Origin of the sequence: Chitinophaga polysaccharea, from assembly GCF_902150045.1 — a bacterium.
GTDB classification, from domain to species: domain Bacteria; phylum Bacteroidota; class Bacteroidia; order Chitinophagales; family Chitinophagaceae; genus Chitinophaga; species Chitinophaga polysaccharea_A.
This window is the reverse complement of sequence record NZ_CABFVU010000002.1, coordinates 475343-533013: the sequence shown is the minus strand read 5'-3', so window position 1 is coordinate 533013 and position 57671 is coordinate 475343. Positions and strand designations below refer to the sequence as shown.

Sequence of the window (57671 nt, the reverse complement as noted above, 5' to 3'; positions counted from 1 at the left end):
TAGCCGCATCCCACTTTTCCCAGGTACCTACCTGCAAAACACCTACAGGATCGGCTGCCAGTAAGTTCGATGGCCTTGGCCTGAACTTCGCCCCTTCGTATAAAATGGAAGCATAAAAACGCGGGTCCCTATTTTTATAAGGCTCCAGGTTCTGTGCAGGATTGGTTCTGGAAAACTTAGTGCCATCTGCCATTTCATAAGCATCCACCAATTCACTGGGGGCTCCGTTTGTTTCGATGCCACCATATCCATTGGGGAAAACCTGCCAGTAATCGGCTCCCTGGTTTACAGAGGCGTTGTAGTAGCGAATGAAGATGTCTTCTACGCTGTTTTTTGAGATAAACAGGTCCTCATAATTTTGAACGGCCTCCTCTGTTGATGCAGGAGCAGGCTGATACAAACCGTATATCCCCAGGTCTATTACTGCCTTGGCAGCCGCTTTGGCGGCCTGCCAGCGCTGCTTCCTGTCGCCATCAACATAGCCCAGCAGTTCAGGATTGGAAAACCCGGGGAATGTGGCATTGTGAAGATCGCTGGCTGCATAAAGCAACACCCTCGACTTAAGCGCCAAAGCGGCTCCTTTTGTTACTCTCCCTTTATTAACACCTGTATTTACCAGGGGTAATAATTCAGCTGCCTTATCACATTCACCGGAAATAAACTGTACACACTCTGCATAACTGTTCCTCGCTGCGGAGAAGTCGTCTGTTAATTTATAAGATTTCGTGATAAGGGGCACTCCTCCAAAGTAACTGATGAGCAACTGATAATACCAGGCCCTGAAAAAAGTCGCTTCTCCTTTCAACCTGTCTTTCAGTGTAACACCATCAATCAGCGCCGGATCGTCCGGCAATTTGTCTATATTTTCCAGGAAGATGTTGCAGTCCCGGATGGCGCTGTATCTGCCGTTCCAGTCGCCCCAGCCCGCATTATCAGGCGACATCAGCATATTGCTCATATTATAATCATTACCCCCATCATAGCACCGGGCCTCATCTACAGCCAGCGATGTCAGGAAGAACGACCAGGGGTTCTGGTTATAAATACTATTCATATTCAGTTGTATCAGGTTAGGATCCGACCAGACATCCTCTTCTGTAAACTGTGTGGAAGGTTTTGTATCAAGGAAGCTTTTGCCACACGATGTTAGCACCAGGGATGCCGCCCCTATAATTATATATATTAAGTTTGAGTTTCTGCAATTCATACACTTTGATTTTAGAAGGTTGCTGTTAATCCAATGTTGGTTGTTTTGTTCAAAGGATACACTTCACTGTTCACCCAGATGGAGCCCGGAGCATCATCAGGAGATTCAGGATCGAAATCCTTCATCTTGGTAAACGTTAAAAAGTTCAGGGCGCTGACATAGATCCTCAGTGATTGTATACCGATTTTCTGTGCAATACCGGGTGACAGGTTATAACCAACTTCAAAGTTTTTTAATCTTAAATAATCACTGTTTCTAACGAAGTAAGTATTATTAGGTTCTCCATCTGTCATCCAGTATGCGCCGCCACGCTCCCATACTCTTGGATTAACAGCACTTGGATGTTCTGGCGTCCAGCGGTCTTTTACGAGGTTATACATAAAGTTTCCAACACCCGGCCCGCCGGAGAAGGTACGGTAGGATCTTTCCGCACCGGCCGCTCCCTGGAATAATACATTTGCATAAAAGTTCTTATACTGTAAATCGATACTCAGACCGCCGGTAAATGTTGGTATAGTAGTTTTCCTGCTTCTCACCTGGTCCTGACCATCAATCTGTCCATCGTTATTTACATCTTTAAATATAATATCTCCAGGGCGGGCGCCGGTCCAATGAGGGTATTTATCAATAGCTGCCTGGTCTACGAATACACCTATTGCCTGGTAATACAATCTTGCGTTCATCTGGTTGCCGGTAGACTTCTGATAGTCGGGAACACCCGGTGTTTCATCCCAGAACTTGATATGATTTTTTGCCCAGGCTCCATTGGCAGACACCTGGTATTTGAAATCGCCTGCACTACCACGATATGATGCCTGCAATTCAAAGCCTTTGTTAACCACTTCCCCGATATTTTCCTGCGGCAGGCTTAGCCCCGCAGAACCTGGTACAGAAGCATTTCTGTAGGCCAGGATGTTTGTGCGCAGGTTGTAGAAGTAGTCCGCGCTAACAGCCAATTTATTGTTGAGCAATTCTACATCAAAACCAATATTGGATTGATTAGCTATTTCCCAGGTAACCCCGGCATTCGGAATACGTAATGCTTTCAATGCCTGCTGGGGAACATTTTCGTTGAATACATAACCGCCATTATAGCCGTATGTAGTAAGGTATTGGTAGGGCCCTATGCGGTCGTTACCGGTTTTCCCCCAGGAGCCTCTTATTTTCATTTCATTGATAAAAGAGATATTATCCTTCCAGAATCTCTCATTGGAAATCCTGTAGCCCAGGGAGATGCCGGGAAAAAATCCAAATTGTTTACCCGCCGGATCGAAGATATAAGAACCGTCGTACCTCCATACAAATTCGGCGAGGTACTTTGCATCGTAGGCATAACTTAATCTTCCAAAATAGTCCAGCCTGCGGGCCATACCGGACGATCCTCCATTATCTTTTAATTCATTACTTCCCAGATCCAGTTCGTCAAGGATATCACTGGTGTAGTTTCTCCTGAAAGCCCAGAAATTCATGTTATCACCGGCAATGCGTTCTGCAGCGAAAAGGACCTTGATATCATGTTTATCAAAAACTCTGTCATAATTTAACAGCGCGTTGAGGGTTACGTTAGAATTGTTATCCATCCATTGTTGCAGCCGCGGATCCGTATTTCCTTTTTTGGATGCTACCAACAGCGGGGTTCCATTGGAATCTAAACTTGTTTTATCCCAGGTATAGAGGAACCATGGCTTCCTGAATTGTTTGGTACTGACAATGGTTCTGTCCATTGCTGCATTACCTGTTAACGACAATCCTTTTACCCATGGAATAGTAATCACGAGTCGCAGATTACTCTGAAAAATATAACTTCTCGATTTGGTATAACCCGTGGCATCAGTAACCAGTACCACCGGGTTAGCGCCATACTCAATATCCGGTCCGGGTAACCCATTAGGCCATCTTGCGGGCCATGTTGGAAATGACCTGTTTAATGCCCAGAAAACATTCTGCGCCTGATCAGCGCTTCCCCCGTTGGCGCCTCCTCCCGAATAGTTCCTGTTCTCCTGCCGCCCAACCACATCAAAACTTAAGCGGATGCTGTTAGTAACTTTTGCGTCGATATTACTTTGAAAATTAGTCTGTGAATAGTTGGTAGCACCGTCCCTGAAAATTCCGTCGGTAAAATTCGATCCGATTGAAATGAAATATTTTATTGACTCGGCCCCGCCGGATAATGTTAAGTTGCCATAACGTTGGGGAGAATTTTTCTTTATGGTTTCTTTAAACCAATCCGTATTGGGATGCCCCCAGGGATCAGAGCCATCTTTATATTTCTGGATATCTTCTGCCGAATAAGGCAATGGGTCGCCGGGATGATAAGCAGCAGAGATCTCATTCTGTAGCTGCGCATAAAGTGGCGCATCAGCCATTTTTGGAAGAACGGTGGGTGTATTCCAACCCTGGTTCAGGGAAAACTGGATGGTGGGCTTACCGGATGCGCCCCGTTTGGTAGTAACAAGAATAACGCCGTTGGCTGCCTGTGATCCATATATTGCTGCAGACGCATCTTTTAAGATCGTAACAGATTCAATGGTAGCGGGATCCAGCCGTTCCAGGCTTCTGCCGGCAATACCGTCTACAACCACCAGCGGGGAATTATCGCCCAATGTATTGGCGCCACGGATCCTTAAAGTAGATCCGTCGTTTCCCGGTTCGCCTGTCCTGGTAATAGCCACCAAGCCGGGCAACCGGCCCGCCAGCGAATTGGAAAAGTTACCCGCCGGCGATTTTACGAGGTCGCTTCCTTTAACGGAAGCAATAGAGCCGGTGAGGGTTTCCTTCTTTCGTGTTCCATATCCAACCACCACAATATCGTTCAACCGGGCATTACTCGGTGTAAGCTTCACCGTTAGTACCTGCCCATCTTTCATGGCGGCTACCTGTTTTTCTTCAAATCCTACAGAAGAAAAAAGCAGGACTGCACCCTTAGCAACGCTAATTTTAAAGGAGCCGTTTTCATCAGTAGTTCCACCGGCAGTCCCGCCCTTTATTCTTATAGATACATTGGGAATTGGTTCACTGCTGTCTGATACGACATTACCGCTTACCGTTATTTTTTGCTGAGCAAAGGAAATAAATGAACTGCTCAAAAAGAGCAGCAATAAAAATGATACTTTAGCAGGCAATAGAGAATCAAATTGCTGTTTTAACATAACATGAGATTTTGGTTTTAAACATCGCTGGTAGTGGAATTATTTACAACGTAGAAACGACTATTACTCCTGCGCGGCAGGCTGCCGGCAAGTGATTGATACATTCATAAAGTTTAATTTTTCAAACGTGAATTTAATCTCCGGCTTTTGTGATACAGCCGGAATGAAACGTTGTTATCAACGTAAAAAGCATTATTTTTAGCTGAAAATTCCTATCAAAAGTTTTACGTTACAGAACAATTTAAAGTCATCCTGAACTTTAATATTTCAATAATCATCCATCCTGCTTTTTCAATTAAGTTGGTAATGCAAAGTAACCCGAATCTAAAAGTTGCACTGATAAATTCTGATGGAATTATTTAACTTTTTGACACACCAATGAAAAATAAAAGGAATCAAAACGTCAATTACCTGACAGTAAATGACACAGATGAACTGTGGGGATTATACACCACTACTATTGGTTTCCAGGTGATATCGCCCAACAGTGATTACCCTCCCAAAAGCCATCCATCGGCTTACTGGTTCAGCCCCAATACGGGAAGAGTATTGCAGGAATACATCCTGCTGTATATTACAGAAGGAGAAGGTTCATTTGAATCGGCAAGCTGCAAGCTCACTAAAGTTGTTGCCGGTACCATCCTGTTGTTATTTCCCGGCGAATGGCATACCTACCGGCCGCTTAAAGGCAAAGGATGGAATGAATACTGGGTGGGTTTTAATGGTAGCTATATGAAACAATTAACCGGCAATCTTTTCTTTTCCAGGAAAAACCCGGTGTATAATGTGGGGTTTAATGAACAGATTGTGGCTTTATTTAACCAGGGCATTGAAACCGCCAATTACCAGAAAACAGCCTATCAGCAAGTACTTGCCGGCATTACCAGTCTTCTGCTGGGCTTTATTTTTTACTCAGAAAAAAACAACTCCTTCAGAGATAAGGCAATCATCGCACAGATTGATAAAGCAAGAATGATGATGCGTGAAAATGCTGGCGGAGATGTTACTCCCGAATCGATCGCTAAAACACTAAATATTGGTTATTCCTGGTTCAGAAGAGTATTTAAACAGTATACGGGGTTTTCGCCGGCACAATATCAACTTGAAATAAAACTGCAAAAGTCAAAAGAACTGTTAGCCAGCACAGTATTGCCAGTAAAAGAAATTGCTTTTCATATGAACTTTGAATCCGTCAGTTATTTTGTAACGTTCTTTAAATCAAAAACAGGATTATCTCCTGGCGAATACCGGGATAAAATAAAAGGTAAATAAAGTGGTGAAGCAAACTAGGGGGCCTATTCAACAGAAAACGTTTTACGATACATATTAGGAGAAAGACCAACTTTCTTCTTAAAGATCCTGGAGAAATAGTAAATGCTGTCGAACCCTGTCTGGTCGGCGATTTCCTCTACGTTTAGCAATGTAGATTCAAGCAATTCCTTTGCCCGTTCTATGCGCAGGTTTAAATGGTACTGGTTAGGCGACAGGCCCGTTACCGCCTTAAAATTCTTCCTGAAGGCAGAATATCCCATAGGTAACTGTTGGGCAAGTTGCGGGATATCTACCGGGTGTTCCAATGATTCCTGCAGCAGGAACTTTGCTTTCGTTATTGCTTTTTCCAACGGGCTATGATCGTATTGTTTACTGAGCGATATGGTATTGACCAAACCAAGTATCTGAAGCGTTAAGCCTGCGATCTGTTGTGAATAACCTACAAGTGACGCATTTACAATGTCAATCATCTTTTTAAACAATACCAGCATCTCTCTATCCAGCCCTGTTTTGAGACATGGCTGACCGGGATCAAAAAAGCCCTGTTTCATCAGCTGATCAACATAGTACCCGTGAAAGCCCACCCAATACTCTTCCCATCCCGAGCGGATATCCGGCCTGTAACGATGCCATACTCCGGGGAAAAGAAAAAAACAGGTTCCTTCCTCAATTTCCACCGGTTCGGTTAATGCCGAACAGAATGTTCCCTTTCCTTTTGAAATAAAGATCATGTAATAGTCCGTCAGGATCCTTCCCCTGTTCCATGTAAGCTGATGGCTTTCGGGATGCTCTTCTTTGGGATAACGTTCATTCGGTGTTACTTTTGAGTAACCTACCGTAGTCACATAGATTCCCCATTTTTCCTCGATTGGACCTGTATTCAGATATTTAAAAAAGTTATTACCCATTGAATGATCTTTTCTCTTAAATATTGGTTGCAACCGGCGTTATTAAAGGTGGGAAAGATTTCCGCCCATCAACACAACATAACGTGTTAAGAGATAAAGTTAGCAAAAATGCGTTACCAGGTAAAATAATGTAGAGCTGAATACATGAGGGTTATTGTTGTGGTGTAATTATATCTCTCAGCAGATGCATCATAAATAAATTCACATCCCATTGCGAAGTCACTGGTATATTGCCCGGCGGGGTAGTCCACATATAAGGTGGTGGTCCGAACTCTGTTGTAATGGTAAGCAGTGATGTGCCTTCAGCTTCTTTTTCCCGGATGATCCTGGACCACAAGCCGGTGAAGTAGTTCAGCGGCTCAGCCCATTCCGGCAGTCGCGGATCAGGGATCTGTGGCCCTTCAGGAAACCCCACACGGGCGTGTATATGTATGGTGCGCCGGATTGCTTCGTCAACTGTTTCTTTGAATCCTTCAAGATAGCTTTCCGTAACGCAAACCCAGTGCGAAAGATCGGCGGTTACTTTCATGGAAGGCCTTTGCTTAAACAGTTCTCCTGCATTCGCCGGGCTGAACCCCATCCGGCCTCTGTGTGTTTCATGCGCGATAACGATATTATTCCTTGCCGAAAAGTTCTCTGCCGTATCAATAACGGCAAGTTGTTCATCCATCGAAAAAAAATCTCTCCCTGAATGCGAATTAATGATTACCGGGTTGCATTCCATTGCTGCATCCAGGTGGTATTCAAAGCTTTTGCAAAAGCTTTGAATATCCTGGCCTTCCGCCTGATGCTGTTGTACAACTATTGGCAATCCCAGTTCCCTGCTACGTTTGATAAACACCTTCCTGTCATTTTTATTTTCAGGCAGCCAGGAATCAATGCCATCATATCCTGCGGATTTTACCTTTTCGAAAAAAGCTTCTATAGGGATATTTTCGTGGCCCCATCGTGTACAAAGAATTTTTATCTGCATGTAATAAATATAAATAAGTGCTTTTACAGGGTATTACCTTAGGTGACAAAAGTAAGCGGTGCGTTTATCGGCAAAGCAACATAAATGCTGTTTTTTTTGTATTTTCTGACATTTCCCGGGGTAGTGGTACAAAAGCTGATACCTGGTATAAAAAGAAGCGTCAATGGTTTGAGGAAGCGCCTGTCAAGAGGTCAGGCTCTTTCCCCTAATTTTATACCTTTCTGATATACTAAGCTACTCCCCTTTCAAACTCTTCACCGGCTTCATTAATATTGCTTTCATGGTTTGATAACTGATAGTGAGCAAGGCAATCCCCGTGATCAATAAAACAGCCGCTACAAACATCCACCACTCCATATCAATTTTATACGAAAAGCCCTGCAGCCAGTTGTTCATGAACCACCACGCCAATGGCGACGCTATAAAGAAGGCAATAATTACAAGTACAATAAACTCTTTTGACAACAATGTGAACAGGGAAGCTGCACCAGCTCCCAATATTTTCCGGATACCAATTTCCTTCGTCCGTTGCTCAGCTGTAAACATGGCCAGCCCCAGCAATCCGAGGCAGGATATAAATATAGCAAGGAACGAAAAACCAGCGGAGAGCTTACTCACTACAGTTTCACTGTTATATGTTTTCTGATAGGCCTCATCAGAAAAAGTAAAGGTAAACGGGAATTTAGGATTCAATGCTTTACAGATCTTTTCCAGGCTGGCCAGTGCCTCCTTTGTTTTACCTGCTTCAGTGCGGACCAGTATACTTCCATATTCGTCTTTCTCTCCGTTCCATACAATGAGAGGATGAATAGGGTCGTGGAATAATGAAAAGTGGAAATCCTTTAATACCCCTACTATAGTGCCCTTTTTCCCCCACATGCTCAGCGGCTTGCCAATAGGATCCTTATATCCGATTATCCTTAACGCCGCTTCATTCACCAGGTAACCTGCAGAATCTGATGCGAAGTCTTTAGACAAATCCCTGCCAGCTATCATCTTCAAATTGAGGGTTTTCACGAAATCATATCCTGCAGACGTTTGAGTAAACATCTGGTTATCACCCGGCATTTTGCCCTCCCAATCAATCCCCCAGGTGCTGCTGCCTATTGAAGTAGGCGCTTCCCCGATACGCGATATCATTTTAATACCGGGCGCATTCATTGCTTCCTGCTTAAACACGGGATACCTGGCAGCCAGATCGCCTTCTATGGGCAGATAAACCAGGTTTTCCCTGTTGTAGCCCAGGTCTGCCTGCTGTATATATTTCACCTGCCTGGAAACAACAATAGCTCCTATGATGAACAGGATAGATAGCGTAAACTGGAATACCACCAGTCCTTTCCTCAAACTAATATCAGTGCTACCGAATTTCAGGGTTCCCTTTAAAACAGCCAATGGTCTGAAAGACGAAAGAAAAACAGCGGGGTAACTACCTGCAGCCAGACCTGTAATAAGCGTTAAGCCTGCCAGGCTACACCAAAAATAAATATTTGAAGCAGGAAAAATGAGCTGCTTGCCGCTAAGCTGATTAAAGAAAGGCAACAACCCATAAACAAGCATCAGTGCCAGCAACACCGATAACGCCGTAACCAGCATTGCCTCGCTCAGAAATTGCCGTACCAGTACAGACTGGGCGGCGCCGGCCACTTTACGGATGCCTATTTCCTTTGCACGCTTGGCAGAACGGGCAGTAGTAAGATTCATGAAATTTATGCAGGCGATCAGCAAAATAAAAACTGCTACTATGCTGAATAATCTTACATATTCTATCCGGCCGCCCGACAGGTAGCCTGCCTTGAAATTTGCATGCAGATAGCTATCGCCGTAACGCTGCAATTCCAGCTCCGCCCGGTAATTACTGCTCTTACTATACTTAGCCAGAAAGTTCTTGATCTTAGCTGCCACCTTTTGTGGAGAGGCATCTTTATGCAGCAGAATAAGAGTGTTAGGTCCCACGTTCCCCCAATCTTTTGCCCAATCGTTTTCACGCAGGAAACTTGCCCAGTCGATAAGGCAATCAAATTTTGCAGAAACATGCTGCGGCAGATCCTTAAATACACCGGTGATGGCGAGGCTGTTCCGGTTATCATACCTGAGGATTTTACCTATAGCAGCAGCTGCGCTGCCAAAAAATGCCTTTGCCATCTTTTCCGAAATGCATATACTGCCAGGTTTATTAAGCACTGTAGTGGGGTTCCCTTCCAGCAGAGGATAGCTCATCATTTTAAAATAATCGGAGTCCGCATAACAGGCATCAAACTTTGCAACTTTATTGTTCCCTTCAAAAGTAAGCCGGTCGGGATTATCGTCTATCCATGAAAAATTGGAGGCATACGCTATTTCGGGAATAGTACGCTTCATTTCATTTGCCAGCATACCTGGCGTTTTATAACTGGCAAATATTTCCTTATCTACAAACTGTCGCTCATATACCAGATAAAGACGGCTCCCCTGCTCATGGAAATTATCTATGCTGCGTTCATCCCATACCCATAATACTATCAGCAGGCTGCAGGCCAGGCCAATAGTGAGTCCCAGGATATTAATGACAGAGAAGGCCTTGTTCCGGATGAGATTCCGCCATGCCACTTTAAAATAGTTTCCAAACATAGTTCAAAGTCTTTGACTCCCGTCCCGCAGAAAACAATATACCAGTTCCCAATCATCTTAACCACAGCAAATTATACAGATAAAATTACGTGCTTTGTTCATTTTCAGTACAAATAACTGTTCAGTTGCGAACGGATACAAGCGGCACAACCGGAGGTATACTTCCGGCAGAAGTCTATTTCTTCCACTTCTGCGCAATCGAGCATGCGAAAAAGTTACAGAGAAATGAATGTTATCATGATGCCATCATCTTCCTGATTTATTCTTTAATTTGAGCAAAAAAGCATGGAAAATTTTGAAGCAACAGTAGCAGGATTTCACCGTCTTATCAGTGAAGGAAAATTTCTTGAAGCGCTGGATAAGTATTATGATGAAAATATAAGCTCTTCAGATAATGACGGTCCGGCTATTAAAGGGCTGGAAGCCATGCGCAAGGCGGTTAGCGGGTTTCTCAGTAACACCACCGATCTAAAAATAGCACTGAAAAACAGTATGGTGATCAAGGGTTATTCCGTAGCAGAATGGCATTACCAGTTCATGCATCCAAAAATGGGGAAATTAAATTACCAGCAGATTTCTGTGGCGCACTGGAAAAATGGGAAAATTATAAAAGAACAGCATTTGTATAGCCTGTAGGAAGATAAATAACTGCAGGAGAGACCACTTCTCCTGCAGTTATTGCTTAAAATTTAATAGTAAGATTGGCAGTTATCCTGGTTGGATTTTGTGCTGCCAACCGGTTCGACCAGTACTTTTCATTGGTAATATTATCCACTTTCAATCCAAAACGGTATACGGGTCTGTCGTAGAACAGGGAGCCGTCCAGTACAGTATAAGAAGGTATGGTGAATGCAAAGGTATTGGTGTTGGTTTGGAATGACTGGCTGCCATAGTTGCCCCCAAAAGCAAAACCAAGCCCCTTGGCCTCGCCACGCACAAGACGATAGCTTACCCAAAGATTGGCGGTAGTAGCTGGCCCCGCTGCCGATGGCCGTAACCCCTGGAACTTGGCATCTGCCTTATCCATTTTACTTTCATTATAGGCGTAACCTGCAATGATATTTAACCCCGGAACCGGGTTGGCAATTACTTCTGCTTCAAAGCCCCTGCTAAGTTGGGTGCCATTCTGAAGAGAGAACCCGCTATGTGCAGGATCATCATACACGGAATTGGTAACGGATATATCATAGTAGCTCAGGGTAGCATTTAATTTCTCATTGAAAAGATCTGCTTTAATCCCTCCTTCAATCTGGTTAGCCTGTTGCGGTTTAAATGTATTGCCGTCAAAGTCGGTACCCGACTGGTTCTGGAATCCGTTCATGTAATTGGCAAAGAGCGACATCCTGTCTTTAATCACCTGGTATACGATACCGAATTTGGGTGATAAAGCGGTTTGTGTATAATTACCCACAGTAAGATCTTTAGCAGGGTAATAAGCGCCAAGATTATGGTAATTATCCAATCTTAAGCTGGCCATTACCAATAACTGTTCCGTGATATTGATAACGTCTGAAAAATAGGCGCTGTAAGTGTTTTCACGGTTGCTATCGAAGGCCAGGAATTTCAGCTTGGCGAACATTGGTGTTACATTGTCCCTATTGAAATTGTAATAGGCATCGCCCGGGTTCCTGTAATTCAGGGCCGGCATATTTACGATGGTATCATTGCGGGAGGCGCGCAGGCTGTAAAAATCAACGCCTACCACCAGCCGGTTGCGCATTTTACCGATGTGGAAATCGCCGATAAAGTTTTGCTGGATATCCGTACCATAATAGGGATATGTTTGAGAGGTAACAGCTTGCCGCAGGGTGCTGTCGCTCAACATATTCAGCTGCGTAGTGAACCCGTCGGAGGTAGACCGGGTACGGGAAAACACGGTTTGCGACGTCCATTTGTCAGACAGCTTATATTTTATCTGGCCAAAAACATTCATCTGCTGGCTGGTATAAAACATGGAGTTATTGGCAAAGGATAGTTTATAGGGTATTCCCAGTTCCTCCACGCTGTGTGCTTTTCCTTTGGTGTAAGGACTTAACCTTGTAGGAGAGGTAGCTTTATAGCCGCTCATTTCCACATCCAGTAAAATAGTGAGCCGGTCATTTACCTTATAGGAGAAGCTGGGCGCCAGTAAATAGTTCTTACTGAAACCGGCGTCCTGGAAGCTGCGCTCACTATGAATAGCGCCGTTGAAGCGGAACAGCGCGTTTTTTTGTTCATTCACAGGGGTATTGATATCCAATGTAAGGCGGTTGAGGTCCCAGCTGCCGCCGGAGTACGACACTTCTCCTTTGAAACTGTCGAATGGCTTTTTGGTGACGCGGTTAAACAAACCGCCAAAAGAAGAAAGAGTGCTGCCAAACAGTGTGGCAGAGGGGCCTTTGATCACTTCTATGCGCTCCAGGTTGGCAGGGTCCACATTGGAGTACACGAAGCTGCCTACCCCATTACGCACCAGGTTGGCGGTGGTAAAGCCTCTTGAGGTAGCCGAGCTTCTTCCCTGGTTGTATACAATAGGGATACCTGCTCCGGGAATATTTTTAAAGGCGCTGTTGTAATCTGTTACCAGCTGTTCTTTCATCAGTTCTTTCCCTACCACGCTGTACACCTGTGGATTTTCCAGGTTTTTCAGCGGCAGTTTGGATACATCCTCGCTTTCTTTTTTGGCGAAACGGTTTCCCCCGGTAGCTACCACCACTTCTTCGAGGTTTTGAGAAGATGTTTTCAGTTCTATTTGCAGGAGAACACTTTTGCCGTTTATTACAGCAACGCTTCGCCTGATGGTTTCAAACCCCACCATAGATATTTCCAGTTCATAGTTACCATCGGGAATATTTTTAAAGAGGAACTCACCGCTTTGATTTGTGATCATTCCTTTCGCGATACCTTTCAGAACAACGGTTACGTTTGTAGCCGGATGACCGTCTGATGTGGTAATAACGCCCTGGATGGTATTGTTGGCTCCTTCGTCCGGCACGCCGGCGTATATCATGGTAAAAGGAAGCAGGAAAAAAGTAAGAAAAAGGTATGCCCTTGTCATGTTGGTCTTATCGTTTACGCCGCAAAGTTGCAGTCAGAAAAGGCCAAATTATCTACCGTATCGGGAAAACGATTTACGAGATCGGGAAATAATTATTTATCCACAGGGGGCAACCCTGTTGTCATCTGGCATGGCGGCCATTACCGGCAGGCATTCCGAAGCTGGCGCCCCGCTTATCTTTAAGTAAGCAGGGGCCCGCAAACGTAAGCTGCTGTTCACCGGGCAGAGGCTTACTTTTCGGTAAAGCCCTTGTCCGCGTTGAGGAATTGGCTATCATATACCTATCCTGTACCTATCCTGGCAAAAGCCGCAACAGGCCCAAAAGGTCCATCAGGATAACCATATAAGGCAAACCCCTGCTGTAACCCATTGAAGCGATTTGGGCAACAGGCATCCATTGATTAAAGCAGGGTTTAAGGATTACAGGTGGGCAGGTGCAAAGTAACCGCGCAAAATTCTTACAGCAGTACCAATCTGGTTTTTCACTGTTTGAATACTTGTATTCATTTCCTCAGCTATTTCTTTATGACTTTTCTGGTCGTAATGCCTCAAACGGAAGGCAGTAGATGATTTAGGCGGCACTTTCTTTTTCAGCGCGATATTCACCTGGCAGTAGATCTCTTTACTTTCCAGCGGATCATCCGGTAAAAAAGCCTCATCCGGAATTACACAGGAAAATTTCCTTTCGCGGGTAATTTTGTTAAGACAGCGATTGCGTATACTGGCGTAAAGATAACTCTTCATAATACAGCCACTGTCGCGGTTCTGGTAGTTAGCATCAATTTTCAGGAATAATTTCTTCTGCCAGAAATCGAGAAAAAATTCCTGGAGAACATCCTGTGCTTTGTCTTCATCCTTCAGCATGTCTGTTGCCAGCATCATCAGAATACGGTTGTACTTTTTGTATACTGCTGTAAAAGCTTCGGTACTACCATTTTTGAGCAGCTCCAGCAGGACGGCATCTTGGTTGTTTTGTTGCATTCTCATTTCCTTTTTGAGAGACTGGTTTAGGAAAAATTATTGATGGTCCGGTGTTAGAAAATCAAATTTTCTATGGTTTAACACGGTGGTTGAAAGTGGTTTATTTTGCATTCCCTTTCTTGAAATCCAGATTAAAAGTAACGCTATAAAACATCAGGAGTGGTTAATCCATTGTTAAGCACGAATGTTTTAGAAGTGGGAAGATTCAATGCCATAGCGGTTCTACGCCGGAAAAACATATTATGAAAAATCATAAAAAAGAAACCAAATGGTTACATTAAAAAGACGTTAACCAGAGACCATAATACAGGGCAAGAGATGGAAGAGCTCCACTCAATTAAATAACCAGGGAAGTATATTATAAAGACGGCTGCAGAAAATCGCCATCTACAATCAGTAGTTTTACACCACCTGCTGAAGCAGAACGATGAACACTCAAATCATCTGATACAACATGACTCATGCCCTCAGATAATTCAAATTTTTCACCATTCTGTAATTCACTTACAAAAGAACCTTGTAAACAATGTACAATATGCCCTTTCTTACACCAGTGATCTGCCAGGTAACCGGGAGAGTACTCTACAATCCGTATCCGCAGCCCCGGGAACTGTAGGGTTTGCCACCAGGCAGTGCCTTCTTCACCGGGATATACTGTTTTCGGAACTGATGACCAGTCGATGGTCTGAAAAGGAATATTCATACCCATTATAGATATTTTAACGTAAACGGATATACGCCTCTATGATCTCGTGGTTCACGTTTAAACTGTCAATCTTCTCTATCCCACGTTGGATCAGCGTATCATGCTGCAAAGTGAGCGTAAAAGTAAAATGCTTATCTTCCCAGCTGCGGAAACTGCAATATTGCAAATGCTCCTCGTATTTGTTGCCCGACAATATGTACGTACCGGCACCGGACCCGAATATAGCCGTACTGCTGTCGCTCCCCTTTGAAACATCGTGCTGAAAAAAAGCAAAATGACTACCATTAAAGATTTTAATCATCTCCTGCCCCTTTACCGGGTAAGTATCAGTAGTATCTCCATTCTTGATCATCTTGCTGTAAGCCAGCTTCCAGGTGCCGGTTAAAGGCAGTTCAGCAGCGGATTCAGGCGATTTCGTGTCTGCGCATGAAACAGCCATCCATGCAATAATACCGATAAAGGCAGGTATTCGTATATTCATAACGTTTAGATTTGATTGAAAATCCCAGGGCGACATATTTCACAAGGTTAGTAAAAAGATGTTGATTTTTAATATCCCGGTAAAATAAAAAAGGGGACAACATGTGCAATGTTGCCCCCTGATCACAAATCATTTCTTTTACCTGATCACCTGTAACTGATCGCTGCCAACCGGTTTGTGAAGCAACAGGTTGTATATCTTGTACTTATTGTCTGTAATGCCTGCAAGGGCCGATTCACCCCTCAGTTCATCATCTGTGCGGATCAGCCCCACTACCCTGCCATCTCCAAAAAACCGCAGCTCATAATGCTCCAGTGGTAACATCTCCAGGTGATACGCCTTAATCTGGTCAAACCGGTTCCAGGTTTCTGCTGCATCTGCAGGCTTGTTCTGAAAATAGGCCTGTTCGGTTTCCAGCTCCCGGTTATAGATCTGCTCCGCCACTGCATTCATATTACCATCTGCCATCAGTTTGCGGTACTGGTTATAAAAAGCCAGTACTTCCTTTGTAAGCTTTGCCTTGTCTTCCTTCCGGAGATCCTGGCTCTGGCTCCATCCTTTCAACTGATAAGGGGTGGTAGCTTCGAAAACGCCTTTAAACTCCAGGTAAGGCACATTATCCAGGTTTATTTCGGGCATCTTATAATAGAACAACTGTTTATATTCCTTTGGTTTTTCCTTTTCCTCATCACCACTCATTACTTTCACTTCCAGGCCACAATTCTTTGCCAGTAAAAATGAATCCATCTTATCGTCGTCATCTACTTTGGGAAATACCCTGATGGTAATGGTTTGTTTGCCGCTTTTCAGGATATTGGGAGATACCGGCCATACCGCACCGCCCTGGTTCCCACTGCCAAAGTCGGAATAGGCCGGCATATCATTGATCAGGATCTCATAAGTGCAGTTGTAGCTGTTAAAATCCAGGATAAACCGTGGATTATAGTCGTATTTCTTCACCAGTTTATAACTGTTCAGATATTTTTCCTTAATACCCTGATTCATGCTTTCTTTTTTTGCAGTTGTTCCCTGCCCGCAACTGTGCAGGCTGATCATTAGAATTAATAAGATGAAAACTCCCGGTTTACTCATCCGTCGGACTCTTTTTTAGTTAAATATATTTTTTTCAAAGAGATCTTTTTCTCATCGATACCGATTTCAAAAGACGCTTTGGGATTGGCTTCTACCACTTTATTATACTCTGCCGGCTTTTCCGGTTCTCCTTTCTTCTTCTTTACTTCCTTTGTTTTTTCTCCTACATTCACTTTTGCTTCTACATACCCTTCAATTTTTATGCCTTCAAAAATCAGATCAAACCCTACAAACAATCCCGCGGCATCAGAACCAATCCTGGCCTGCAATCCCAGCCCGGAGCTTCCTTCCAGTCCTATCCCCAGCGCCACCACCACTTTCACTTTGAATGCAGTAGCTGATTTACTCAGGTACAGCTTACATTCCAGCTTTACGGATACTGCAGCGCCGCCCTTTATCAGGTCCTCTTTCTTTTCAGAAGCGCCCTTCTCCCGGGTAAGCACATTTCCTCCTACCGTATTATGCTTAAAAGTGGCCTCCAGGTCTATTTTACCGGAAATGGTCACACTAACATCCACTTTACTGTCGTCGTCTGCACATATATACAGCAGCGCATCCACAGCTTTCAGAATAGCATATGCGATAGGGTGCCTGCGGCAAAGCAGTTCCAGGAAATCCCATTTAAGATCGATGCCCACCAACGGCTTGGCATCCAGCTTTACCACTACGGTTCTGCCGGCTCCCCATAATTTACTGTCGCCGTTCTTGGGCGGCATAGTTTCATAATACCAGGAGGCAGCCAGTCCCAGCTTTGGAAACTGCAGCTCATAATCAAACGGCTTGCGCTGCATTCGCTGAATAAGGCCCTGGATATTCTTGTCGGGATTCGTTCTGTTCTTATTGATAAACTCATCAGGGTTTTTCCCATCATCCCCGGAGGTATCTGCCTTGGTGGTATGATCGCCATGAATGATGTTCCTGAATTCCTTTACCAGGTGCCACCCTGCCTTTAATACGTTGTAGTATTTGGCAATCATATCTTCAATAGGATCCACACTCTCGGTATCATTATTCCATTCTACCTTGATGGAAAAATCAAATTCCTTCAGCAGTTCCACCAACTCCGCAAACTTACCCCTGGTTTTTACGGGTGTTGGCGCTGCCTTTTTATCTTTTGGCAGGGCCAACATTTCACCCAGCTCAGTACCCAGTTCCTCATTATGCCGGTCCAACGTAGGCGTAGGTTTGCTCCAGCGGCCTTTTGCGACTTCCCCTATTTTTTCCACGTTTTCCAGGCGGTTCATGGTAAAACGCTGCAGGGCGTTCTTTATTCCCTTACCATTATTGGCTTCCGCGAATTTGGTTTTCAACGCATCAAAATCGGCTTTTTCCATGTTAAAGGCCAGGGCTGCGGTCCATTTGATATCGGGGTACACAGCAAAATCGATAACATGCTTCCAGCGGCAGGTTTGGATAGTTACCGGGAAATGATCGGCCTGTGCCTCGGGAATCCACAGGTAGCCCAGTATCCGTTGGAAAAGGATATGATTATTTTCATCGAAGAAGAGATATTTATACTGCGCATCAAATTCCAGTTCTTCATCAGATACTTTTATCACACCGGAAAAAGAAGCATTGGTATCTCTTTTGAATTTATAATTATTGGCTTTTATTTCAAATTTTCCTTTGGCGGCGCTTTCCTTTTCCGGTTCCCTTTTTACGCCTGCTTTGGTATCTTCTTTTTTATATCCTTTGGCGCCAAAGCTACTTATGTCAATTACATGATCCTTGTGCTTAGGTGTTGCGGTACATTCATCTTCATGAGTTACCAGGCTTTGCACACTGAGCTTAATAGTTTTCTTCGCAGTTTCACTTCCGGCTACTATGTTATAGGTAAGATTCTCCGGGGGCTTGAAATCGAGCACATTTTCATCAAATATGGTTTGTACGCCGTCTTTGTCTTCCACGGTGATCATACCGTATTTGCATGGCTGGAATTTCCGTGTGTTTGTTGGAATATCGCCTGCCAGCACGGGTTTATTACCACCGTACAGCAGGGGGGATTCTTTTACGGCAGGATCTTCCTTTACACTGAGAAAACACTTTGATAGGGTTTTGGTGATTTTACCATCTCTTGATTTTATGATGGGATATATTTCCAGCACTTCACCTGCACCCGGCTTCCAGAGGTCGTCCAGGAAAACATCCACCACTATTTTCTGTACAAAAGCCTGGTAGTGGATAGAACCGGCGGCCACTTTCATATCTTTCCCTGATTTATCCTTCACCACGTAATCACTTACCTGTAAGGCCTCTCCGCGGGTAGTTTCATCCTGCAGGATAGGCATTATTTTCACCTGTCGGGTAAAATACTTGATGGCATCATCGGGCGTTTCTTTCCCTTTTTCAATCTGGGCTACTCCGGCAGTCCGTTCCCAGGGTGGCAGATCATCGTCGGCGCTGGCAGTATCATTGTCCATCAGGAAGATCCTTAATTCCTGTCCGTACAAAGCACGGGTATAAATATGCAGCTGCACGCTTTCCCTGAATTTTTTGCTGCCGCCGGTGATTATTTTGCCATCATTGTTAGGGGTAAACTCCCTCCACTCTGCTGAAAGAACCGCGGGTTTTCCACGTGCAGCAATAAAGTAACCACGAGCAGCCGAGTTAGTGGGCTCCTGTCCTTCCAGCACAGGTTCCAGCCATCCCAACCCGCCGCCTTCCACAATTTTCGGAAAGTTAGGATATACCAATGGTCCTTTCAGTGTGTCGTTTACATCTGTTTTCTTAAATGTAAGTGTGCGCAACATGGACCAGATCCAGCGATAAGGCGTTTTGTCGGCCTCCGGCGCTTTCATGGGAATGGTGACCTTTGCGGGTGCAGGCGCCTTTTCTACCATCGTAGTGATACCCTTCATCTCCGCCCGTACCGTTCCCGCTTCATTCAATACTGCGGTCGACGTTTTTGCATCCACCGATCCTTTTGCTGCCGGGATAGTGACTACCAGCTTTTTATTATGAGACATGGCAACTATTTTTAAAACGGTTGTCCCTGCGGAAACCGGATCAGAAATAAATCTTCCTCTACTTTTTGCACATCCATCATTGGGTTCAGATGCGTTTGTACTTCTTTATCGGCTTTCTCTGCATCTTTCTTTGTCATATCGGCTGTTTGCCCGTGAAAAGTGATGGAGATACAGTCTTTCCCGCCGGTAGCGCAGGTCGCTTTACTGTCTTCCAGTAAAATATAGGCATCTCCCGGTAATACCACCTTATCATAAAACCCACTCCATCCGGTAACAGATGGCGTACAGGGGTTATTATTCTTCTTGCTGCAACTGCCAAATGTATTGGCTTCAAAAGGCTGACCAATGTCCTTTGTATTGGCCAACGGCTTTTCGGCGCCGTCTTTATCGTTGATATAATGTACCTGCTGGCTTTTCACTTTCAGCTTATCGGGGGTGGTACCAAACTGGCACTTACAAAGGGCGCCCTGGCAAACCAGATGTTTTTCACTCATATCCTTTTAATTTTTGAAAAAGAAGGAAAAACGCCTTTTCTTTTTTGCGGCCGGTTCCTGTTCCGGCAGCAGCACCGGCATAACCGGGGCCAGCGTTTTATCTTTCTCCCGTAAATGATAAACAGTGAACGTTACTTTCTTATCCTCACCGGGTGCGAGCTGCAAGCTGCATTCTCCCGTTATGGCATTGATGGAATAATCCGTTTGATATAACTTATAGCTGATATATGCCTGCCCCTTTAAGGGCGTGTGAATACCGTGCAGCTGCTGTGATAATGGAATTTCCTTCCCTGCCATAAGATCTTCCACACTACGCGGATCGCTGCAATTTCCTTTCTGCTGCAATACCAGGCTGCCACTCGCTGTATTATGCTGCACCGGCTGCTGCGTAACGTTAAACAATACCGGCGTTGTATAAGGCATTAGCGGCAATGCTGCGGTAAGCCCGCGTTTCATAATATCGCTCCCGGGCTGGTAGAGGTCAGCAAAATAAAGCGCCATAAACCAATCGCGACAGAGCGACCGGTAAATATGCGGCTCGCTGCTTACTGCAAGATCCATGTAGGACATGATCTGCGCTGTAATTTCTCCCGTATAATATTGCTGCAATGCAGGTTTAATGCCTTCCCAGGCAGCCGCTATCTGCGCCTGGTTAACAATACCGGAAAACTGCCCGGCACTATTTACCCTTATCTGCAACGGATATAATACTTTTCCACATTGCTCCGCAAGTTTATCAATCATCTTTTCAGGCGCCTGGTTGTTGATGTATACCTGTCCTTTATTTATTTCAAACAGGAACATATCGCCGGGCAATCTTTTAGAACAATTAACTGTTATCTCGTAGCTGATCACCTGTTCTATGCCTGCCGACTGAATAACATAGGTTACACCATAAGTTCTGTTGAGATGCACCGGGTTAAACCGGAAAGAACGATTATTCATATCGGAATGGCTACTGTTTTTTACTTTCCTCCGCAATCAGCTGTGCAACTGCGCTCCTTATATTCTTTACGTACTTCCGTATCCCTGCAGGAATACGGCTGGTATCGCCATCTATCTGATAAGAGAATCCCGGCCTTTTATCAGCGAACCCGATATCTACTATTATTACCGGCTGCTCTCCACAATAAAGACAACCCCAGCTATATGTAGTAGTACCGGCGGTTAGCAGCAGGGATGGGATAGCGTCCAGTATAAAGCGGTTCCGCTGCCATTGGGCAGCAGATAATTGCTGTACGGAGGAGTCAATTTTCACACCGCTGGTATCCAGCCAGTAGCGTTCCAGGGCAGCGGGTGTAATGCGGTATTTCACACGGGCACTGTTGGAAAAAACACCAAAATGTACCCAGGCCACCGGAGTGGATGAGGACTTCGTTTGTGCCGGTAGTATATCCATTACCGTTATTACGAATAAAAGGGTAAGCAAACTGCCGCGCATACTAATAATTTAAAATTAAGCTCCGGTCCTGTCTCATGATATCCCACTGGAACTTGAAGAAAGAACGCATATTGTCTTTGGCATTGTACGGATTCAGGTTACCGTTTGTTTGCCAGGTATAATCCATGATATTGTCGGTATGTCCCTGGTAAAAAGTATAAGGCGGCGGCTTAAGCCCTGCCATGGGCGCTCCTGCACTGAACGTGTGTTGCAGGCCCAGCGAGTGGCCGGCTTCATGCAGCAGTGTACGCCGTTGATTCAGTCCGCTCAGGAATACTACAAAGGCATTTCCCCATACAAATTCCTTGATCACATCTCCATTGTCAGCAGCGGTGAGGCCATTAAAGCTGGCTGGCAAATCCGTGAGAAAAATATAGGTCCGTTTATTGGCATCGGCATTGATGCGGCCTCCGTTGGGTTTGTGCTGTCCGTATCTTTCATACAGCTTAATTACATCTTCAAGAAACTGTTGTTCATTAAACGATGCAGATCCTCCCAATACATTATTCCAGTAACTGGTAACAGTGCTGTCGGTAAAAGGTAGTACCCCTGTTTCGAAAACAGTATCTGTTTTAAGTTCCGCCCGGATGAGGGCCTGGTTATAGGAAGCCCTTTTGAACTGGTATTCCATATCTTTCACCAGCTGCTGATCGATGGAAGGAAGGCTGTTGGCCTGTGTACCAACTTTTACCAGGATCAGTTCCATTTTGGGAATGATGTGGTTATTGTACACCATCAGCTTGCCCACTTCTTCTTTCTTATTGCCCAATTTTGCAAATACTTTTATTTCTTCATGCTGCTGAAGAGGAGCATTGGTATTTACTACGTTCACAGCGCCTTTCAGCTTATAGTACTTGACTTTTACCCCTCCCGGCCGGTGGCGGGTTTGCAATCCGCTTCCCATTACTGCGGCAATATTTATTTTCTGCGGGGATATTTTGAGATTCGGATTTTTTGATTCGAAGATGATCTCTGTGCCATCATTGATCACTTCTTCTATTTCTTCCAGTTCAAGATCCAGCCTTGCGCCATCTTTGTTCATGGAAGAGCCATACTTGAATTGTTGCGAGGTAGTGTAAGGAAACAGTGATAACCATGCGGGATAATAGTCAACACCATATGGTTTCACAGGGTTCTCTACATCTTTCAGATACTCGCTTTTAGCGGCAGCTACGTCGCTTACCAGCGGCACGGTACTGTTACAGGGTTGGTTATTGTTATCGCGCTCAATATAAGTTAACGCATAAATGTATTCGTCCCTGAGCCAGTCGAACCCATATTCTCCTTTATATTCCGCCGGCCGTCTGAAGTGTACCAGGAATTTCTTTAGTTCCTTCTCTTTTGTTTCCGGTGCTTTATACTTATCATAAATAATTTTCTCTGTGCTCCGTAATTTTACCTGGCTGGCGGCATTCAAGCTGATATCTCCGTTAGTTGCATAGGTAGTTGACAGCTCGGAGCTTTCAACAATTGACTTTGCTATTGAGATGATACTTCCCATCTGTGGCTGGTTATGTGGGGTTAAAACATTTTCGCTTTATCGCCGCTCTTATTCACTATTTGTTTGGCGCTATGCATTTCAATATTCTCCTTAGTACTGCTCATGCTTACTTTCTCCGCTGTTTTCTCAATACTTTTAGCAGTACGCTGCAGTGTATCATCAGCTACTTCCTTAATATTGGCGGCGAGCAGGCTGAAGTCTTTCACCGCAGTTTGCGACAGATTTTTACCTGCGCTTACCTGTATATTTTCTTTTGCTGTAAAGCTGATGTTCTTAGCGTTGATAGTAATATTTTCCATTGCAGCGATGTTGATACTTTGGGCGCTGGTATCCATTGTTACAATATTCCCCGATTTATCTGTGATGGTAATACTCTCTGCCCCATCGGTATCATCCAGCCGGATGAGGTGCCCGCTGCGGGTTTTGATCACCTTCAGGTTATTTTGTGCATCCCCGAAACCGGTTTTGGCGTTCCCGTTATATACGGTGCCGAGTACCACCGGTACTTCAGGGTTGCCGCCTTCAAAATCTACCCATACTTCCTCCCCGGTTTCAGGTATAAAATAAAATCCTTTGTCGGTACCTCCATGCGGGGATACTAATCGTAACCATGGAGTGGATCCCTGTTGCTGCCATTGGAATTTTACCCTTATGCGGCCCAGTCCCTTTGGGTCGTTATTATCTGTTACCACAGCGCTTTGCGCTTCACAGAACGGTGTGCTGTACAGGTCTACCACCGGCATGGCGGCAGCCGCAGGAATGGCTTCAAATGTGTTTTTATACAGCCCGTTTTCCGTACAGTAATGGACCAGCTCTGTTACCACAAATTCACCATGATGCTCATTGGAAAGTACCGATTCATTCACTGTAATGATATCACCAATGCGTAATGCGCTCTGCTGGCTGGTACCTTTGAGCACCGCCATCCGGGAAAGCCTTCCTTTTTTTTGCGCCTGTGTATATTTATCCAGCTGCGACTTTGCACCTGTTCCAAACGACTGGTTCAGCTTATATTGTGATGTTTTTTTATAAAGACGTTCACTTATTTCTTTGAGGTGACTCGTATATACATCGGTGTTACCTGCAGGTACAGAAAGGGTATCGTTGCTTACTACCTGGCTTTGCCGGTAATCATATCCGTACAGCCGGCTGTTATTGGATTTCACAGTAAGATCAAGGTTAAACCCGATCAGGTCTACCTGATGGGTAAGCGTCGTTTTCTGTGGCCGGTAGTTTCCAAATATCACCTTTTCTCCATCATAAAAAAACCACTCCCCGAAACGGGCCGCGAGCCGCTCTATAAACTGGTAAGTGGTTTCTTTATACTGTACAATATATTTCAGGGTATCTGTATGCGCCGGATCTACCGCAGGTGATTTGGCGTAAGGTCCGCATCCTTTCAGGGCTTCAGTGACTATGGCCGACAAATTTTTCTGTTCATAACACGCTATGTTTTCATCATCCTCCAGCAGGATGGTAACACTGTGCCCTTTTATCACACAAAAACCGTGTGTGCCATCACTCTCTTTTCCCATACTGATACCATCAACAATACCGTTAAAATTCAGCGGCTTATACACAGCATTTAACTCAACAGGTTTTACAGAGATAGATATTTCCTTACCCAGGAATTCCTTACCGGCATTGAATAATCCTTTTCCCAGCTTAGTGAGCCAGTCGTACCCGATCATGATTTCAAAGCTATGATGGCCGCGGATAGTCTGATACAGGGTAAGGGAATGAAAAGAAGTAAACTGATGATCACCAATAGTAAATGAGGTGTGCGTATACAATGACATTTCGCAGCTTTTACGGTTTTAAATATGGTTACTACCTTTCTATCACTAAAGAAATGATATTGGGTAACTACTTCAGAAATCTGGAATTAATATCTGCTATTGCCATTAACGGGTTAAACACGCAACAGTAGATAAACATGGCTTTTATTATCAGGAACTAATATACAACAAGTGTCAGAATTTCAATCACTCCCCGCAAAAAAATAACGCCACCATACAACGAAATAAAAGAGCTCTGCCGTTAAATAATAATATGAATAGGACGCCTAATGTTACATACCCCGGCTGTTATACGCTATGGTAGTTATTCCCATGACGACGGCTTTCCAAGCTACCCTCCTGTAACCATGCATTGTTCCTGTCAGAAATATCTCCGCTGTAAAAACATTGCCCCTTCTCTTACGCGTATCCGGCCCGGAAAACTCCAAACTCCTGCAAGCAATATCTTTATCGCAATACCAGCAAATTTATCTAGTTAAAAACAAGAATAAATATATACCTCATTCAATATACCTGTATCTGAAAACATGCCGGGAAAATAAGGAAAAGCATCCCAGGTAAAAGCGGGCCGCAAACAAATGCTTATTCACCCGGCAATTCATGGGGCGCCAGCGTATTACCGGTATACGGCCAATGCATAAAAAATACGGCAATTTATCAACTATCGTAATACAGATAACAGGTTACGGCCTTGGAGATACCGTCTGTAATTTATCATGTAAAGTTTATAAAATAACGACTAATTTACCGCCCTCTTTCCCGGAACCAAACATGCCGGGGACCGCCCCGTAACTTTTATAAAAACTGAAACGATGAATCTGAAACGATGGATGCTTGCCTGGATAGCTATCACCGCTGGTATCACAGCGGGAGCACAGGATTACACCTTACAATCGCCCGATGGTAAAACCACCGTACGCATATCCGTAAAGGATAGTATACAGTATTCCTTATCCTACAACGGGAAACTGTTACTACAACCGGCGACTATTAGTGTAGCCACCTCCGTTAGTCCCGGCGGCAACTGGAAAGTGGCCGGTACCAAAACATCGGCAGTAACACAAACCCTCCGCCCTGTAGTAAAACAAAAAAGCACGTTTATTGAAGACCGTTATACCCAGTTGCAGATCAATTTTAAAAACCATACCTCGCTACAGTGGCGGGCATACAATAATGGTATTGCATGGCGCTGGCTTATTAACAACAAAGGCAACTGGCAGGTACTAAATGAACAGGCCGGCTTTGGCTTCCAGGCAAAAGACAGCGCCTGGTACCCGGTAGAAAGCGGGTTCTTTTCCCATAACGAGCGCCTTTATAAGAAACTGACCATAGACAGCATCCGTGGTGAAAAAGGCCTGGCCAGCCTGCCGGCACTGTTCAGTGTAAACGGTATTAAATTACTGATCACTGAAACGGCCCTCCTTAATTATGCCGGCATGTGGCTGCAAGGCAATGGTAGCAACACATTGGAAGTGGTATTCCCTCACTACCCTATTAATAAAAAGATCACTTCCGACCGGGATGAAGAAGTGGAAAGCAGGGAAAACTTTATCGCTAAAAAAGAGGGCGCATCCCAACTGCCCTGGCGTATTGTGATGATTGCACCAGAAGATAAAGACCTGCTGGTAAATGAACTTCCCTATCAGCTCGCAGAGCCGTCGGCCGGCGACTATAGCTGGGTGAAACCCGGTAAGGCCATCTGGGACTGGTGGAATGATAATAATATTTACCAGGTAGATTTCCGTGCCGGCATCAATACCGCCACCTACAAATACTATATCGACTTCGCCGCTAAATACAACCTCGAATACGTAGTGCTGGATGAAGGCTGGAGCGATACCCGCAATCTTCTTAAAACGGTGCCGGACATTGATATGGAGGAATTATCGCGCTATGCAGCTTCCAAAAATGTAGGCATCATCCTGTGGACTACCTGGCTGGCGCTGGATCAGCAGCTGGATGCAGCACTGGATCTCTTTGCCAAATGGAAGATCAAAGGGATTAAGGTCGATTTCATGCAACGCGACGACCAACAGATGGTACAGTATTATGAACGCGTGGCTAAAGCCGCTGCCGTACATAAAATGCTGGTTGATTTTCATGGCGCGCATAAACCGGCAGGACTACAACGTACATACCCCAACGTTATTTCCTTTGAAGGCGTATACGGACTGGAACAAAGCAAGGGCGATCAAAGTAAATCCATTGCGCCGGACCATAATGTTACCTTCCCCTTTATCCGTATGGCCGCAGGACCGGCAGATTATACGCCCGGTGCCATGCTCAACGCACAAAAGAGAGACTGGGCGCCTCATTTCAGTAACCCTATGAGCATCGGTACCCGTTGCCATCAGCTGGCCATGTACGTAGTGTATGAAAGCCCGCTGCAAATGCTGGCCGATAATCCTACCCATTATTACAAAGAACCTGAATGTATGCAGTTCCTGCAGGCAGTTCCCAGTGTATGGGATACTACTATTGCCTTGCAGGCCAGTGTGGGCAATTATATACTTACGGCCCGCAAGGCTGCTTCCGGCGATTGGTACGTAGGTGGCATGACTAACTTCACGCCGCGGACCCTGACGCTGGATTGCTCTTTCCTCCCGGATGGCAGCTATACCATGCATATCTGGAAAGATGGTATTAACGCCGACAGGAACGGACAGGATTATAAAATGGAACAGATTATCGTAGACAAACATTCAAAAGTACCCGTAGTAATGAATGTTGGCGGCGGATGGGCAGCAAGAATTGTGAAGCAACAATAAAATAACATTGCTGATAATCCATTTATATTCACTTTGCAACCATGAAACGTACTTTATTTCTGGCTGTTCTGGTAGGCCTGTTTACCAGCAATGCAACAGCACAACAATCAATAGATGTACAGGCACATCGGGGTGGAATGGCACTGATGCCGGAAAATACAATCCCTGCTATGATCAATGCAGTGAAGCTGGGCGCGAAAACACTGGAGCTGGACTGTATTATCACTGCAGACCACCAGGTAGTAGTATCGCACGACGCGTATATGTCGGCAGAATTTATGCGTAAGCCGGATGGCTCGGATATCTCAAAAGAAGAAGAAAAAAGTCTTGCGCTATATAAAATGTCGTACGATAGTATCCGGAAATATGATGCCGGCACCAAACCTCATCCCCGTTTTCCCCAACAGGAAAAAATGATGGTTCACCGGCCACTGCTCACCGATCTGATAGACAGCGTGGAGACGTATGTACAGGCACATCATCTCAAGCCGGTGTTTTATAACATGGAAACCAAAAGCTCCCCGGACGGGGATGGCATTTACAACCCTGGTCCGGCAGAATTTGTAGCCCGGGTAATGGAAGTTGTCAACAGGAAAAAAATAACGGCGCGTGTTATAATTCAATCGTTCGACATCCGTACACTCCAGGAGTTGCACCGCCGCTATCCTGCTCAGAAAACGGCTTTGCTGACAGGCAATAAAGACAGCTTCAGCGCAAATATTGAAAAGCTCGGTTTTATACCAACTATTTACAGTCCCAACTATCAACTGGTAACACCAGAGCTGGTAAAGGAGGCTCACAATAAAAAAGTAGCAGTAATACCCTGGACGGTAGATGATGAAAGCGAGTTAAAAAAACTGATCTCCTGGGGAGTAGATGGAATTATTTCCAATGCACCTGATAAACTGGTAAAGCTGGCAGGGAGCTACCAGCAATAGTGCGGATGTTGTCTGACTCACGATTAAACTGATTACAATGATTACCTGGATTTGATTATTTGGATTTTAAAGGATTTGGGGAGATGTAAGCGGTTCGCTTACATCTCCCCAAATCCTTTAAATCATTTATAAGATCTTAAAAAATCAAATCAGTTTAATCCTGAGTCAGACAACATCCGCGTTATTCATTTTCCTTAGAAATTCTTTTTCCTTGCTTTTCAAAAGGTGATAGCTTTAGTTCAAAATGGGTTTAACGGTATATCCTTTCTCTTTTAATAATTTAATCAATCCTATGGGGCCTCCAAGGTGTGCGCTACCTACCGCAAAAAAAGTACTTTCCTGTTTCATCATACCGGGCATTTTTTCTACCCAGTTTTTATTCCTTACTTCCAGCATCCAATGAATGGCATTTTCATCCATTTGATCAGGCGCGGTAAGGAGCGCGTACATATCTCCCAGATCCTCTGCTTTATAGGCCGTTACCAGTTTATCAGTGTTTATGCTGCTGCTGTCGAAAGCCTTTACCTGGTCTGCCACCTGCTTGTCGGTATAGGATTTCAGCAGGTATCCCACCTGTTCTTCCAATGCTTCCAGGTAACCGATATTCTTTTTATCTGCCTGCGCCATTTCTATAAAAGCAGTTTCATAAGATTTAAGCTCCTCACATGGAAACGATTTCATGGCCAATAGTGAAATAGCCGCCACCAGCTGGTAGTTTTCAAACGGCGCCAATGGTACGCCACATTTCGCTTTCATAATGGAATCCACGATATGGTAATCTGAGGCAGACAACCTTTTACTTAAAGGCACATCGGTGGTCATTGCTTTGGCCATAATCGTGTTGATATTGGGATCAAGGATATTGGCTTCTATGACCAGCTGATCTGATTGATGTAATGCCTTTTTTGTCTTCTCCGTTACTTTAAAATCATTTTCACAGATCATATGAATAGTACCGTATAAATAAGAAGGTTTAACCAGCCCGTTGCCGCTGATTTCCCACAATAATGATTTATCCTGCGCAGCTGCTTTACCCGCAGATAAGCCGGCGATTACCACTATTGCTGCTGTAATATTTTTGAAGATGTTTTTCATGTGCTTTTGATTTTCTTTCCGGATTAGTAGGCCATGGAATCATTTTGTTACAAAATATTTCAACTTTTTCTCAAAAAACCTCTAATTCCACCACCGGTAAATAAAACAGCCTGCCTTACAGCAGGCTGTTATGTATAAAAAAGAGGTCCCTGTTAGTCCGATGGCAGTTCCGCGCGCCGCGTAACGAGGTGGCTCAGGTTATGTTGAATCATTTTCTCCAGCAGGTCGTAGCCTGCATTGGGCCGTGAATGGGCATATTCCCTTTCCAGTTTGGTAATAGGCGCCAGCCAGTACAGGTTCACCTTATCGCCATATACCTCCGGCAGCCCTATAGCGGGGCCATTATACAAAGCCGACGACACTACCACGCTTTCGAAAGGCTCCGGCAGTTCATCCGAGCTTACCGTGTGGCCTTCGCCGAGCCAGGTGATCTGTTTCCAGGGCCTGTCTGCCATACCGGACATGAGGCCGGCCATCGCCATGATCTCTTTATCTGTAAAATCTTTTTTACTAACTGCCATCGCCAGTTCCATGCGGCGGAATCCCGGGGAACGGTCGTTGTACAGCAGTTCCACCCAGGGCATCGGGCGGATGCTTATTCCCAGGGTGAGGAGGTACACCACGTCATCTTTTTCAAATTTGCCCAGTGCCATTGGCGGCCATTGCCCTCCATCAATAGCATAATACTGCTGAATAGGCCCGAATACTGCCTCATAGGCCTTTATATATTGATCCTGCAGGATGCTCCAGGCCTGGCTGGCTTCACCTTCCCAGTCTTTCCAGAAAGCTATGGCCTGGTCTACCCGTTCATACATGGCGTTAGCGCCGCGTTTTCCCAATGGCATCAGCCGGTCGTTATCGCCGGCGCCTATACAATCAGCAGCATAGGCCACTGCATGTTCATCATTATAAAGGCTCCAGCCGGGTATTACACCCAGTATTTCGTTGTCGTATAATACTGCTGCCCCATCTCCCTCTTCCATCCATACAATGGTGATCCGTTCTTTTTCCAGCGGTTCACTGCCTTGCGGATGCCGGCAGTAGGCCGCTTCCAGCATAGGCGCCATCCCTTCTTTCATGGCAGCCACGTCTTTCTTTTCCGGCGCAGGGCCAAGGTTCCGCAGCCAGCATGGGCGCGGGGAATACTTAGTGGTCAGTAATTCCGAAGGATACAGGTAAAAATAAGCTACCCTGTCGTCCTGTTCCACTACGGCATATAAAGTTCCTCTGTTATTAGGCTGTTCTATTAACATAACCGGCTCAGACATAAGTACATTTTTAAGTCCGCAAAAATACAGTATTCTAAAGCATCACTATAATTCCTGCTCCATTTGCTGTATTTTGTCTGGTATATAATTAATTTTTATGAAGATATATTCCACATTGCTAATGGCACTCCTGGTACTTTGTTCCGTTACACTCACGGCCAAAGAAAGACAATTTTACCAGATCAAGATCTATCATCTGAAAACAAAAGAACAGGAAGCTTTGGTAGATAATTACCTGGAAAAAGCATTTCTTCCCGCGCTGCACCAGGCGGGTATCAAACAGGCCGGCGTTTTCAAACCGGTTACACCTGATACGGCCGACCTCCGGATCTATGTGCTGATTCCCTTCCAGTCGCTCGAACAATTTGTTAACCTGGATAAAACCCTGGCATCCAGCAAAGCATTCAGCACTAACGGGAAAGATTATACAGATGCCGCCTGGAACAATATTCCTTACACCCGTATAGAATCCATCCTGCTACAGGCATTTCCCGGGATGCCCGTACTGGAGGCGCCTTCCTTAACGGCTCCCAAACAGGAACGGGTATACGAATTACGGAGTTATGAAAGCCCTTCCGAAAAGTATCATATCAATAAAGTAAAGATGTTTAATACCGGCGATGAAATCGGCATTTTCCGGAACCTTCACTTTAACGCGGTATTTTATGCTACTGTTATTTCAGGCTCCCGCATGCCTAACCTTATGTACATGACCACTTTCAATAACAAGGAAGACCGTGATGAGCACTGGAAGGCATTTAGTGCAGATCCGAAATGGAAAGCCCTTTCAGCGATGGAAGAATACAGTCACAATGTATCAAAATCAGATATCCTGTTCCTGCGGCCAACAGACTATTCAGACCTTTAGTAAAACATGTGGCGGGCAGCATACCCGCCACATGTTTTTATGATGTTATTTCCCCATTCTCTCCCCACTGTTTTCAGTATTTAACCCTTCTCCGCGTTACAGGGCTCTCCGGTTAAAAAATCCGGCTCAATAATTAAACAAAAAGGCTTAATTTAACTTCCATTATACCCACCAGCAGAATGGAAAATGAGCCACCACACATTTTTCTTCCCTGCAATCAAGACTACATTTTTAAAATTCAAAAACTGATCCCCCATGGCTGATGAAACTCAACAGAAAGTACAGACTGCCCTTGGCGACGTTGCCGCAAGACAACTGGCAATTGCCACCCGCACGGTACCACAAATGTCCAGCATTACTCCCCGCTGGCTAACCCGGTTAATGAGCTGGATCCCCGTAGAATCGGGCGTATACAGGCTTAACAAAGTAAAAGATGAAAGCAATGTAACCGTAGATTGCTCCGGAAGGGATGAACGCGAGCTTCCCCAAACCTACGTGGATTACATCGACAATCCCCGCGAGTATAACCTGAGCGCCGTGAACACGGTGCTGGATGTACACACCAGGGTATCAGACCTCTACAGCAAACCTTACAACCAGATCAGCGAACAGTTGCGGCTGATCATTGAAACAATTAAGGAACGCCAGGAGAGCGAACTAATTAACAATAAGGAGTATGGCCTGCTGAACAGCGTAGTAGCGTCGCAGCGAATTAAAACCCGTACCGGCGCCCCTACGCCCGACGACCTGGATGAACTCATCACCAAAGTATGGAAGGAACCGGGGTTCTTTTTACTGCACCCGCTTACCATTGCCGCTTTTGGCCGTGAATGTACCCGGAGGGGCGTTCCGCCACCTACCGTTTCCCTGTTTGGCTCCCAATTCATCACATGGCGTGGCATCCCGTTGATCCCATCCGATAAAGTGCCTGTTGAAAACGGCAAATCAAAGATCATTCTGCTGCGTACCGGAGAAAGCAGGCAAGGGGTAGTTGGATTATACCAGCCTAATCTTCCCGGTGAACAATCGCCCGGTTTATCCGTACGCTTTATGGGCATTAACCATCAGGCCATTGCTTCTTATCTCGTATCCCTGTACTGTTCACTGGCAGTATTGGTAGACGATGCCATTGCTGTATTGGATGATGTAGAAATAGGCAAGTACCATGAATACAAATAATTTCCAACCAGATGGATTACCGGATATTGCTGCATTGGAAAAACTGGCCAACCAGTTGTTTTCCTCTTTGCAATCCGGTAATGATGTACCCTCCACGGGCTATGCATCAGCTGCTCCCATCCAGGACCCGCTACTGCAGCAGGGAAGCGTAACAGATGTTACGCAGGCGCCAACCAGCTTACCGGATCCTCATTTCTCCGGCAACGGCGGCATTCCCGCTTCCGTAGCAGGCAGCGGTATTTCGCCGTCTGCGCTTAAACAACCGGCAACGGCCTACGATCCGTCTTTTGAACAGGAACTGCAACGCGCGCTGAAAAGTATACCCTCATCATCTTATACGTCCCAGCTGCCTTCTGCAGGAACTTCCTATTACTTCTTACCGGAAAAAACAGCCGGGATCACCGGCGCAACCCAGCCGCCGCTGGATATTAACCGCGTAAGGGCAGACTTCCCGGTATTGCAGGAACATGTGAATGGCCACCGGCTAATCTGGCTGGATAACGCCGCCACCACGCAAAAACCGCGAAGCGTAATTGAGAGGATCAGTTATTTTTATGAACACGAAAATTCAAACATCCACAGGGCTGCTCACGAACTGGCTGCACGCGCCACAGATGCCTACGAAGGTGCCCGGGAAAAAGTAAGGGCCTTCCTAAATGCAGCATCTGTCAATGAAATTGTATTTGTGCGCGGCGCCACGGAAGCCATCAACCTGGTAGCCAAAAGCTGGGGTGAGCAATTCCTGCAGGCGGGCGATGAAATTATTCTGAGCCACCTGGAGCACCATGCCAACATAGTCCCCTGGCAACAGCTGGCTGCAAAAAAAGGATTACAGATAAAGGTAATCCCGGTAGATGAAGATGGGCAGATCATATTGTCTGAATATCAAAAACTGCTTGGCCCTAAAACAAAGCTGGTATCCTTCACGCAGGTGTCCAACGCCCTGGGTACTGTTACTCCTGTACAGCAGATAGTGGAACTGGCTCATCAGGCCGGCGCAAAGGTACTGGTAGACGGCGCTCAGGCAGTATCGCATATGCGCGCAGATGTGCAGCGGCTTAACTGCGACTGGTACGTATTTTCCGGACATAAGGTTTTTGGTCCCACCGGCATCGGCGTGTTGTACGGTAAGGAAGCATTACTGAATGAAACACAACCCTGGCAGGGCGGCGGAAATATGATCAAAGATGTAACCTTTGAACATACGCAGTATCATGCAGCCCCCTGGCGCTTCGAGGCCGGTACCGGTAATATAGCCGATGCCGTAGGACTGGGAGCAGCCATCGACTATGTAAATCATATAGGCATTGATGTTATATACCAGTATGAACATCACCTGCTTGTATATGCTACACAGCTGCTGAAGGAAGTGCCTGGTTTGCGATTAATAGGCACGGCTCCCGACAAAACAAGCGTGTTGTCTTTTGTATTTAAAGATTTCACTACCGAGCAGGTAGGGGCCGCCCTCAACCAGGAAGGGATTGCTGTAAGATCAGGCCATCATTGCGCTCAGCCAATTCTTCGCAGGTTTGGCGTGGAAAGCACCGTAAGGCCGTCGCTGGCATTTTACAACAGCTGCGCGGACATCGATACCCTGGTAAATACCCTGTTGAGATTACGCAGGAGCCGGATATAATTTTTTTTTGTGAGAAGAGATGATCAGCTGTTCGCTTATTTCCAAACAACTGGTCATCTCTTCTTCAAAAAAATCTCATCTCACAAAAAGAAAAACAGCAATACCACAACGGCCCAAAACGAGCCACAGCACTATATTACACTCGTTTTAATTTCCTTCTGAAAAATATCACTCCCCTGAAACATGCGGCTGTGCTCATAAAAAACAACATTTAAATTTTGCGGTTTAAATTATTTACCTACATTTGCACCTCACATTGCGAGGTAGAGCAGAGGTAGCTCGTCGGGCTCATAACCCGAAGGTCAGTGGTTCGAATCCGCTCCTCGCTACAAAAATGAAAGTCCTGTACACACGTGCAGGACTTTTTTTATAGGTCGGCAGATCAAAAAATAAATAGTATTATTACAGCAGGCAATCAATATACTGAAAGCAGTTTTGTTAGCCATCAACCCAATCCCTAAATAAAATTTTATTTAATCAATGAAACAAAAACCTTCAATGGCATTTGTTGCCGCCTCCTGGGTGGCCGTATTTGCAGGCATCCTGGGCTTTATCATTGGCCTGTGGAATGCATCCACTATGCAGCTGAATGAAAAAGGGTATTACTTCACCGTGCTGATGTACGGCCTGTTTTCCGCCGTATCTGTACAGAAGTGTGTACGCGACAGGCTCGAAGGCGTTCCGGTAACAGATATTTATTATGGTCTCAGCTGGGTGTCGATGCTGCTCACTATCCTGCTGCTTACCATCGGCTTATGGAACGCTACCCTTGCGCCAAGTGAAAAAGGTTTTTATGCCTTCGCATTTCTGCTGAGCGTTTTCGGCGCCATTACCGTTCAGAAAAATACCCGCGATACCCAGGCGGCGAAAGCCTCCGGCACAGCGAATGATATTCAATAGTTTCTTCAACAGGAAGGCCGCTAAGCAGCCTTCCTGTTATTTCCCCTTCCTCTTTTTCCGGATTCTATAAATACTTTTCCTGAATCGATTTCAGACGCAATTGATGCAATGCTACCTTTGCATCACCCCTCTGTGCCGCGCTGAATTACCAGTAAGCGCCTTCACAGGTATAAGATTCATCTATCCATGACACCCTGGTAATATATCTGCAAAGTGATTAACTGGCTTCCAGTTAATCACTTTGTTCTTTCCTGCTGCTATATGAAATACTTCCGTATAATACTTACCAGCGCTCTCCTGTACACTATTATGTAGACAAACTGCTGCTCACCTATAGCGCTTTGCAAACAAAAGAAAATATAACTGCACGGCTGGAAAAGCTCTATACCAAAATGGCCGTTGTTACTGACTATACTGCATCGGAAGATTTCATTGAAGATGTAAAGCTGGTAATAGATAATATGGGCCGGGTAGACCCATCTCTTAACAACAATGACCTGAATGCCCGCCGGATGGCGGTTTGGTTAGTTTCTTTCTGGGCCCGGCGGTATAATGAAGGTAACCAGCAAACCGTTTATGAGATCCTGAAAGAAATCAGTGATATGTATGGCGGCGATTAATTCCCCGCGGATTTCATTTCCTGCATCTCAAAAAAAAATGTTAAAAATCATTTCATTTAATACAAATAAATACTACTTTTATTCCGTGGCAGGAGAAAATGTGTGGTATAATCTGACTTGTTATTTCAGAAAAGATTCCAGTGAATCTTTTTTTTGAACCTATTGCTAAATCGATTTTTTTAATAGGTACTATGATAAACACCGGGAAATCCATGTATGACACACCCGCGTATGAAGAAAAAAATATAGTAATTGAAATGTATTCCAGGTAAAAGCTAATTGAAACTTGTTATTTTGATTGTTTGCTAAATCGATATACTACTGTATAAAGTAAGTACTGTAAGGAATCGTACATTTTGCTTATGCGAATATAAGGGAACCATTGCCTGTCCGACGGAAACCGGGCAGCATCTTCAGCAGAAGATATTTTTCACAATTAAATGAGTAAACCAGCATCTGAAAAATTTTAAAAAATAGCCTGCAGGCTTATTGCTAAATCGTTTTTTCAATAAGCGACACCGGCTTTTCTTTATTAACCAACTTCAATTAATTGATATGCACAAACGATCCACGTTTTGGGCACGGACCTGCTTTGCCAGTATGGTACTGATGCTCTTCTCGCTGTTCGCCTTCTCACAGGGCAAAAATGTATCCGGAAAAGTAACGGATGCCAACGACAACACGGCTATTCCCGGCGTATCTGTTCAGATCAAAGGGACCAGCTCCGGTACCATCACCAAAGCCGACGGTACCTTCAGCTTACAGGCGCCTGAAAATGCTGTGCTGATATTCACTTTCGTCGGCTATCTTCCACAGGAAGTGCCTGCATCCGCTTCCGCTATGAACATTAAACTGGCAGCATCTGTAAAATCGCTGCAAGACGTAGTAGTAGTGGGTTATGGTACACAAAAAAGAAATGAAGTAACTACTTCAGTGGCTACCGTAAAAGCAGAAAATTTTAACCAGGGCGGCTCCCGCTCCCCTATGGATCTGATCCAGGGTAAAGTGGCCGGCTTATCTGTTACCAGAACACAGGGCAACAACCCCAACAGCGGCGCTTCCATACAAATCAGGGGCATTAGCTCCGTATCCGGGGATATGAACCCGCTGATCGTAATTGATGGTATTCCCGGCGGTAACCTCGACCTATTGCAGCAAGATGACATCGCCACCTTCGATGTACTGAAAGATGGTTCTGCGGCGGCTATTTATGGTACCCGCGGTAATAACGGGGTAATTCTCATCACTACCAAAAAAGGTAAAGCCGGGGATCCGCAATATACCTACTCTACTTACCTGCAACGCGAAGCTGTTGCCAAAAGGCCAAGTATACTGAGTGCTGCAGAATATGTAAAAGTAGCCGGTGCAACCAACAACCAGGGCGCCGATGTAGATATGTATGATCTTCTGCTCGACAAAAACAACCTCAGTCATTATCACAACTTCGCAGCCTCCGGTGGTACTGCAAACAGCAATTACCGCGCGTCCCTTTACTACAACGATGCCAACGGTATTGCTATCGAAAACGGCCGCAAACAATATGGAGGAAGGGTGAATGTAAACCAGACCGGTTTACAGGGCATGCTCACCATGCAGTTCAACCTGGCAGGTAATTTCAGCAAAGCCAACTTAAACGGTGGTAACAGCGGTGGCGGAGATAATAAAGCCGGTAACGCAGGCGCCGATTTTGAGCAGGCAGTACAACGGAATCCTACCGCTCCCATCTTTGGCCCTGATGGTAAATATGTGGAAACAAATGGTTTCAATAACTATAACCCACTGGCCCGTTTACGGCAGGAATTATATGACAGGGATCAAAAAACCTATTCGGGAGATGTACGCCTGACACTGGAGCCTATACATGATCTGAAATTTTCTGCTTTCGGCGCTATTGTCCGCGACGAATATACCGACCGCCAGTATAAAATGAAGGCCTCCCGCTCTTCCATTCAGGACTTCCAGGGTGGCGGTTATGCGTATAAAGCCAATTCCGCCGCTATGGACAAAACCTTTGAGGCTACGGTCGACTACACAAAAACAGTCGCCTCAGACCATACATTCAATGTGCTCGGCGGCTACAGCTATCAATACAGCACGCTGGAAAAGTATTCCATGGATAATAATGGTTTCCTCACCGATGCGTTTGAAGACTGGAACATTTCTGCAGGTAACGCATTAAATGATCCCAAACTTCCCCGCCCTTCACAAAGCAGTAACAAGGTAGATAATACCCTCATTGCGTTCTTTGGCAGGTTGAACTATAACTACAAACAGAAATACATGTTGCAGGCTATCCTGCGCCATGAAGGCTCTTCCCGTTTCGGCGCCAATTACAAGTGGGGTAACTTTCCCGCTGTATCTGCAGGATGGGTGATTTCAAAAGAAGCCTTTATGCAGGACATCACTGTAATCAATAACCTGAAACTCCGCGCAGGCTATGGTATTACCGGTAACCAGGGCATTCCCAACTATCAATCGCTCATCACCTTGGGAACAGGTGGCGCTTACCTTCAGTACGGTAAATGGATCCAGACTTACGGGCCTAATAAAAATCCGAACCCGGACCTGAGATGGGAAAAAAAGAAAGAATTCAACGTAGGTGTTGACTTCTCCGTGCTGCAAAGCAGGATCGGCGGTTCCATTGATGTGTACAGCCGCAGAACACAGGATCTGTTATTCAACTACACCGCACAGCTGCCTTCCAACATCCTGGATAATATCTTTACCAACGTAGGTGAGATCTCCAACAGCGGGGTGGAAGTAGTGATCAATACCGTACCGGTAAAAACCAAAGATTTTACCTGGAACAGTGATATCGCCTTCAATTCCCAGCGGAATAAAATGGTGTCATTCTCCAACCAGATCTATAAAGCCACTGAACAGTATTATGGAGATCTCCCTTCTCCGGGTAACCTTGGCCAGGCCATCCGCGTAGTAGAGGGCGGTCCGCTGGGTACTTTCTACGGCTATCGCTACGCCGGTCTTACCGACGATGGCAAATGGCTGTTCTACAAAAAAGACGGCAGCAAAGCCACTACTTCCCAAATCAATCCGGACGATAAAACAGTGATCGGAAATGGTATTCCAAAGTACATGGCTTCCTGGAACAATACTTTCCGTTACAAAAACTTTGACCTGAGTATTTTCCTCCGCGGCAAATTCGGTTTCGATATCCTGAACCTGCAGGATATGTACTTCGGTAACAAAAAATGGACACCGAATAACATGTTATCGTCTGCCATCGGTAAAAATGCCAAGCTGAACGATGATCCCCAGTTCTCAGATTACTACCTGGAAAAAGGAGATTTTGTAAAACTGGATAACATCACCCTCGGTTATAATTTCAAACTGAAAACCAAATATATCCGCAACCTGCGTGTATATGCCAGCGGCCGTAATATTGCCACCATTACCAAATACAGCGGTCTTGATCCTGAGCTGCAGGATACTGCGCTGGATTCCGGTATAGATGGAAGAGGATTTTATCCACGTACCCGCTCCTATACTATCGGATTGAACCTTGGATTTTAAAAGCAACAAATTGTAACGTATGAAAAAAAGTAATGCATATATCAGCGCAGCCTTGCTGGCTCTCGGATTGAGTGCCTGCACCAAGCTCGATGAAAAACCATACAGCGAAATTATTTCAGATAACTTTTATAGTAATAAAGAAGAAGTACTGTCTGCCGTACTGCGCCCGTTTACCCATGCCGGCGCATGGGCTGCACCTACAGGTCAAACCGGTTACTGGCGCCTGCAGGAACTATCTGCCGACCAGCTGGCATGGCCACAGAAAGGCAGGCACGGCTATGATGGCGGTAACTGGATCCGCCTGCATAACCATACCTGGATTGCGAATGAAGACAATGCCTGGAATCCGTGGCGACTGATGTTCTGGGGCGCAGGTTTCTGTAATAATACGCTGAAAGATCTGTCGGCTATGGACTTTGCCAAAATTGGTATGACCAATGAAGACAAAGCCTCATTTATTGCAGAAACAAAAGTAGTGCGTGCCTGGCATTACCTGAAACTGATGGACCTGTATGGTAACATTCCCATCGTAACAGAAGTAGGCGAGCCGGCATCTCCGGCTACCAAATCCCGTAAAGAGGTATTTGAGTTTGTTGAAAAAGAGCTCAAAGAAAATGTAGAACTGTTGAAGCCACTATCTGCAGATATGGTGGGCCGCGCTACCAAAGCAGGCGGCTATGCCATGCTGGTGGAACTGTATCTCAACGCACAGGAATGGACAGGTACTCCACGCTGGGACGACTGCATTACCTATTGCAACAAGATCATTGCCGGCGACGGCGGTTCCCTGAGCGGCGCTGTGCCGGCACTGGAACCGGATATTTTCCGTGCTTTTGCCAACAACAACAATACCTCTCCGGAAAACCTGTTCCAGCTTGCCTATGACCTTAGAGCAGGTAACTCCCGCTTTGGTTGGCAAGGTGATTTCTGGCACTACCGTCAACGCCAGATCTATAACGCTGATGTAGATGGAAACAACAGTATCGTTGTTATTCCTACTGCTTATGATGCGTATAAGGACAATGACCTCCGCAAGCAGAAATGGATGCTGATCGGACCTCAGAAAAAAGATCCGGCACTGCGCACCAGCGTTGGCGACAGCCTGGTACTCGGTACAGAAGAATACAACGGTAAACCGCTTGTTTTTGTAAAAGAGATCCGCAGGAATTCTGAAGGTGCAAGCGGCGCCGGTGGTATGACGCAGGGTGAAGAAAACAGCGGTGCACGTTTCGCTAAATATGTACCCGGCAAACAAGACGATCCTAATTACTGGGGCAACGACTTCGTATTATATCGCTTAACAGAAATCTATTTCAACAAGGCTGAAGCATTGATGAGAAAAAATAATGGCATTGCTACACAGGAAGCTGTTGATCTTATCAACACCTGTAAGAAAAGGGCATTCAAGCCGGAAGACTGGGCCGCTGAAGCATATACTGCTACCAGTCTCACCATGAACGAGCTGCTCGCAGAAAGAGGCCGTGAGTTCATCTTTGAAGGCAAACGCCGCTCAGACCTGATCCGTTTTGGCAAGTTCACTACCGGCAGCTGGTGGGATCATCAACCATCTGCTGATAAGTACAAGCTGTTCCCGATTCCGTTTAAACAAACAAGTATTAATCCTAACCTGGTTCAAAACCCGGGTTACTGATAAACTGATTTGGGTGAGAAGCAGTAAACGGCTTCAACCCCGGATGCGGAAAACCCAACGGCCGTCTCTTCACTGAGATGGCCGTTTCTTTTTTGTATTTAATAAGCAAGTAATTCGTCGATAGCCGCAGCTACTTTTGCAGGCGTTGGCAGCATTGCAGCCTCCAGGCCGGTATTCAGCGGAACGGCCGGCAGGTCCAGCGCTCCAAGTGTAAATACCGGGGCATCAAGGAACCGGAAACATGTTTGCTGTATACGTCCGGCCAGTGCCTGGGAAAAAGAGTTATTCAGTTGTTCTTCTGTAAGGATCAGGCATTTCCCATGTTGCTTCACCATTTCATATACCAGTTCTTCATCCATTGGGAAAAGTGTGCGAAGATCTACAATAGTTACCTGCCCCGGATATTTTTGAGCAGCCGCTTTAGCCCAATATACTCCCATACCGTACGTGATAATACAAACTGTATTTCCCTGCGCGGTATCCTTAGGATGCGCATGTTGTATAATATTTCCTTTCCCCAATGGCAACACATAATCTGCTGCGGGCTCAATTGTCATGGCATCCAGTGTTCCCGGCACCTTGCTCCAGTATAACCCTTTATGTTCCAGCATAACAACCGGGTTGGGATCGAGGAACGCCGCCTTCATCAGGCCTTTCATATCCGCGGCATTGGAAGGGTACACTACTTTAATACCCTTGATGCTTAGCAACGTGGATTCTATGCTGCCTGAATGATAGGGCCCTCCCCCGCCATATGCCCCGATGGGCACACGGATAAGGGTTTGTACCGGGAATTTGCCATTACTCAGGTAACACGATTTTGAAATTTCCGTTACCAGCTGGTTAAATCCCGGGTAAATATAATCGGCAAACTGTACTTCCACTATGGGTTTTACGCCTGCGGCAGACAGGCCGGCAGTAGCCCCTATAATATACGCTTCCTGTATCGCGGTGTTATATACGCGGTGTGCCCCGAATTTTTCACCCAATGTCGCCGCTTCCCGGAAAACGCCTCCCAGTCTTACGCCCACATCCTGCCCAAACAAAATAGCTTCCGGGTATTGTTGCATAATTTCTTCCACCGCATGCAAAGCGGCATCCACCATTATTACTTTGGATTTGCCCACAGGTGAACGGGTACCGCTTTCCGTTGTTATAGCGGCCGGCGCAAATACGTGTTCCTGCACTGTTTCAGGCAACGGATCCGGTGCCTGTACCGCTTTATTGAAAGCAGCCTGTATATCACTGGCCGCCGTTTTTTCAATTTCATCCAGTTGAGAAGCACTTACCCCGTGTTTCAATAAAAGCGCCTTTAGTTTGGGAACAGGGTCATTGGCAGCATGCTTCTCCAGGTCTTCCGCGGTGCGATACCATTCTTTCCGCACGCCGGAGGTATGATGTCCCAGCAAGGGTACGTTGGCCTGCACCAATATTGGGCGTCGCTCATGTCTTACGTAACTGATGGCTGTTTCCATAGCGGCATAACTGGCGGTAAAATCGCTGCCATCCACCTGCATGCGCTCCAGTCCTTTGAAACCGGCCGCATATTCATACGCATCCATTGTTCTTACTTCTGCTGCTGTGGCCGAAATGCCCCATTCGTTGTCCTGTACCAGATAAATCACCGGCAACTGTTTCAGTACTGCAAACTGCAGGGCCTCGCTCACTTCTCCTTCTGTAACGCTGCCATCTCCAAGGGAGCACAGCACGATGGGCAATTCTCCATCAGGGCCTCTTTTCAGCAGGGAGGAATGGATTTGCTCCAGGTATTGCACACCCTGGGCTATACCGGTGGCAGGGATCACCTGCATACCGGTGGCGCTGCTCTGGTGCGGGATCTGCGGCTTATTAGCCTCTTTACTGTTGGGGTGACTGTAATAAGATCTTCCGGCGGAAAAAGGATCATCTGCTTTCGCCAGCAGCTGGAGCATTAATTCATAGGGAGTGAAGCCCATGGCAAGGAGCATGCTCTCATCCCGGTAATAGGGGCTCACAAAGTCCCAGGGCCGTAACTGTAGTCCCGTGGCTATTTGTATGGCTTCATGCCCCCGGGAAGTAGAGTGAACATATTTGCAGATGGACCTGTTTGCCTCATAGGTAGCGGCCATACTGCCGGCTTCGCACATCAATCGCCAGGCTGTAAGTAATTCAGTCCGTTCGCCGGTATTACCACCTGTATTGGAGGCAGGCGTTTTAAAAGTTGAAACGCTTGTGCTATCTTTAAACACAATAAGACTGTTTTGGTGATGACGGTAAATTAAAAACAATAGTTGCCATAGCAACAGTTGCTAATGCAAATTAAATAATATGACTGATACTTTCGTCAGTAATCCATCTTTTTTTAAGCTGGATGCTACGCTCAAAAAATTACGCAACTATTGGCAAAAAACGTTTGATGCCCAACAGAAGGACATTACAGTGGATCAATGGCTGCTGATAGAGAATTTATATAAACATAAAAAAACCACGCATAATGAGCTGGCCCGTAATACTTCGAAAGATATTACCACTATTTCCCGCATTATTGAGCTTCTGGTAAAAAAGGGGCTGGTAAAAAGGGAGGCCGATGTATACGACCGGCGTAAGGTGTATTTACAGCTTACCCCTGAAGGTGTGGAAAAATATAAGGATGTGAAGTCGCTGGTGTACGATATGCGAAAAATTGGGTGGAAAACCCTGACTGAGGCGGATTACGCGGAATTAACGCGGATACTCGACACGATTTATGCAAATATTCCCTAAATCGGCATTTGTCCTGGAACACTGATTACGACGATTATACTGATTTGTTTGATTTGTTCTTGTTTGATTCTTTTTCTATACTAACACTCTGTATAGCTCCGGTATGGATACTCCCGGGTTCCGCCGTAGTTCCACCATATATACGCCATATTTGCGCCGGAGTTACCCCATATCTATAAGATATGGCTTATCTGCGGCTCACCATTATTTTAATTATCTGTCAATATTAACGGATTCCACAAATAAACGGCAATAATCGCCAAAATAAAGGGAGATGAAAGTGATTAACACCCTCATCTCCCTATATATTTAAGATCAGACCAATCAGCAAAATCAGCCTGATCACTGTTCCAAGACAAAACCCGCGGAGGCTGTGCTATTTAACAGAAAATTCCAGCAGGCTGTCATTTTCAATAAATGCTTCAAAGTTGTCTCCTATTTCTGTTGGTCCTACACCTGCGGGGGTACCGGTAAAAATGAGGTCTCCTATATTCAGGGTAAAGAAGCGGGAGATGTATGCTACCAGGAAATCGAAGGAAAACAAGAGATCCTGTGTGTTTCCTGATTGGGCCAATGCTTTGTTTTTATAAAGGCAGAAGTTAATGTCTTTTTTATCCATTTCCGGGGTGATAGGTATAAAGTTCCCTACCACGGCGGAGTTGTCGAACGCTTTGGCTATTTCCCAGGGTAATCCCTTTGCCTTTTGTTTATCCTGCAGGTCCCGTGCGGTGAAATCGATGCCTACCGAGATATGATCATAATATTTATCTGCAAATTTTTCCTGGATATGTTTACCGTTTTTACTCACCCTGAGCACCAGTTCACATTCATAATGCAGGTTGGTAGTAAATTCCGGGTAATAGAATGGGTGGCCGTTTTGCAGCAACGCATTCTTTGGTTTCATAAATAACACAGGCTCTGTGGGCACTTCATTCTTTAATTCCCTGGCATGGTCGGCGTAATTCCTGCCTACGCAAATAATTTTCATAATGCGTTTGTTTTTAAGGTATAAAAAAAGGAGATAGGGATCAGATGAACAAATTTATTTCACAGATGGGAAGGTCAGTTTATTACTGTCGTTCATGGTACGGGCAATGCCAATACTGGCAAAGCTTTCAATAATATCCGAACATTTCCATATTTTCTCTTCCACTATCCGTTCTTCCGTGTTTTTCCATTTACTGAGCACAAATTCCACCTGGCGGCCTTTGGGATAGTTGTTTCCTACGCCGAAGCGAAGGCGGGGGTACTGATTGGTACCCAGGGATTCCTGGATGCTTTTCAGTCCGTTATGACCGGCATCACTTCCTCCGGGGCGTAAGCGGAGCACATCCAGCGGCAGGGCAAGGTCGTCCAGGATTACGAGCAGGTTCTCCATGGGGATCTTTTCCTTATCCAGCCAGTATTTTATGGCCTTACCGCTCAAATTCATGTAAGTGGTAGGCTTAATAACAATAAATGTTTTGCCTTTCCATTTACATTCTGCCACATCAGCCAGGCGATCGTTCCTGAAAGTGGCCTTATGCCTGGCCACAAAATCATCTACCACGTCAAAGCCTATATTATGACGGGTATGCTTGTATTCGTCGCCAATATTGCCTAATCCTGCTATTAAGTATTTCATGAGCGTCGTTTTCGGAGCTGGAGATTTCCAAAATTAAAAAGCCCCTCTAAAAGTAGAGAGGCTTTTTGGAAAAATATATCTAAAAGATTATTTCTTTTTAGCATCTTTTTCAGCAGTTGCTTCTTCCTGGCGCAGCTGACGGGTCATTACCACTGAAGCGATAGGAATACGCGGAGAGTTGGTAATTTCAATACCTTCCAGTTTCACGTCTTCTACACGGATGTTTGCGTTCAGTTCCAGGTTATCGATGTTCACTTCGATATTTTCAACCAGGTGCTTAGGTAACGCTTTTACCTTCAGTGCCTTCAGTTTGCTAACCAGCTTACCACCGGCTTTAACACCTACGGAAGAACCTACCAGTTTGATTGGAATAGTAACAGATACCTGTTTGTCTTCCACCAGTTCCATAAAATCAACGTGAGCGAGTGCATCAGTAACTACATCGAACTGCAGATCTTTCAATACGCATCTGTAAGTTTTAGCACCCAGTTTAATTTCTGCAATCTGGAAAGCTGCAGTGTAAACCAGTGATTTGAATGCTTTGGCAGGAGCTGAAAAATTAACAGTTTCTGCACCCCCATAAATAACGCAAGGCACTTGTTCCTCAGAACGGATCTGGCGGGTGGCTTTTTTGCCGAATTCGCTCCTGAGTTGTCCTTCGATGGTTATTGTGTTCATTGTTTAGACAATTTATATTGATGATTAAAAATACTTATTAGGCCTCTCCCCGGCGGTGGCTGTGAATAAACAGGCTGGTGATCGATTTGTTTTCATGCATATTACGGATGGCTACCGCAAAAAGCTCTGCAACAGATATCACTTTGATCTTGGAACCTGCTCCCTGTGGTTTGATAGGAATGGTATCACATACCACTATCTCCTCCAGCACTGATTTCTCGATATTTTCGTACGCATTTCCACTGAAAACAGGATGGGTACAAAATGCACGTACACTTCTTGCGCCTTTTTCCTTTAACAGGTTAGCGGCTTTTGAAAGTGTTCCCGCAGTATCACAGATGTCATCAATGAGCACTATATCCCTGTTAGTCACATCTCCTATCACTACCATAGATGCTATTTCATTGGCACGTTTACGATGTTTGTCGCAAATAACCATCTCAGCATTAAAGTAAGACGCTACTTCACGTACCCTATTGGTACTACCTACGTCAGGGGACGCAAAGGTAAGGTTTTCCAGTCTTAAATTCTCTATATAAGGAATAAAAATAGCTGAACTATCCAGGTGGTCTACCGGGATATCAAAGAAACCCTGGATCTGCGGAGCATGTAAATCCATGGTTATCACCCTGTTAGCTCCTGCGGAGGTAAGCAAATTTGCCACCAGTTTAGACCCGATAGCCACACGGGGCTTATCTTTTCTATCCTGGCGCGCATATCCGAAATAGGGTATTACAGCAGTGATATAGCCGGCAGAAGCACGTTTGGCGGCATCTATCATCAACAGCAGTTCCAGAAGGTTATCTGAAGGAGCACTGGTTCCCTGGATCAGGAAAACATAATCGCCCCGGATACTTTCCAGGAATACAGGCTGGATCTCGCCGTCGCTGAATTTCTGAATTTTTACTTTGCCAAGACCGCCATTAAGACCCTTGCCATATTTCTTGGCAATTTTCTCGGCCAATGCCGGATTACTGTTGCCGGTGAAAATTTTTACTGAAGGTTGCATACTAGATACTAGTGGAAAAGAGGTTGCAAAACTAGGATTTTTGGGAGTACCAGCCTGATTTTTTTTCAAATACAAAATACATATCTGCTAAAGATCAACTATAAATAACACATTATCATAACGTTTAAAAAGGTAAAGCGTCCCGAAAAATTCCCATAACGATTGGTTTTACCGAATATAATGATTTTATAATGATCTGCTGGTATAAGTAAAGAAAAATGTGTTTGGGTTGCGGAAGGTCTCATGATAGGTTCGTATATTTGGATAAATGGAATAAGTATGTTTGTTAACGTTAACCCGGCTCCCCACCTGGCTATTCGTAAATGGCCTGAAAATGAAAAGCCCAGAGAAAAACTAATCAATATTGGCGCGTTTGCTCTAAGCGATGCAGAACTGCTGGCCATACTGCTTCACACGGGGCATAAAAGCAAATCAGCCCTGGAACTGGCAAAGGAAATCCTCCGGCTGGCCGATAATAACCTTGCAGAACTGGGGAAAATAAATGTAAAAAAACTGCAAAAACTTCGCGGAGTGGGTTATGCAAAGGCCGTTACCATACTGGCGGCTATGGAACTGGCCCGCAGGCGGCAGGCTGGCAGTATCCATAAAAAAACAGTGATCAACAGTGGGTCAGACGCTGCCCTGTTTTTCAAACCCATGCTTGCAGACAAGCCCTTTGAAACATTTCACGTATTATTCCTCAGCAATGCCAATAAAGTGCTCGGCTACCGCCATCTCAGCACAGGCGGTATCACCAGCACTGTAGTGGATCCCCGTATCATTTTCCGGGAAGCGCTCGATACAGGCGCCACTAAGCTATTACTCTGTCATAACCACCCATCCGGCAGCCTACGCCCCAGCCAGGCAGATCTCCGGATCACCAGCAGGATAAAAGATATGGGAATGCTCTTCGATATACAGGTAATGGACCATATCATTGTGTCCGAAACCGGCTATTACAGCCTTGCGGAAGAAGGGATGATATAAATCCCGAAATGTGTTTTACTTTCGCACATATTTATTCATTTTCCATATGCTCAAAATAGGACTCTTCGGCGTAGGACATTTAGGTAAGATACACCTCTCTCAACTGGCCACTATGAAAGATATAGAAGTTGTAGGCTTCTATGATCCCAACAATGCAAATGCAGCCAGCATCTCAGAGCAATATAATATTCCACGGTATACTACCGCGGAAGAACTGATACAGTCGGTAGATGCCATCGATATTGTGGCCCCTACCACCCTGCACTTCAAATTATGTGAACTGGCCATCCGCAATGGCAAACACATATTCGTGGAAAAGCCCATGACCAACACCATGGATGAAGCCAAAACACTGGTAAAGCTGGTAGAAGAAGCGAATATCAAATTCCAGGTAGGTCATGTGGAAAGATTTAATCCTGCTTATCTTGCCCTCAAAGGATACGATCTTAAGCCCATGTTCATTGAAGTACACCGCCTGGCAGAATTCAATCCCCGCGGTACAGATGTGAGCGTTATCCTTGATCTCATGATCCATGACATCGACATTGTGCTGAGCATCGTGAAATCTACCGTTAGCCGTATTTCCGCCAGTGGCGTGGCTGTTATGAGCGACACACCGGATATTGCCAACGTACGCATCGAATTCCATAACGGCTGTGTGGCCAATCTCACTTCCAGCCGGATTTCCCTGAAAAAGATGCGCAAAATGCGTCTCTTCCAGAAAGATGCCTACATCGGCATCGACTTCCTCGATAAGAAAACAGAGATCATTAAACTCAAAACACCGGAAGACGAAGGCTTATTCACCCTGGATATTGAAACCAACAGCGGCAAAAAAACTATTGCTATTGATAACCCGGAAATAAAGCAATCCAATGCCATCCGGATGGAACTGGAAATGTTCCGCGACAGCATCCTGCAAAATAAGCCGGTAGCCGTTAATGCCATAGATGGCCTCCAGGCAATGGATGTAGCCCACCAGATCCTGGCAAAAATAAATAAGGGGTTGTCTGAAACTGCTTCTGCTAAATAATTAATACCTGTAACAAACGCTGCTGTCAGTCCGTCTCCATATAACAACAATCATATATGAAACGAATTCTTTTTGTACTGACAGCGGCGCTGCTCATGACTTCCTGTTTCCATGACCCTCCTGTCATATCTCAATACATGTGGCATTACGAAACCCTTTGCAATGATCCCTGGGGAAAAGCGCTCTCCACCAACAGCGATACAGTATCTGCCTGGCTTACCAAACAAAAAATCAAATTTGAACATGTAACTATCCGGGGACAAATATTTCCGGCTGCGGCAAATCACACCAACTGTGATACCCTTACTACCCGGCGGATTGAGGCAGATATTATGCTGGAAGACACCGCAAAAGCAAGAGCAGCCGGCTTCACCAGCAGGTAACATTATTTCATATACCCGTTACCGTGCCCACTATCCCCGTTGCTCCAGCAGTACTGCTGCAATCGCAAGATCGAGCGGCCGGGTGATCTTAATATTGGATTCTTCACCCTGCAGCAAATGCACGGGATGCCCTAAACGCTCCACAACGGTAGCTTCATCTGTAAATAACGGATCATAGGGCAGTTCAAAGGCTGGCAGGATCAATTCTGAAAGGAAAGTTTGCGGCGTCTGGATAATCCTGAAACGATCACGGTCCACAGCAGCATTACTACCGGCTGATATCTCCCGGATACTATCTTTCATTTCAATTACCGGAACAGCACTGCCATAGGCCAGGGCGGCTTCATAACAGGCACGGATCAACGTAGTGGATACCAGCGGGCGAACGCCATCGTGTACAAATACCACGGAAGGCTGCTTTACCAGCTGCAACCCGTTCTTTACAGAATGGAAACGGGTATCTCCTCCTTTTGTGATGGTGATATGCGGCAGGTTATCAAAAGCCTGCAACAGGTGATTGGCGAAAGTAAAATGCGCTTCAGGCAGTACCAGCACTATCTCCATATCCGGAAACGCAGCCGCAAAAGCAGCAATGGTATGATACAATACGGGCTTGCCGGATAGTTCCAGGAACTGTTTGGGGACAGCACTCTGCATCCGGGTACCGGACCCGCCGGCAACGATGATAGCAACTTTTTTATATTCCATATAAAAAGATCGGGGATTTCCTTATCCAGTAGGCTGAATAAGAAAATCCCCGAAAAATGCTTTGTAATTAAACGATCAGCATGGCATCGCCATAACTGAAGAAACGGTATTTCTCTTTAATCGCCTGCTGATAAGCCTCCATGATCAGGTCATATCCTGCAAAAGCACAGGTCATGATGAGCAGGCTGGTTTTTGGCAGGTGGAAGTTTGTTACCAACGCATTTGGAATAGCAAAATCATACGGCGGATGAATGAATGTGTTAGTCCATCCTTCAGCAGCTTTCAGGTGGTTTTGCGCAGTTACGGAAGACTCAACAGCACGCACGGAAGTAGTTCCGATAGCACAGATCTTGCGGTTTTCCTCTTTGGCCTTGTTCACCACTTTCACAGCGTGTTCTTCAATATGAAAATACTCCGCGTCCATTTTGTGCTTGCTCAGGTCTTCCACCTCAATAGGACGGAAAGTACCTAAACCAGTGTGCAGGGTTACTTCTGCAAACTTAACACCCTTAATTTCCAAACGTTTGATCAACTCACGGCTAAAGTGCAAACCTGCAGTAGGTGCAGCTACAGCGCCTTCATATTTGGCATACACAGTCTGGTAACGCTCCTTATCTTCATCTTCCGGTTTACGTTTGATATACTTAGGCAACGGAGTTTCACCCAGCTGATCAAGCACCTGTTTGAATTCTTCGTCATTACCTTCGAATAAGAAACGGATAGTACGGCCTCTTGATGTAGTGTTATCAATCACTTCTGCCACCAGCGTCTCGTCGTCGCCAAAATACAATTTGTTGCCCACACGGATTTTACGTGCCGGGTCAACAATTACATCCCACAGTCGGTTTTGCTTGTTCAGCTCACGCAGCAGGAATACTTCAATTTTTGCTCCTGTTTTTTCTTTACGGCCATATAACCTTGCAGGAAACACCTTTGTATTGTTCACAATCATTACATCCTTATCGTTAAAATAACCAAGGATGTCTTTGAATACTTTGTGCTCAATTTTGCCGGTATTGCGATGTACCACCATTAAACGTGATTCATCTCTTGTCTTGGTAGGGTGCTGGGCGATCAGATTTAAAGGAAGATCGAATTTGAACTGTGATAGTTTCATATTACGGTATGAATAAATTTTTAGAGGTGCAAAGTTACCGATTATTATCTACATCATCAAAAATGATATTAAATAATAATAGACAACCAGTTATATATTATATTCCTTTAGGAATGGCTGCTATCAGCTGTTGGGTATAAGGATTTTCGGGGTGATTGTATACCTTGTCGGCTGCGCCCTGTTCTACAATCTTCCCTTTTTGCATCACCATCATCCGGTCGCTGATAAACCTTACCACTGAAAGATCGTGCGAAATAAAGATACAGGTAAACCCCAGCTCCTCGCGTAGCCGGATCAGCAGGTTAAGAACCTGGGCCTGCACACTTACGTCCAGCGCCGCTACAGATTCATCACAGATAATAAAAGACGGTTCTACTGCCAGCGCCCTGGCAATTACCACCCGTTGCCGCTGCCCGCCGGAAAACTCATGGGGGTACCGGTTAAAATGCTCCGGCAACAGGTTTACCTTCTCCAGTAATTCCAGCACCCTGGCTTTCCGCCGTTGCTCTGTATTGTAAAGCCCGTGTACCATCATTGGCTCCAGTATGGCGGCGCCAATGGTTTTCCGTGGATTCAGCGAAGCATAAGGATCCTGAAAAATAAGCTGCATATCCTTTCGCAGCGCTCTCATTCCGGCTGCAGATAAACTTCGTATATCCTGGCCTTTATAAACAATACTTCCGGCAGTTGGTTCTGCAAGCCTTAACAACGACCGTCCCAGGGTAGTTTTACCGCAGCCGGATTCACCTACCAGGCCCATTGTTTCACCAGTCATTACCTGGAAACTCACATCATCTACCGCCCTGACCCATTGCAGCACCTTACCGGTAATACTTCTTTTTACCGGGAACCAGGTTTTCAGCTGATGCACTTCCAGTAATGGTACAGCTAAGGCCAGTTGTTGCTCCCGCTGCTTCAGGACTGCTTCGGGTATTACCAGCGACTGCATCACATCGCGGATGGCGCCGGCTTTTTCGTGTATCTGTCCACGTGAGTCCGTTTCCATAAAATCCCGGATCACCGGTAACCTGCTCAAACGTTTATCCAGTGGGGGCCTGCAAGCCAGTAAGCCCTTGGTATACGGGTGCTGCGGATGCAGAAACACTTCTTTAACCGTTCCCTCTTCCACAATATTCCCTTTATACATCACCACTACCCTTTCCGCTATTTCTGCTACCACGCCTAAGTCGTGCGTAATAAAAATAACGCTCATATCCATCTGCTGCTGCAATTCCCGGAGTAGCTCCAGGATAGCCTTCTGCACAGTAACATCCAATGCCGTGGTGGGCTCATCGGCAATCAGCAGGCGGGGATGACAGGAAATGGCCATCGCTATCATGACCCGTTGTTTTTGTCCGCCGGAAATTTCATGGGGATAACGGTTCATCATCCCGGCAGGATCGGGCAGTTTTACTTTTTCAAAAAGCGATATCACTTCTTTCCGGGCATCCTGGCGGCTTACGCCGGTATGCAAACGGATAGCCTCGGTAATCTGCTCCCCGCAGGTATGCAGGGGGTTCAGTGCCGTCATGGGTTCCTGGAAAATCATGGCAATTTCATTGCCCCGGTAACTCCGCATGGTAGCGTCGGGCAATTGCAGCAGGTTTACTGCTGTTTCCTCTGAAGCCTGGTAAAGGATCTTTCCGCCGGAAATGGCGCCAGGCATATCGATCAGGCGCATGATGGAGAGGGCGGTAACGGATTTTCCGGAACCGGATTCTCCTACTACGCCTACTATTTCACCCTTACCTACAGAAAGGGAAATCTGATTAACAGCTGTTGCTGATGTTTGTCCTGACCTGAAAGTTACCTCCAGGTCCTGTATCTCTACCCGCGTGGAAAGCATACCCGGAAGATACAACAATTCTAAAAACGCAGGTGCTTCACGGTTTGGTGGCTTTCAATCAGCTTCTGTAAGGAATCGATCCCTACTTTAAGATGGCGTTCCACGAACTTGTTGGTTACCTTTTTGTCGCTTTCTTCCGTTTTTACGCCTTCCGGCACCATCGGCTGATCGGAAACCAGTAATAAAGCCCCGGTAGGAATCTTATTAAAGAAGCCCACAGAAAAGATGGTGGCTGTTTCCATATCTACCGCCATTGCCCTTATCCTTTCCAGGTATTGTTTGAACGTGGCATCGTGCTCCCATACCCGCCTGTTGGTGGTATAGCAGGTACCGGTCCAATAGTCGTAACCGGAATCACGGATAGTAGTGGAAATAGCTTTCTGTAAAGCAAATGCAGGCAACGCAGGCACTTCCGGAGGAAAATAATCGTTACTGGTACCTTCGCCACGGATAGCAGCAATGGGTAATATCAGGTCGCCGATGTTGTTCTTCTTTTTTAAACCTCCGCATTTACCAAGGAATAGCACGGCATTGGGAGAGATGGCAGACAGCAGGTCCATTACTGTTGCAGCGCCCGGACTTCCCATACCAAAGTTAATAATGGTAATGTCGCCTGCAGTGGCACATTGCATAGGCCTGCCTGCACCAACGATTCCCACGTTGTTCCATTCGGCAAACATTGTTACGTAATTACTGAAGTTGGTGAGGAGGATATGGGATCCGAACCGATCCAGTTTCTCACCCGTGTAGCGGGGCAGCCAGTTAGCTACAATTTCGGCTTTTGTCTTCATAGCTTTTTGACAAGCAAATATAAGGTTTTGTTCGCTAACCCCAATATTATCCTAATGTGACTATCTTCGCAGCAGTATAAAAGCAATAATCTCTTGATCGCTATCAGCTTCCCCCCACCCGATTTTAAAATTATGAGAGAAGGCGGCAAAGAGCTCATCTTTGACCGCTTCCGTAAAAAATATGTGGCGCTCACGCCGGAAGAATGGGTAAGACAAAACTTTCTGAATTACCTGGTAAAGGTGTTGGAATACCCGGCCTCCCTGATAGGTATTGAAAAGGAAATTTTTTTGGGAGAGATGAAGAAGCGATACGACATCGTTATCTACAACCGTGCAGCACAACCCTGGATGCTGGTGGAATGCAAGGAAATGAATGTGCCGCTTACCGAGCATACCATGCAACAGGTGATTCGCTATAACATGGTGATCCCGGCTACCTACCTGGTGATCACTAATGGCGTGAACACGTTCTGTGGCAACTATGTAGCTACCGAAAGCAAATGGCGGTTCCTGCGCGAGTTACCGGCGTTTGTGTGAGCGCCTTCGGCGCTTGTCTTGGAACACTGATTACGCTGATTATGATGATTAGTTTGATTTTATTTTTTGGGGTTTTATAGAGGATTTAAGGGAGATAAGAGTGGAATGCTTTTATCTCCCTTTATTATTTCCATTCTAAAAATTTGTTTTTATAAAAAACTTAAGGGAGATAAAAGCATTCGCTTCAATCTCCCTCAACTATTTTCAAATTCCAAATAAAATCAAACTAATCATCATAATCAGCGTAATCAGTGTTCCAAGACAAGCGCCGAAGGCGCTCCCTCTGCTGCATCAAGGGAAAATACCCAGTTGCTCGTAAGCGGCACCTACTTTATTAATGGCCACTACATAAGCAGCTGTACGCATATCATGGATCAGTGGATTGGCCATCATTACGTCGCGCACTTCGTGAAGCGCAGCGTGCATGGTTTCTTCCAGGCCGGAATATACCAGGTCCACTTCATCAGCACCATGCGCAATGAACTTCCGCTCTTTATCAGATACTTTTTTACCGGTCAGATCCTCGATGGTTTGCAGGATGTGAATGTTCATATTTTCGTCGAAGCGCTTGCCCAAACGGCCATAACGCACGTGACTGAGGTTTTTCAGCCATTCGAAATAGGATACAGTTACACCACCGGCATTCAGGAACATATCCGGCACAACGATCACTCCTTTCTTGTTCAGGATTTCGTCTGCTTCCGGTGTTAAAGGACCATTGGCGGCTTCACCGATGATCTTTGCTTTAACGTTTGGCGCATTGTGCTTGTCTATTACATTTTCCAATGCCGCAGGGATCAGGATCTCGCAATCCAGTTCCAGGCCGTCCGTGTTCTTATTCAGGTTGGTAGCGCCTGCGAAATTAACGATTGAGCCGGTAGCTTTTTTGTGCATCAGCACTTCGTCGGGGTTCATTCCCTGTTCGTTATAGATAGCGCCGTCCCACTCGATCAGGCAGATCACTTTGGCGCCTGCTTCGTGGAAGTATTTGGCAGCATGATAACCTACGTTACCCATTCCCTGCACAATTACTCTTTTTCCTTCTATACCAGTAGTAAGACCAAGACGGTCCATGTCTTCCTTGATATTGCACAGTTCGCGCAAACCATAGAACACGCCTAAGCCGGTTGCTTCCGTACGACCGCGCACGCCGCCCTGTGATACAGGTTTACCGGTAACGCAGCCATAACCATCTATTTCGCCCGGGCGTAAGCTCATATAAGTATCCAGGATCCAGCTCATTTCTCTTTCACCGGTACCATAATCAGGAGCGGGAACATCTGTGCCGGGGCCAATAAAGTTTTTCTTTACCAGTTCCGCGGTATAACGACGGGTGATCGCTTCCAGCTGGAAAGGTGTATAGTTGCGGGGGTTGATTTTCAAACCACCTTTGGCACCACCAAAAGGAACGTTTACAATGGCGCATTTATAGGTCATCAGGGATGCCAGTGCCATTACTTCATCCTGGTTTACTTCATCGCTGAAGCGGATACCACCTTTACAGGGAAGTTTATGATGTGAATGTTGTACGCGGTAAGCTTCAATTACCTGTACAGAATCGCCTATTCTCACCGGGAATTTAATCTGGTAAACGGCGTTGCAGGCTTTGATCTGCTCCAGGATACCTTTATCCCATTTGGTGAATGCAGCTGCTTTGTCGAAGCTTTTCTCCACGCTCTGGAAGAAGCTATAATGCTGATCTTGCGGCATAAATTATTGTTTTGGTATAACGATAGATTTTAAACGCTTCTGTGTCAATTATTTCTGTCTTTTTCTTCCAGCTTACCAATTTTCCTGTCGAGATTGATAAGAAATAACACAATTCCTAAGAAGATGATCACTAAAACACCGACAATAACATAAATTTTATCGTTGCTGCGGAAGAATTCGTTGACCGGTCCTTTCTCTGTATTCTGCTGTTGTGCACTTGCCAGTACCGAAATGAATAGCAAAACCATGGTCAGGCAAAATGAAAACGCTCTGTTGATCATTTAAAAATATTTTTAAGCTGTAATTTCCTGTAACGTACTACCAGCGTGAATATCCACACACTCAGCAGGGTCCAGCCAATAAAGGCGGGATACAACACCAGCTTCATGGATCCATCGGTGTCTTTTGATGCAAAACCTGGTGTGGTAGCACTTCCCGGGTGCAGGGAATCCACCATACGGGGAATGATATAGGTTAGTGGTATCAGCAAGGCAAAGGCAAAAATGTTGAAAACTGCGGATATCCGTGCCCGTTTGTCCAGGTCGTGTATGGATATGCGCAATACCAGATAAGCCATATAAATAAGAATGGCAATGGCTGTGCACATCTGTTTGGGATCGTCTGTAAGCGTTCCTCCCCAGGTGTAGGTAGCCCAGAGCGTACCCGTTGCAAATCCCAATACGCCAAAGAAAGTGCCTACTCCGGCAGCGCTGGAGGCAATTACATCTTTCTTCAGATCATATTTCGACAGATAAAGCAAAGAGTTGACGAGAGATATGGTATACATAGTATACATACATATCCACATCGGTACGTGAAAGAACAATCCGCGGGATGATTGTCCGTTGGTTCCTATTATAGGTATTTTAACAGTGAACCCGGCGATAATTACATATAAAAGAAGCAGTATCGCTAATGCTTTCCACCAATGTCTGGCCATTTTTTAATAGCTATATTCGGGGGCAAACCTACAGGTTTTAAACCTAATCACAAAGATTTTCGGGGATTTTAAGTTTATCCAACGGCTGTAATTCCCTGTTAAATATCCTTTACAGAAGTGAGCTTTTTGTTTGATATTTCTAATATCAGTCTTTCCACAAAAACGGGAAAAGTATCATTGTCAGGGCTATAACCAGTATATCCATCCCTCCCAGCAGGAGGAACATCTTGGGAAGTTCGGGCTGGTATACTGTTACGAAAGCCGACAAAGAGATATTGGCCAGCAGCATCAGTACCGGCATAATGAGCGGGAATCCCATCACCGCCATCAGCGCGGCATTGTGATTGGCTTGGGCGGCAATAGCCGCCAGCATGGTAAACAGGAGGGAAATACTGGTACCTCCAAGTAGCACCATTCCCACAAAATAAACGGGATTGATAATGGGATTCCCCAGGAAAGCAATGCTGCAAACCAGGGCGATGATGCTCATGAGGG

47 protein-coding genes and 1 tRNA gene (2 of these 48 running past the window's edge) are annotated in these 57671 nt (G+C 45.4%); 17 read left to right on the top strand and 31 right to left on the bottom strand.

Annotated features, from left to right (window positions below):
* Both FN124_RS16740 and FN124_RS16735 read right to left on the bottom strand, forming a co-directional pair.
* Positions 1–1207: the 5' portion of a RagB/SusD family nutrient uptake outer membrane protein gene (locus FN124_RS16740; RefSeq protein ID WP_142685938.1), read on the bottom strand. 572 nt of this gene lie to the left of the window's left edge; 1207 of the gene's 1779 nt are visible here — the first part of the coding sequence; its start codon is at positions 1205–1207; its stop codon lies beyond the left edge, outside the window.
* A gap of 11 nt (positions 1208–1218) precedes the next feature.
* Positions 1219–4356, bottom strand: coding sequence for a SusC/RagA family TonB-linked outer membrane protein (locus tag FN124_RS16735; protein WP_142685937.1), 3138 nt, complete (start codon positions 4354–4356; stop codon positions 1219–1221).
* Positions 4357–4734: 378 nt separating this feature from the next.
* Between FN124_RS16735 and FN124_RS16730 the strand changes: the two genes are divergently transcribed.
* Positions 4735–5628 (top strand): AraC family transcriptional regulator, encoded by an 894-nt coding sequence (locus FN124_RS16730; protein ID WP_142685936.1) that lies wholly within the window; start codon positions 4735–4737, stop codon positions 5626–5628.
* Between the two features lie 23 nt (positions 5629–5651).
* Here FN124_RS16730 and FN124_RS16725 read toward each other — a convergent pair whose 3' ends face one another.
* From FN124_RS16725 to FN124_RS16715, 3 genes are all read right to left on the bottom strand, one after another.
* Positions 5652–6536: an AraC family transcriptional regulator gene (locus tag FN124_RS16725; protein WP_142685935.1), complete on the bottom strand. Its 885-nt coding sequence runs from the start codon at positions 6534–6536 to the stop codon at positions 5652–5654.
* Between the two features lie 151 nt (positions 6537–6687).
* Positions 6688–7509: a sugar phosphate isomerase/epimerase family protein gene (locus tag FN124_RS16720; RefSeq protein ID WP_142685934.1), complete on the bottom strand. Its 822-nt coding sequence runs from the start codon at positions 7507–7509 to the stop codon at positions 6688–6690.
* A gap of 234 nt (positions 7510–7743) precedes the next feature.
* Positions 7744–10119: an ABC transporter permease gene (locus tag FN124_RS16715; protein WP_142685933.1), complete on the bottom strand. Its 2376-nt coding sequence runs from the start codon at positions 10117–10119 to the stop codon at positions 7744–7746.
* 285 nt (positions 10120–10404) lie between these two features.
* On the opposite strand from FN124_RS16715, the gene FN124_RS16710 reads away from it, so the two are divergent.
* On the top strand, positions 10405–10755 hold the full coding sequence (locus FN124_RS16710) for a nuclear transport factor 2 family protein (protein ID WP_142685932.1): 351 nt from the start codon (positions 10405–10407) through the stop codon (positions 10753–10755).
* Positions 10756–10801: 46 nt separating this feature from the next.
* Here FN124_RS16710 and FN124_RS16705 read toward each other — a convergent pair whose 3' ends face one another.
* The 11 genes from FN124_RS16705 to FN124_RS16655 all read right to left on the bottom strand — a co-directional run bounded on the left by FN124_RS16705 (position 10802) and on the right by FN124_RS16655 (position 24617).
* Positions 10802–13156, bottom strand: coding sequence for a TonB-dependent receptor (locus tag FN124_RS16705; RefSeq protein ID WP_142685931.1), 2355 nt, complete (start codon positions 13154–13156; stop codon positions 10802–10804).
* A 420-nt stretch (positions 13157–13576) separates the two neighbouring features.
* Positions 13577–14137: an RNA polymerase sigma factor gene (locus tag FN124_RS16700; protein WP_185937239.1), complete on the bottom strand. Its 561-nt coding sequence runs from the start codon at positions 14135–14137 to the stop codon at positions 13577–13579.
* A 358-nt stretch (positions 14138–14495) separates the two neighbouring features.
* Entirely contained in the window at positions 14496–14846 is a 351-nt protein-coding gene (locus FN124_RS16695; RefSeq protein WP_142685929.1) for a DHCW motif cupin fold protein, read from the bottom strand.
* 10 nt (positions 14847–14856) lie between these two features.
* The gene (locus tag FN124_RS16690) at positions 14857–15324 is read right to left on the bottom strand and encodes a hypothetical protein (RefSeq protein WP_142685928.1); all 468 of its coding nucleotides are present in this window, start codon (positions 15322–15324) and stop codon (positions 14857–14859) included.
* Between the two features lie 138 nt (positions 15325–15462).
* On the bottom strand, positions 15463–16329 hold the full coding sequence (locus tag FN124_RS16685; protein WP_142685927.1) for a hypothetical protein: 867 nt from the start codon (positions 16327–16329) through the stop codon (positions 15463–15465).
* Between the two features lie 83 nt (positions 16330–16412).
* Entirely contained in the window at positions 16413–19382 is a 2970-nt protein-coding gene (locus FN124_RS16680) for a hypothetical protein (RefSeq protein WP_142685926.1), read from the bottom strand.
* Positions 19383–19393: 11 nt separating this feature from the next.
* The gene (locus tag FN124_RS16675) at positions 19394–19876 is read right to left on the bottom strand and encodes a DUF4280 domain-containing protein (protein WP_142685925.1); all 483 of its coding nucleotides are present in this window, start codon (positions 19874–19876) and stop codon (positions 19394–19396) included.
* A gap of 6 nt (positions 19877–19882) precedes the next feature.
* Positions 19883–20821: a hypothetical protein gene (locus FN124_RS16670; protein ID WP_142685924.1), complete on the bottom strand. Its 939-nt coding sequence runs from the start codon at positions 20819–20821 to the stop codon at positions 19883–19885.
* A 10-nt stretch (positions 20822–20831) separates the two neighbouring features.
* On the bottom strand, positions 20832–21317 hold the full coding sequence (locus tag FN124_RS16665) for a hypothetical protein (protein WP_142685923.1): 486 nt from the start codon (positions 21315–21317) through the stop codon (positions 20832–20834).
* 1 nt (position 21318) lies between these two features.
* A complete protein-coding gene (locus FN124_RS16660; protein WP_142685922.1) occupies positions 21319–22818 on the bottom strand; it encodes a zinc-dependent metalloprotease in 1500 nt (499 codons plus the stop codon).
* Positions 22819–22838: 20 nt separating this feature from the next.
* The gene (locus FN124_RS16655) at positions 22839–24617 is read right to left on the bottom strand and encodes a type VI secretion system Vgr family protein (protein WP_142685921.1); all 1779 of its coding nucleotides are present in this window, start codon (positions 24615–24617) and stop codon (positions 22839–22841) included.
* An 812-nt stretch (positions 24618–25429) separates the two neighbouring features.
* On the opposite strand from FN124_RS16655, the gene FN124_RS16650 reads away from it, so the two are divergent.
* Both FN124_RS16650 and FN124_RS16645 read left to right on the top strand, forming a co-directional pair.
* A complete protein-coding gene (locus tag FN124_RS16650) occupies positions 25430–27385 on the top strand; it encodes a glycoside hydrolase family 97 protein (RefSeq protein WP_142685920.1) in 1956 nt (651 codons plus the stop codon).
* A gap of 41 nt (positions 27386–27426) precedes the next feature.
* Positions 27427–28323, top strand: coding sequence for a glycerophosphodiester phosphodiesterase family protein (locus FN124_RS16645; RefSeq protein ID WP_142685919.1), 897 nt, complete (start codon positions 27427–27429; stop codon positions 28321–28323).
* Between the two features lie 234 nt (positions 28324–28557).
* Here the strand turns inward: FN124_RS16645 and FN124_RS16640 are convergent, their stop codons facing one another.
* Together FN124_RS16640 and FN124_RS16635 are read right to left on the bottom strand one after the other, a co-directional pair.
* Positions 28558–29418, bottom strand: coding sequence for a TraB/GumN family protein (locus tag FN124_RS16640; protein ID WP_142685918.1), 861 nt, complete (start codon positions 29416–29418; stop codon positions 28558–28560).
* Positions 29419–29570: 152 nt separating this feature from the next.
* Positions 29571–30686: a suppressor of fused domain protein gene (locus FN124_RS16635; RefSeq protein WP_142685917.1), complete on the bottom strand. Its 1116-nt coding sequence runs from the start codon at positions 30684–30686 to the stop codon at positions 29571–29573.
* Positions 30687–30783: 97 nt separating this feature from the next.
* Here FN124_RS16635 and FN124_RS16630 point away from each other — a divergent pair, with 97 nt between their 5' ends.
* From FN124_RS16630 to FN124_RS16595, 8 genes are all read left to right on the top strand, one after another.
* Positions 30784–31554 carry an NIPSNAP family protein gene (locus tag FN124_RS16630; RefSeq protein ID WP_142685916.1) on the top strand — a complete coding sequence of 257 codons (771 nt, stop codon included), beginning with the start codon at positions 30784–30786 and terminating at the stop codon, positions 31552–31554.
* A 255-nt stretch (positions 31555–31809) separates the two neighbouring features.
* Positions 31810–32733, top strand: coding sequence for a family 2A encapsulin nanocompartment shell protein (locus FN124_RS16625; protein WP_142685915.1), 924 nt, complete (start codon positions 31810–31812; stop codon positions 32731–32733).
* Positions 32720–34369 carry a family 2A encapsulin nanocompartment cargo protein cysteine desulfurase gene (locus FN124_RS16620; RefSeq protein ID WP_142685914.1) on the top strand — a complete coding sequence of 550 codons (1650 nt, stop codon included), beginning with the start codon at positions 32720–32722 and terminating at the stop codon, positions 34367–34369. The genes FN124_RS16625 and FN124_RS16620 overlap by 14 nt, the downstream gene beginning before the upstream one ends.
* 257 nt (positions 34370–34626) lie before the next feature.
* Positions 34627–34698: transfer RNA gene (locus FN124_RS16615), tRNA-Met, on the top strand.
* Positions 34699–34849: 151 nt separating this feature from the next.
* Complete coding sequence (gene yiaA, locus FN124_RS16610) at positions 34850–35269, top strand: inner membrane protein YiaA (RefSeq protein ID WP_142685913.1); 420 nt, start codon at positions 34850–34852, stop codon at positions 35267–35269.
* 341 nt (positions 35270–35610) lie between these two features.
* Positions 35611–35889, top strand: a complete 279-nt coding sequence (locus tag FN124_RS16605; protein ID WP_142685912.1) for a hypothetical protein — start codon at positions 35611–35613, stop codon at positions 35887–35889.
* A 555-nt stretch (positions 35890–36444) separates the two neighbouring features.
* A complete protein-coding gene (locus FN124_RS16600) occupies positions 36445–39420 on the top strand; it encodes a SusC/RagA family TonB-linked outer membrane protein (protein ID WP_142685911.1) in 2976 nt (991 codons plus the stop codon).
* A gap of 19 nt (positions 39421–39439) precedes the next feature.
* Positions 39440–41071 (top strand): RagB/SusD family nutrient uptake outer membrane protein, encoded by a 1632-nt coding sequence (locus tag FN124_RS16595; RefSeq protein WP_142685910.1) that lies wholly within the window; start codon positions 39440–39442, stop codon positions 41069–41071.
* A gap of 98 nt (positions 41072–41169) precedes the next feature.
* Here the strand turns inward: FN124_RS16595 and FN124_RS16590 are convergent, their stop codons facing one another.
* Positions 41170–43299, bottom strand: coding sequence for an alpha-ketoacid dehydrogenase subunit alpha/beta (locus FN124_RS16590; protein ID WP_260607475.1), 2130 nt, complete (start codon positions 43297–43299; stop codon positions 41170–41172).
* Between the two features lie 79 nt (positions 43300–43378).
* Between FN124_RS16590 and FN124_RS16585 the strand changes: the two genes are divergently transcribed.
* On the top strand, positions 43379–43813 hold the full coding sequence (locus tag FN124_RS16585; RefSeq protein WP_142685909.1) for a MarR family winged helix-turn-helix transcriptional regulator: 435 nt from the start codon (positions 43379–43381) through the stop codon (positions 43811–43813).
* A 376-nt stretch (positions 43814–44189) separates the two neighbouring features.
* Here the strand turns inward: FN124_RS16585 and FN124_RS16580 are convergent, their stop codons facing one another.
* The 4 genes from FN124_RS16580 to FN124_RS16565 form a co-directional block, all read right to left on the bottom strand.
* Positions 44190–44801 carry a fumarylacetoacetate hydrolase family protein gene (locus tag FN124_RS16580; RefSeq protein ID WP_142685908.1) on the bottom strand — a complete coding sequence of 204 codons (612 nt, stop codon included), beginning with the start codon at positions 44799–44801 and terminating at the stop codon, positions 44190–44192.
* Between the two features lie 54 nt (positions 44802–44855).
* Positions 44856–45437, bottom strand: coding sequence for an aminoacyl-tRNA hydrolase (gene pth, locus FN124_RS16575; RefSeq protein WP_142685907.1), 582 nt, complete (start codon positions 45435–45437; stop codon positions 44856–44858).
* Between the two features lie 87 nt (positions 45438–45524).
* Positions 45525–46115, bottom strand: a complete 591-nt coding sequence (locus FN124_RS16570; protein ID WP_142685906.1) for a 50S ribosomal protein L25 — start codon at positions 46113–46115, stop codon at positions 45525–45527.
* 37 nt (positions 46116–46152) lie between these two features.
* Entirely contained in the window at positions 46153–47124 is a 972-nt protein-coding gene (locus FN124_RS16565; protein WP_142685905.1) for a ribose-phosphate pyrophosphokinase, read from the bottom strand.
* Positions 47125–47403: 279 nt separating this feature from the next.
* On the opposite strand from FN124_RS16565, the gene radC reads away from it, so the two are divergent.
* Genes radC through FN124_RS16550 form a run of 3 tightly spaced genes read left to right on the top strand, consistent with a single transcriptional unit; the run spans position 47404 to position 49527 of the window.
* Complete coding sequence (gene radC, locus FN124_RS16560; RefSeq protein ID WP_142685904.1) at positions 47404–48111, top strand: RadC family protein; 708 nt, start codon at positions 47404–47406, stop codon at positions 48109–48111.
* A 46-nt stretch (positions 48112–48157) separates the two neighbouring features.
* Positions 48158–49144: a Gfo/Idh/MocA family protein gene (locus tag FN124_RS16555; protein WP_142685903.1), complete on the top strand. Its 987-nt coding sequence runs from the start codon at positions 48158–48160 to the stop codon at positions 49142–49144.
* Between the two features lie 56 nt (positions 49145–49200).
* Positions 49201–49527: a hypothetical protein gene (locus tag FN124_RS16550; protein ID WP_142685902.1), complete on the top strand. Its 327-nt coding sequence runs from the start codon at positions 49201–49203 to the stop codon at positions 49525–49527.
* A gap of 30 nt (positions 49528–49557) precedes the next feature.
* On the opposite strand, the gene FN124_RS16545 is transcribed toward FN124_RS16550, so the two are convergent.
* The 4 genes from FN124_RS16545 to FN124_RS16530 form a co-directional block, all read right to left on the bottom strand.
* Positions 49558–50235 (bottom strand): 2-C-methyl-D-erythritol 4-phosphate cytidylyltransferase, encoded by a 678-nt coding sequence (locus FN124_RS16545; RefSeq protein WP_142685901.1) that lies wholly within the window; start codon positions 50233–50235, stop codon positions 49558–49560.
* Between the two features lie 67 nt (positions 50236–50302).
* Positions 50303–51352 (bottom strand): tRNA preQ1(34) S-adenosylmethionine ribosyltransferase-isomerase QueA, encoded by a 1050-nt coding sequence (queA, locus tag FN124_RS16540; RefSeq protein ID WP_079470851.1) that lies wholly within the window; start codon positions 51350–51352, stop codon positions 50303–50305.
* 97 nt (positions 51353–51449) lie between these two features.
* On the bottom strand, positions 51450–53198 hold the full coding sequence (locus FN124_RS16535; protein WP_142685900.1) for an ABC transporter ATP-binding protein: 1749 nt from the start codon (positions 53196–53198) through the stop codon (positions 51450–51452).
* A gap of 20 nt (positions 53199–53218) precedes the next feature.
* Positions 53219–53989: an AMP nucleosidase gene (locus FN124_RS16530; RefSeq protein WP_142685899.1), complete on the bottom strand. Its 771-nt coding sequence runs from the start codon at positions 53987–53989 to the stop codon at positions 53219–53221.
* A 132-nt stretch (positions 53990–54121) separates the two neighbouring features.
* On the opposite strand from FN124_RS16530, the gene FN124_RS16525 reads away from it, so the two are divergent.
* Complete coding sequence (locus FN124_RS16525) at positions 54122–54526, top strand: type I restriction enzyme HsdR N-terminal domain-containing protein (RefSeq protein ID WP_260607474.1); 405 nt, start codon at positions 54122–54124, stop codon at positions 54524–54526.
* A 291-nt stretch (positions 54527–54817) separates the two neighbouring features.
* Here the strand turns inward: FN124_RS16525 and FN124_RS16520 are convergent, their stop codons facing one another.
* From FN124_RS16520 to FN124_RS16505, 4 genes are all read right to left on the bottom strand, one after another.
* Positions 54818–56236, bottom strand: a complete 1419-nt coding sequence (locus FN124_RS16520; RefSeq protein WP_142685897.1) for a Glu/Leu/Phe/Val family dehydrogenase — start codon at positions 56234–56236, stop codon at positions 54818–54820.
* Positions 56237–56280: 44 nt separating this feature from the next.
* A complete protein-coding gene (locus tag FN124_RS16515; protein ID WP_142685896.1) occupies positions 56281–56517 on the bottom strand; it encodes a CcmD family protein in 237 nt (78 codons plus the stop codon).
* Positions 56514–57176 (bottom strand): cytochrome c biogenesis protein CcsA, encoded by a 663-nt coding sequence (gene ccsA, locus FN124_RS16510; RefSeq protein ID WP_142685895.1) that lies wholly within the window; start codon positions 57174–57176, stop codon positions 56514–56516. Before ccsA ends, FN124_RS16515 begins: the two co-directional genes overlap by 4 nt.
* A 145-nt stretch (positions 57177–57321) precedes the next feature.
* A protein-coding gene (locus FN124_RS16505) for a heme exporter protein CcmB (RefSeq protein ID WP_142685894.1) crosses the window boundary here: on the bottom strand, positions 57322–57671 show its 3' portion. 319 nt of this gene lie beyond the right edge of the window; the window shows 350 of its 669 coding nt (coding positions 320–669); the start codon falls outside the window, past its right edge; it ends in the stop codon at positions 57322–57324.

Coding starts and splice junctions, on each gene's coding strand:
- FN124_RS16735 (WP_142685937.1), bottom strand. CDS start 4,356: ATGTTAAAACAGCAATTTGATTCTCTATTGCCTGCTAAAGTATCATTT.
- FN124_RS16730 (WP_142685936.1), top strand. CDS start 4,735: ATGAAAAATAAAAGGAATCAAAACGTCAATTACCTGACAGTAAATGAC.
- FN124_RS16725 (WP_142685935.1), bottom strand. CDS start 6,536: ATGGGTAATAACTTTTTTAAATATCTGAATACAGGTCCAATCGAGGAA.
- FN124_RS16720 (WP_142685934.1), bottom strand. CDS start 7,509: ATGCAGATAAAAATTCTTTGTACACGATGGGGCCACGAAAATATCCCT.
- FN124_RS16715 (WP_142685933.1), bottom strand. CDS start 10,119: ATGTTTGGAAACTATTTTAAAGTGGCATGGCGGAATCTCATCCGGAAC.
- FN124_RS16710 (WP_142685932.1), top strand. CDS start 10,405: ATGGAAAATTTTGAAGCAACAGTAGCAGGATTTCACCGTCTTATCAGT.
- FN124_RS16705 (WP_142685931.1), bottom strand. CDS start 13,156: ATGACAAGGGCATACCTTTTTCTTACTTTTTTCCTGCTTCCTTTTACC.
- FN124_RS16700 (WP_185937239.1), bottom strand. CDS start 14,137: ATGCAACAAAACAACCAAGATGCCGTCCTGCTGGAGCTGCTCAAAAAT.
- FN124_RS16695 (WP_142685929.1), bottom strand. CDS start 14,846: ATGGGTATGAATATTCCTTTTCAGACCATCGACTGGTCATCAGTTCCG.
- FN124_RS16690 (WP_142685928.1), bottom strand. CDS start 15,324: ATGAATATACGAATACCTGCCTTTATCGGTATTATTGCATGGATGGCT.
- FN124_RS16685 (WP_142685927.1), bottom strand. CDS start 16,329: ATGAATCAGGGTATTAAGGAAAAATATCTGAACAGTTATAAACTGGTG.
- FN124_RS16680 (WP_142685926.1), bottom strand. CDS start 19,382: ATGTCTCATAATAAAAAGCTGGTAGTCACTATCCCGGCAGCAAAAGGA.
- FN124_RS16675 (WP_142685925.1), bottom strand. CDS start 19,876: ATGAGTGAAAAACATCTGGTTTGCCAGGGCGCCCTTTGTAAGTGCCAG.
- FN124_RS16670 (WP_142685924.1), bottom strand. CDS start 20,821: ATGAATAATCGTTCTTTCCGGTTTAACCCGGTGCATCTCAACAGAACT.
- FN124_RS16665 (WP_142685923.1), bottom strand. CDS start 21,317: ATGCGCGGCAGTTTGCTTACCCTTTTATTCGTAATAACGGTAATGGAT.
- FN124_RS16660 (WP_142685922.1), bottom strand. CDS start 22,818: ATGGGAAGTATCATCTCAATAGCAAAGTCAATTGTTGAAAGCTCCGAG.
- FN124_RS16655 (WP_142685921.1), bottom strand. CDS start 24,617: ATGTCATTGTATACGCACACCTCATTTACTATTGGTGATCATCAGTTT.
- FN124_RS16650 (WP_142685920.1), top strand. CDS start 25,430: ATGAATCTGAAACGATGGATGCTTGCCTGGATAGCTATCACCGCTGGT.
- FN124_RS16645 (WP_142685919.1), top strand. CDS start 27,427: ATGAAACGTACTTTATTTCTGGCTGTTCTGGTAGGCCTGTTTACCAGC.
- FN124_RS16640 (WP_142685918.1), bottom strand. CDS start 29,418: ATGAAAAACATCTTCAAAAATATTACAGCAGCAATAGTGGTAATCGCC.
- FN124_RS16635 (WP_142685917.1), bottom strand. CDS start 30,686: ATGTCTGAGCCGGTTATGTTAATAGAACAGCCTAATAACAGAGGAACT.
- FN124_RS16630 (WP_142685916.1), top strand. CDS start 30,784: ATGAAGATATATTCCACATTGCTAATGGCACTCCTGGTACTTTGTTCC.
- FN124_RS16625 (WP_142685915.1), top strand. CDS start 31,810: ATGGCTGATGAAACTCAACAGAAAGTACAGACTGCCCTTGGCGACGTT.
- FN124_RS16620 (WP_142685914.1), top strand. CDS start 32,720: ATGAATACAAATAATTTCCAACCAGATGGATTACCGGATATTGCTGCA.
- yiaA (WP_142685913.1), top strand. CDS start 34,850: ATGAAACAAAAACCTTCAATGGCATTTGTTGCCGCCTCCTGGGTGGCC.
- FN124_RS16600 (WP_142685911.1), top strand. CDS start 36,445: ATGCACAAACGATCCACGTTTTGGGCACGGACCTGCTTTGCCAGTATG.
- FN124_RS16595 (WP_142685910.1), top strand. CDS start 39,440: ATGAAAAAAAGTAATGCATATATCAGCGCAGCCTTGCTGGCTCTCGGA.
- FN124_RS16585 (WP_142685909.1), top strand. CDS start 43,379: ATGACTGATACTTTCGTCAGTAATCCATCTTTTTTTAAGCTGGATGCT.
- FN124_RS16580 (WP_142685908.1), bottom strand. CDS start 44,801: ATGAAAATTATTTGCGTAGGCAGGAATTACGCCGACCATGCCAGGGAA.
- pth (WP_142685907.1), bottom strand. CDS start 45,437: ATGAAATACTTAATAGCAGGATTAGGCAATATTGGCGACGAATACAAG.
- FN124_RS16570 (WP_142685906.1), bottom strand. CDS start 46,115: ATGAACACAATAACCATCGAAGGACAACTCAGGAGCGAATTCGGCAAA.
- FN124_RS16565 (WP_142685905.1), bottom strand. CDS start 47,124: ATGCAACCTTCAGTAAAAATTTTCACCGGCAACAGTAATCCGGCATTG.
- radC (WP_142685904.1), top strand. CDS start 47,404: ATGTTTGTTAACGTTAACCCGGCTCCCCACCTGGCTATTCGTAAATGG.
- FN124_RS16555 (WP_142685903.1), top strand. CDS start 48,158: ATGCTCAAAATAGGACTCTTCGGCGTAGGACATTTAGGTAAGATACAC.
- FN124_RS16550 (WP_142685902.1), top strand. CDS start 49,201: ATGAAACGAATTCTTTTTGTACTGACAGCGGCGCTGCTCATGACTTCC.
- FN124_RS16545 (WP_142685901.1), bottom strand. CDS start 50,235: ATGGAATATAAAAAAGTTGCTATCATCGTTGCCGGCGGGTCCGGTACC.
- queA (WP_079470851.1), bottom strand. CDS start 51,352: ATGAAACTATCACAGTTCAAATTCGATCTTCCTTTAAATCTGATCGCC.
- FN124_RS16535 (WP_142685900.1), bottom strand. CDS start 53,198: ATGCTTTCCACGCGGGTAGAGATACAGGACCTGGAGGTAACTTTCAGG.
- FN124_RS16530 (WP_142685899.1), bottom strand. CDS start 53,989: ATGAAGACAAAAGCCGAAATTGTAGCTAACTGGCTGCCCCGCTACACG.
- FN124_RS16525 (WP_260607474.1), top strand. CDS start 54,122: ATGAGAGAAGGCGGCAAAGAGCTCATCTTTGACCGCTTCCGTAAAAAA.
- FN124_RS16520 (WP_142685897.1), bottom strand. CDS start 56,236: ATGCCGCAAGATCAGCATTATAGCTTCTTCCAGAGCGTGGAGAAAAGC.
- FN124_RS16515 (WP_142685896.1), bottom strand. CDS start 56,517: ATGATCAACAGAGCGTTTTCATTTTGCCTGACCATGGTTTTGCTATTC.
- ccsA (WP_142685895.1), bottom strand. CDS start 57,176: ATGGCCAGACATTGGTGGAAAGCATTAGCGATACTGCTTCTTTTATAT.